This window comes from Bradyrhizobium jicamae (assembly GCF_018130695.1).
Classification (GTDB): Bacteria; Pseudomonadota; Alphaproteobacteria; order Rhizobiales; family Xanthobacteraceae; genus Bradyrhizobium; species Bradyrhizobium jicamae_B.
In genome coordinates this window covers 57,672-115,080 of record NZ_JAFCJX010000025.1, presented here as the reverse complement: position 1 = coordinate 115,080, position 57,409 = coordinate 57,672, and the positions used below count along the sequence as shown (strand labels likewise).

The 57,409-nt window shown below is 64.9% G+C and carries 48 protein-coding genes and 1 pseudogene (2 of these 49 only partly in view); 34 read left to right on the top strand and 15 right to left on the bottom strand.

Translation table 11 applies throughout. The annotated features are described in order from the left end of the window. Together JQ604_RS30640 and JQ604_RS30635 are read left to right on the top strand one after the other, a co-directional pair. On the top strand, positions 1-403 hold the 3' portion of the coding sequence (locus JQ604_RS30640) for a DUF1178 family protein (RefSeq protein ID WP_212364424.1). Its footprint begins 83 nt before the window's first position; the window shows 403 of its 486 coding nt (coding positions 84-486); the start codon falls outside the window, past its left edge; the stop codon is at positions 401-403. Beyond that, positions 400-828, top strand: a complete 429-nt coding sequence (locus tag JQ604_RS30635) for an EamA family transporter (RefSeq protein WP_212364423.1) — start codon at positions 400-402, stop codon at positions 826-828. Before JQ604_RS30640 ends, JQ604_RS30635 begins: the two co-directional genes overlap by 4 nt. Positions 829-886: 58 nt before the next feature. On the opposite strand, the gene JQ604_RS30630 is transcribed toward JQ604_RS30635, so the two are convergent. Beyond that, the gene (locus JQ604_RS30630; protein ID WP_212364422.1) at positions 887-1,789 is read right to left on the bottom strand and encodes an EamA family transporter; all 903 of its coding nucleotides are present in this window, start codon (positions 1,787-1,789) and stop codon (positions 887-889) included. A gap of 255 nt (positions 1,790-2,044) precedes the next feature. On the opposite strand from JQ604_RS30630, the gene JQ604_RS30625 reads away from it, so the two are divergent. After that, positions 2,045-2,266: a hypothetical protein gene (locus JQ604_RS30625; protein ID WP_212364421.1), complete on the top strand. Its 222-nt coding sequence runs from the start codon at positions 2,045-2,047 to the stop codon at positions 2,264-2,266. A 58-nt stretch (positions 2,267-2,324) separates the two neighbouring features. Here the strand turns inward: JQ604_RS30625 and JQ604_RS30620 are convergent, their stop codons facing one another. Continuing rightward, positions 2,325-3,206, bottom strand: coding sequence for an NAD(P)-dependent oxidoreductase (locus JQ604_RS30620; RefSeq protein WP_212364420.1), 882 nt, complete (start codon positions 3,204-3,206; stop codon positions 2,325-2,327). Positions 3,207-3,272: 66 nt separating this feature from the next. Then, complete coding sequence (locus JQ604_RS30615; protein ID WP_212364419.1) at positions 3,273-4,079, bottom strand: N-acyl homoserine lactonase family protein; 807 nt, start codon at positions 4,077-4,079, stop codon at positions 3,273-3,275. 311 nt (positions 4,080-4,390) lie between these two features. Here JQ604_RS30615 and JQ604_RS30610 point away from each other — a divergent pair, with 311 nt between their 5' ends. The 5 genes from JQ604_RS30610 to JQ604_RS30590 all read left to right on the top strand — a co-directional run bounded on the left by JQ604_RS30610 (position 4,391) and on the right by JQ604_RS30590 (position 11,630). Next, complete coding sequence (locus tag JQ604_RS30610) at positions 4,391-5,959, top strand: caspase family protein (RefSeq protein WP_212364418.1); 1,569 nt, start codon at positions 4,391-4,393, stop codon at positions 5,957-5,959. Positions 5,960-6,185: 226 nt separating this feature from the next. Continuing rightward, the gene (locus tag JQ604_RS30605; RefSeq protein ID WP_249158910.1) at positions 6,186-6,794 is read left to right on the top strand and encodes an OmpA family protein; all 609 of its coding nucleotides are present in this window, start codon (positions 6,186-6,188) and stop codon (positions 6,792-6,794) included. 249 nt (positions 6,795-7,043) lie between these two features. Then, a complete protein-coding gene (locus JQ604_RS30600; RefSeq protein WP_212364416.1) occupies positions 7,044-7,979 on the top strand; it encodes an efflux RND transporter periplasmic adaptor subunit in 936 nt (311 codons plus the stop codon). Next, a complete protein-coding gene (locus tag JQ604_RS30595; protein ID WP_212364415.1) occupies positions 7,979-11,131 on the top strand; it encodes an efflux RND transporter permease subunit in 3,153 nt (1,050 codons plus the stop codon). Before JQ604_RS30600 ends, JQ604_RS30595 begins: the two co-directional genes overlap by 1 nt. Before the next feature lie 91 nt (positions 11,132-11,222). Next, the gene (locus JQ604_RS30590; protein ID WP_212364414.1) at positions 11,223-11,630 is read left to right on the top strand and encodes a nuclear transport factor 2 family protein; all 408 of its coding nucleotides are present in this window, start codon (positions 11,223-11,225) and stop codon (positions 11,628-11,630) included. Between the two features lie 236 nt (positions 11,631-11,866). Here JQ604_RS30590 and JQ604_RS30585 read toward each other — a convergent pair whose 3' ends face one another. Continuing rightward, on the bottom strand, positions 11,867-12,541 hold the full coding sequence (locus JQ604_RS30585; protein ID WP_212364413.1) for a Crp/Fnr family transcriptional regulator: 675 nt from the start codon (positions 12,539-12,541) through the stop codon (positions 11,867-11,869). 211 nt (positions 12,542-12,752) lie between these two features. Here JQ604_RS30585 and JQ604_RS30580 point away from each other — a divergent pair, with 211 nt between their 5' ends. From JQ604_RS30580 to JQ604_RS30565, 4 genes are all read left to right on the top strand, one after another. Further along, positions 12,753-14,840 (top strand): AsmA family protein, encoded by a 2,088-nt coding sequence (locus JQ604_RS30580; protein ID WP_212364412.1) that lies wholly within the window; start codon positions 12,753-12,755, stop codon positions 14,838-14,840. 158 nt (positions 14,841-14,998) lie between these two features. Further along, positions 14,999-17,428, top strand: coding sequence for an adenylate/guanylate cyclase domain-containing protein (locus JQ604_RS30575; protein ID WP_212364411.1), 2,430 nt, complete (start codon positions 14,999-15,001; stop codon positions 17,426-17,428). Positions 17,429-17,811: 383 nt separating this feature from the next. Then, complete coding sequence (locus JQ604_RS30570; protein WP_212364410.1) at positions 17,812-18,021, top strand: cold-shock protein; 210 nt, start codon at positions 17,812-17,814, stop codon at positions 18,019-18,021. A 187-nt stretch (positions 18,022-18,208) separates the two neighbouring features. Continuing rightward, a complete protein-coding gene (locus tag JQ604_RS30565) occupies positions 18,209-18,457 on the top strand; it encodes a hypothetical protein (protein WP_212364409.1) in 249 nt (82 codons plus the stop codon). Positions 18,458-18,699: 242 nt separating this feature from the next. On the opposite strand, the gene darG is transcribed toward JQ604_RS30565, so the two are convergent. Both darG and darT read right to left on the bottom strand, forming a co-directional pair. Next, positions 18,700-19,737: a type II toxin-antitoxin system antitoxin DNA ADP-ribosyl glycohydrolase DarG gene (gene darG, locus JQ604_RS30560; RefSeq protein ID WP_212364408.1), complete on the bottom strand. Its 1,038-nt coding sequence runs from the start codon at positions 19,735-19,737 to the stop codon at positions 18,700-18,702. A gap of 11 nt (positions 19,738-19,748) precedes the next feature. Next, the gene (gene darT, locus JQ604_RS30555; protein WP_212364407.1) at positions 19,749-20,417 is read right to left on the bottom strand and encodes a type II toxin-antitoxin system toxin DNA ADP-ribosyl transferase DarT; all 669 of its coding nucleotides are present in this window, start codon (positions 20,415-20,417) and stop codon (positions 19,749-19,751) included. Positions 20,418-20,697: 280 nt separating this feature from the next. Here darT and JQ604_RS30550 point away from each other — a divergent pair, with 280 nt between their 5' ends. Further along, on the top strand, positions 20,698-21,183 hold the full coding sequence (locus JQ604_RS30550) for an excalibur calcium-binding domain-containing protein (RefSeq protein ID WP_349631158.1): 486 nt from the start codon (positions 20,698-20,700) through the stop codon (positions 21,181-21,183). On the opposite strand, the gene JQ604_RS30545 is transcribed toward JQ604_RS30550, so the two are convergent. Then, the gene (locus JQ604_RS30545; protein ID WP_212364406.1) at positions 21,147-22,703 is read right to left on the bottom strand and encodes a winged helix-turn-helix domain-containing tetratricopeptide repeat protein; all 1,557 of its coding nucleotides are present in this window, start codon (positions 22,701-22,703) and stop codon (positions 21,147-21,149) included. The genes JQ604_RS30550 and JQ604_RS30545 overlap by 37 nt on opposite strands. A 386-nt stretch (positions 22,704-23,089) precedes the next feature. On the opposite strand from JQ604_RS30545, the gene JQ604_RS30540 reads away from it, so the two are divergent. The 3 genes and pseudogenes from JQ604_RS30540 to JQ604_RS30530 all read left to right on the top strand — a co-directional run. Then, positions 23,090-23,932: a class I SAM-dependent methyltransferase gene (locus JQ604_RS30540; RefSeq protein ID WP_212364405.1), complete on the top strand. Its 843-nt coding sequence runs from the start codon at positions 23,090-23,092 to the stop codon at positions 23,930-23,932. A 255-nt stretch (positions 23,933-24,187) separates the two neighbouring features. Next, on the top strand, positions 24,188-25,063 hold the full coding sequence (locus JQ604_RS30535) for an efflux RND transporter periplasmic adaptor subunit (protein ID WP_212364404.1): 876 nt from the start codon (positions 24,188-24,190) through the stop codon (positions 25,061-25,063). A gap of 336 nt (positions 25,064-25,399) precedes the next feature. Further along, positions 25,400-26,515 (top strand): annotated as a pseudogene (locus tag JQ604_RS30530) (integrase core domain-containing protein); the annotation flags it as partial. Between the two features lie 206 nt (positions 26,516-26,721). On the opposite strand, the gene JQ604_RS30525 reads toward JQ604_RS30530, so the two are convergent. Beyond that, positions 26,722-27,573 carry a caspase family protein gene (locus JQ604_RS30525; RefSeq protein WP_212364403.1) on the bottom strand — a complete coding sequence of 284 codons (852 nt, stop codon included), beginning with the start codon at positions 27,571-27,573 and terminating at the stop codon, positions 26,722-26,724. A 345-nt stretch (positions 27,574-27,918) separates the two neighbouring features. On the opposite strand from JQ604_RS30525, the gene JQ604_RS30520 reads away from it, so the two are divergent. The 8 genes from JQ604_RS30520 to JQ604_RS30485 all read left to right on the top strand — a co-directional run bounded on the left by JQ604_RS30520 (position 27,919) and on the right by JQ604_RS30485 (position 39,786). Next, the gene (locus JQ604_RS30520) at positions 27,919-29,646 is read left to right on the top strand and encodes a hypothetical protein (RefSeq protein WP_212364402.1); all 1,728 of its coding nucleotides are present in this window, start codon (positions 27,919-27,921) and stop codon (positions 29,644-29,646) included. Between the two features lie 260 nt (positions 29,647-29,906). Next, positions 29,907-30,632, top strand: coding sequence for a thermonuclease family protein (locus JQ604_RS30515; RefSeq protein ID WP_212364439.1), 726 nt, complete (start codon positions 29,907-29,909; stop codon positions 30,630-30,632). 307 nt (positions 30,633-30,939) lie between these two features. Next, a complete protein-coding gene (locus tag JQ604_RS30510; protein ID WP_212364438.1) occupies positions 30,940-31,689 on the top strand; it encodes an LssY C-terminal domain-containing protein in 750 nt (249 codons plus the stop codon). A gap of 200 nt (positions 31,690-31,889) precedes the next feature. Then, complete coding sequence (locus JQ604_RS30505) at positions 31,890-33,074, top strand: pyridoxal-phosphate-dependent aminotransferase family protein (protein ID WP_212364401.1); 1,185 nt, start codon at positions 31,890-31,892, stop codon at positions 33,072-33,074. A gap of 239 nt (positions 33,075-33,313) precedes the next feature. After that, positions 33,314-34,366: an ABC transporter ATP-binding protein gene (locus JQ604_RS30500; RefSeq protein ID WP_349631159.1), complete on the top strand. Its 1,053-nt coding sequence runs from the start codon at positions 33,314-33,316 to the stop codon at positions 34,364-34,366. Positions 34,367-34,388: 22 nt separating this feature from the next. After that, complete coding sequence (locus JQ604_RS30495) at positions 34,389-35,453, top strand: ABC transporter substrate-binding protein (RefSeq protein WP_212364399.1); 1,065 nt, start codon at positions 34,389-34,391, stop codon at positions 35,451-35,453. 313 nt (positions 35,454-35,766) lie between these two features. After that, positions 35,767-37,494, top strand: coding sequence for an ABC transporter permease (locus tag JQ604_RS30490; RefSeq protein ID WP_212364398.1), 1,728 nt, complete (start codon positions 35,767-35,769; stop codon positions 37,492-37,494). 186 nt (positions 37,495-37,680) lie between these two features. Beyond that, positions 37,681-39,786 (top strand): S9 family peptidase, encoded by a 2,106-nt coding sequence (locus JQ604_RS30485; protein ID WP_212364397.1) that lies wholly within the window; start codon positions 37,681-37,683, stop codon positions 39,784-39,786. A 157-nt stretch (positions 39,787-39,943) separates the two neighbouring features. On the opposite strand, the gene JQ604_RS30480 is transcribed toward JQ604_RS30485, so the two are convergent. Continuing rightward, positions 39,944-41,872, bottom strand: coding sequence for a caspase family protein (locus tag JQ604_RS30480; RefSeq protein ID WP_212364396.1), 1,929 nt, complete (start codon positions 41,870-41,872; stop codon positions 39,944-39,946). A 193-nt stretch (positions 41,873-42,065) separates the two neighbouring features. Between JQ604_RS30480 and JQ604_RS30475 the strand changes: the two genes are divergently transcribed. Further along, complete coding sequence (locus tag JQ604_RS30475) at positions 42,066-42,476, top strand: hypothetical protein (RefSeq protein ID WP_249158899.1); 411 nt, start codon at positions 42,066-42,068, stop codon at positions 42,474-42,476. A gap of 34 nt (positions 42,477-42,510) precedes the next feature. Here the strand turns inward: JQ604_RS30475 and JQ604_RS30470 are convergent, their stop codons facing one another. Then, positions 42,511-42,939, bottom strand: a complete 429-nt coding sequence (locus JQ604_RS30470) for a GFA family protein (RefSeq protein ID WP_212364395.1) — start codon at positions 42,937-42,939, stop codon at positions 42,511-42,513. A 98-nt stretch (positions 42,940-43,037) separates the two neighbouring features. Here JQ604_RS30470 and JQ604_RS30465 point away from each other — a divergent pair, with 98 nt between their 5' ends. The 3 genes from JQ604_RS30465 to JQ604_RS30455 are packed head-to-tail and all read left to right on the top strand — an operon-like array spanning position 43,038 to position 45,985. Further along, on the top strand, positions 43,038-43,412 hold the full coding sequence (locus tag JQ604_RS30465) for a nuclear transport factor 2 family protein (protein WP_212364394.1): 375 nt from the start codon (positions 43,038-43,040) through the stop codon (positions 43,410-43,412). Positions 43,413-43,460: 48 nt separating this feature from the next. After that, on the top strand, positions 43,461-44,318 hold the full coding sequence (bla, locus tag JQ604_RS30460; RefSeq protein ID WP_212364393.1) for a class A beta-lactamase: 858 nt from the start codon (positions 43,461-43,463) through the stop codon (positions 44,316-44,318). Between the two features lie 59 nt (positions 44,319-44,377). Continuing rightward, positions 44,378-45,985 carry a Na+/H+ antiporter gene (locus JQ604_RS30455; RefSeq protein ID WP_212364392.1) on the top strand — a complete coding sequence of 536 codons (1,608 nt, stop codon included), beginning with the start codon at positions 44,378-44,380 and terminating at the stop codon, positions 45,983-45,985. A gap of 152 nt (positions 45,986-46,137) precedes the next feature. On the opposite strand, the gene JQ604_RS30450 is transcribed toward JQ604_RS30455, so the two are convergent. Beyond that, positions 46,138-47,478: a Rieske 2Fe-2S domain-containing protein gene (locus tag JQ604_RS30450; protein ID WP_212364391.1), complete on the bottom strand. Its 1,341-nt coding sequence runs from the start codon at positions 47,476-47,478 to the stop codon at positions 46,138-46,140. 278 nt (positions 47,479-47,756) lie between these two features. Between JQ604_RS30450 and JQ604_RS30445 the strand changes: the two genes are divergently transcribed. Together JQ604_RS30445 and JQ604_RS30440 are read left to right on the top strand one after the other, a co-directional pair. After that, complete coding sequence (locus tag JQ604_RS30445; protein WP_212364390.1) at positions 47,757-48,497, top strand: outer membrane protein; 741 nt, start codon at positions 47,757-47,759, stop codon at positions 48,495-48,497. Positions 48,498-48,773: 276 nt separating this feature from the next. Then, positions 48,774-48,947: a hypothetical protein gene (locus JQ604_RS30440; RefSeq protein ID WP_212364389.1), complete on the top strand. Its 174-nt coding sequence runs from the start codon at positions 48,774-48,776 to the stop codon at positions 48,945-48,947. 65 nt (positions 48,948-49,012) lie between these two features. Here JQ604_RS30440 and JQ604_RS30435 read toward each other — a convergent pair whose 3' ends face one another. Then, on the bottom strand, positions 49,013-49,906 hold the full coding sequence (locus JQ604_RS30435) for a TauD/TfdA dioxygenase family protein (RefSeq protein WP_212364388.1): 894 nt from the start codon (positions 49,904-49,906) through the stop codon (positions 49,013-49,015). Positions 49,907-50,081: 175 nt separating this feature from the next. Further along, complete coding sequence (gene ispG, locus JQ604_RS30430) at positions 50,082-51,368, bottom strand: flavodoxin-dependent (E)-4-hydroxy-3-methylbut-2-enyl-diphosphate synthase (RefSeq protein WP_212364387.1); 1,287 nt, start codon at positions 51,366-51,368, stop codon at positions 50,082-50,084. Between the two features lie 258 nt (positions 51,369-51,626). Here ispG and JQ604_RS30425 point away from each other — a divergent pair, with 258 nt between their 5' ends. Beyond that, entirely contained in the window at positions 51,627-52,502 is an 876-nt protein-coding gene (locus JQ604_RS30425; protein ID WP_212364386.1) for a sulfurtransferase, read from the top strand. 92 nt (positions 52,503-52,594) lie between these two features. Here the strand turns inward: JQ604_RS30425 and JQ604_RS30420 are convergent, their stop codons facing one another. Both JQ604_RS30420 and JQ604_RS30415 read right to left on the bottom strand, forming a co-directional pair. Further along, on the bottom strand, positions 52,595-53,551 hold the full coding sequence (locus JQ604_RS30420) for a DMT family transporter (RefSeq protein ID WP_212364385.1): 957 nt from the start codon (positions 53,549-53,551) through the stop codon (positions 52,595-52,597). A 34-nt stretch (positions 53,552-53,585) separates the two neighbouring features. Next, positions 53,586-54,071: a Fur family transcriptional regulator gene (locus tag JQ604_RS30415; protein WP_212364436.1), complete on the bottom strand. Its 486-nt coding sequence runs from the start codon at positions 54,069-54,071 to the stop codon at positions 53,586-53,588. Between the two features lie 153 nt (positions 54,072-54,224). Between JQ604_RS30415 and JQ604_RS30410 the strand changes: the two genes are divergently transcribed. The 3 genes in view from JQ604_RS30410 to JQ604_RS30400 are tightly spaced (at most 4 nt apart) and all read left to right on the top strand, a layout consistent with a single transcriptional unit that may run on beyond the window. Continuing rightward, a complete protein-coding gene (locus JQ604_RS30410) occupies positions 54,225-54,704 on the top strand; it encodes a MarR family winged helix-turn-helix transcriptional regulator (RefSeq protein WP_249158895.1) in 480 nt (159 codons plus the stop codon). Next, complete coding sequence (locus JQ604_RS30405) at positions 54,697-55,860, top strand: HlyD family secretion protein (RefSeq protein ID WP_212364383.1); 1,164 nt, start codon at positions 54,697-54,699, stop codon at positions 55,858-55,860. Before JQ604_RS30410 ends, JQ604_RS30405 begins: the two co-directional genes overlap by 8 nt. Positions 55,861-55,864: 4 nt before the next feature. Further along, on the top strand, positions 55,865-57,409 hold the 5' portion of the coding sequence (locus tag JQ604_RS30400) for an MDR family MFS transporter (protein WP_212364382.1). The gene runs 15 nt beyond the window's last position; only the first 1,545 of its 1,560 coding nucleotides appear in the window; the start codon lies at positions 55,865-55,867; its stop codon lies beyond the right edge, outside the window.

Below are 57,409 nucleotides of genomic sequence, written 5' to 3'. Positions count from 1 at the left end.
GCGCCGTCACCTGATCAATTGCCCGTCCTGCGGCTCGGCCAAGGTCGAGCGCGCGATCATGGCGCCACGGATCATCGGCAAGAAGGGCCGCGGCCGCGCGCCAGAGCCGCCGGCAGCGGCGGCGGCGACGCCCGCGCCTACTGAGGTTGCCAACGAATCGACCGCGCTGATGATGGCGCCGGAGCGCGAGCTGCGCGCCAAGCTGAAAGAGCTGCGCGACCACATCGTCAAGACCGCCGACAATGTCGGCGACCGCTTCCCCAACGAAGCCCGCAAGATGCATTACGGCGACATCGAGCATCGCCCGATCTACGGCGAGGCCTCGCCGGAAGAGGCCCGCGCGCTGATCGAGGAAGGCGTCGAGGTCTCACCGCTGCCGACGCTGCCGGAAGACAGGAATTGACCGCGTCCTGGCAGCTCTGGGCGTTCTTTTCCGCCGTCTTCGCTGCTCTCACCGCGATCTTCGCCAAGGTCGGCGTCGAGGGCCTCAACTCCGATCTCGCAACCCTGATCCGCACTGTGATCGTTCTGGTCACGCTGTCGGCGATCCTGTTCGCGACCGGACAAATCACGCAGGCAGGACCGATCTCGGGCAAGAGCTGGCTGTTCCTGCTGCTGTCCGGGCTCGGCACCGGCGCATCCTGGATCTGTTATTTCCGCGCGCTCAAGCTCGGGCCGGCGACGCTGGTCGCGCCGATCGACAAGCTGAGCGTCGTGCTGGTGGCGCTGTTCGGCGTCGTCTTCCTCGGCGAGCGGCCCTCGCTCTATGGCTGGATCGGGATCGCGCTGATCTCGGCCGGCGCCGTGCTCATTGCCGCGAAGGGGTAGCGTTTTCAGGCGAAGTGGGAACCGGTTCGCGTCAAGAAAACGCGTCAAACAAAAGAGATCAGGCGGCGACGAGCAGCGCGACACCGATCACGATCAGGATGATGCCGGTGAGCTCGCGGCTCGAGAACGGCTGCTTGAGCGAGAAATAGGCCACGCCCTGCGCGAACAGCACCTCGACCAGGGCCAGCGTGCGCACATTGGCGGCGGCCGTCAGCGCAAACGCCAGGAACCAGAACTGCGACGAGAACGCGCCCATGAAGCCGGCGAACATCGAGGGCCGCCACAGCTTGAGGATTTTCCAGAGCACCTCGGGCGCGCGCAGCAGCAGATAAACCGACAGGATCAGCGTCTGCACGAACAGGCCGAACACCAGCGTGTAGGAGGCCGCCGTCACGAACGACACGCCCGGCACCGTGATGATGGCGCCGCGGAATCCGATCGCAGAGAGCGCGAACACCGCGGCGGCGCCGAGGCCGAGCACGGTCGGCCGCAGGTCGGCATAGCCCTTGGTGCTGCCGCCGGGCCTGAGCGCGGTGATGACAACGCCAACAGTCGCGATCAGGATCGCGACCACTTTCATCGTGGTCAGATGATCGCCGAGGAAAATAAAGCCGAAGATCGCGGTCTGGATCGCCTCGGTCTTCATGTAGGCCGTGGTCACCACGAAGGAGTGGTCGTTCATCGCCAGCAGCATCAGCCCGGTGCCGACGATCTGGCTGAGCGCGCCGAGGATCAGCCAGGGCCAGAACGACGCCGTCGGCCACGGCACGTGATCGCCGGTCGCGATCACGGCGACGGCAAAGAACACCACCGAGAACGGCAGGCCGAACAGGAAGCGGATATTGGTCGCGCCCCAGGTCCCGAGCGGGCCGGTCAAATGCCGCTGCATCGCATTGCGCGCGACCTGGCCGGACGCGGCAATGATGGTGAAGGGAATCCAGAGCGAGGCGATCGTAAACATGTGGAATAAGGAATAGGTGCGGGCGGGACTGCGCCCGCACCGTGCCGGTAACATCAGGTGCGGTCAACTGACGCAGCGCATGACTGCCCTGCGAACAGACCGAAGCACATCACGTCATCGCGGCTCGTCGACACGCCCGCATAGCGCGCGGCTATCGCGACGACAGCCAAACGATATTTCAGTCCGCATGCCGGCGCGCGCATGGTTGTACCACCGGCGCCATTGGTCGCGCCATGCAACAGACGGAGAACCCACATGCCCGCACTCAAGTCGCTTATCGCAATCGCTGCGATCGCATCCGTTGCCACAGCGTCGGTCGCTCAGGCCGGCAGCAGATCGAGCCGCAAGGCGGTCAAGCCGGCGCCGATCGTCCTGAACGAAAACGTCCTCAACAGCAACGCTGCCTATGTGCCGAAGACCCCCGCCTGGTCCTATCAGGGGACGCGTGGCCTGTCGTCACCGGCCGGACGATCCTGAGCCACGACTCTCTGGCGGCGGATGGTACGTGTCGGCCCATCCGCCCCACGCGGCGGCATCATGCCTTGTCGATATGCTTCGCGATCACCGGGAAATAATTGTCCTTCGAGCCCGCATCGATCGCCTCCTGCAGGATGGTGCCGACCAGCTCGGCGCCGCGGATTTTGATGCCGGCGTCAGCGGCGAGCTCCAGCGCGTAGGACAGATCCTTCAGCGCATAGTCGGTCGAGAACGCCCGCTCCGGAAACACGCCCGGCACGATCGCCTTCAGGCCGTGATTGCGCAGCGCAAAGCTGTCGGCGGAGCCTTTCGACAGGGTTTCCAGCAGCAGCTTTGGATCGACGCCGTTACGCTTCGCCACCGCGACCGCCTCGGCCAGCGCGTTGACGGTCTCGAACAGCACCATGTTGTTCAGGATTTTCGTCACCTGCCCCGCGCCGACATCACCGCAATGGGTGACATCTGACGCAAAGCAGCGGATCAGCGGCTCGATTGTGGCATAGAGCGCAGCCGTCGTGCCAACCATGACGCTGAGCGTACCGTCCTGCGCCGCCTGCCGCGTGCGCGCGATCGGCGCGTCGATCCATGAAGCGCCCTTGGTCCGCAGTTGTTTTGCGAAGTCGCGCGTCTGACTGACGGAGGAGGTGCCGAGATCGATCACGATCTGGCCGCTTCTGATGTTGCGCAGGATACCGTCGCCCTCGAACACCGCGCGCACGTGCTTTGCGCTGGGCAGGCAGAGGAACACGACATCGCATACCCTGATGAGGGTCGCAACCGAGCCTGCAACATACGCTCCTTCTTCGTGCAGCCGCTGCAACGGCTCGGCGGCGAGATCGAAGGCCAGCACGCGCTTGCCGCTCTTCTTGACGAGGTTGCGGCAGATCGGCTCGCCCATCACGCCGAGGCCGATGAAGCCGAGAGCTTTGGTGTCGGACATGGAGATTCTTCTTTTGACGCGTTTTCTTCACGCGAACCGGAGGCCACTTCGCTCGAAAACGCTATGCTACTTCGCAAACGACCGCGACGGCGCCAGATGCAGCGCGAACGCATCGACCTTGTCGCTGGCGCGCGGATAGATCTCGCTCACGATCGGATCATGGCCGGGGATGAAGCGGTCGGGATGGCCGGCGAGACGCTCGACGGTCTCCCAGCCGCTCGCCATGTCGCCGACATTGTAGACGATCGGGAACGGGCTGCGCTTCTGCAGGTTCGCGTAGTAATGCGCAGCGTCGGAGGCGAGCACCACGGGACCGCGCGCAGTCTCGACCCGCACCACCTGCAGGCCATCGGAATGGCCGCCGACGCGATGCACGGTGATGCCAGGCGCGACCTCGCCGTCGCCGGAATAGAACGTGACCCGCTCGCCATAGACATGGCGCACCATCGTCGTGACGTGCTCGACCGAGAACGGATGGCGCAGCATGCCGTTGCACATACAGCGGCCGGTCGCGTAGCTCATCTCGCGTTCCTGCAGATGAAAGCGCGCGTTCGGAAAACGATCGAGATTACCGGCGTGGTCGTAATGCAGATGAGTGACGATGACGTCCTTGATCGACGCCGCGCCGACGCCGAACTTCTCCAGCGCGTCGACCGGATTGAGCGTCAGCTTGCGGGCGCGCAGCTTCGCTTCCTCGGCGTTGAAGCCGGTGTCGACCAGGATATCGCGTCCCTGGCCACGAACCAGCCAGACGAAATAGTCGAGATCCTGCGCGGTCGAATCATGCGGATCGGGGACGAGGAAATTCATGTGGGGGGTGCGGGGCGACATCGTCGCGTAGCGCAGCGCGTAGATCTCGTAGGCGTTTCCCATCGGTATCGCTCTTGTTGCTGTTGGACCGGTGCCCGCACTCTATGTGAGAGCAGTCACATTACAAGCCCGCGGGAACCTGCAACCATCAGCTGCACGTCCTTGACCGCGAGCCTCACCATCCCATCGGTTATTCCGCAGCGGCGAAACCATTCGTCGCGCTCAATTGTCGCAATTAATGACGACATCGCAAGCGGTTGACGGGGTCTGACGGCGGTTTGATAATGGGTTTTCCGTAGAGTAAGGTCGCCGCGGCGCAAGCTCGAGATCGGCGCCATTTCAGCTGGAATGTTGCGATCTGGATTGCTGCGATCATGAAAATCCGCCTTGCCCTGCTTGCCTCGTTGATTTTTGCGATCGTCTCGAACGCTCCAGCCCATGCCGCCGGCGAGCGCTTTGCGCTGGTGATCGGCAATGCCAAATATCCCGATGCCGACGCGCCGCTGAAGGAGCCGATCAACGACGCCCGCCAGGTCGCCGACGAGCTGAAGCGCGACGGCTTCAATGTCGAGGTCGGCGAGAACCTGACCGGCGACGGCATGCGCCGCGCCTTCGAGAAGCTCTACGGCAAGATCAAGCAGGGCTCGGTCGCGCTGATCTTCTTCTCCGGCTACGGCATCCAGTCCAACCGTCAGAGCTACATGATCCCGGTCGACGCCCAGATCTGGGCCGAGCCCGACGTCCGCCGCGACGGGATCAGCCTCGAGACCGTGCTGGGCGAGATCAACAGCCGCGGCGCCGGCGTGAAGATCGCCTTGATCGACGCCTCCAGGCGCAATCCGTTCGAACGCCGCTTCCGCAGCTTCTCGGCGGGGCTCGCGCCGGTCATCGCCCCGAACGGCACGCTGGTGATGTATTCCGCCGCGCTGTCCTCGGTCATTTCAGACAATGGCAGCGACCGCAGCCTGTTCGTGCAGGAACTGCTCAAGGAAATCCGCACTCCCGACCTGATGGCTGAGGAGACGCTGAACCGCACCCGCGTCGGCGTCACCCGCGCCTCGCGCCAGGAGCAGGTGCCGTGGATCTCGTCCTCGCTGGCCGAGGATTTCTCCTTCATCCCGGGCGGCGCGGCGCGGCCGTCGGGCGCAACCCCGCCAGGACCGTCACAGACCCAGGCGAACCTCGCCCCAACTCCTGCGCCCCCTGCCCCGCCGGCACCGCCAGCCCCACCGCCGGTGCAGTCCACGGCGCCGACGCCCACACCGACGCCAACCGCGGCGCCGACGCCGGCCAAGACCACCGCTGCGCCTCCGGCACCGCCGCCCGCGCCCCCGACGCCGCAGCCCTCCTCCAAGCCCGCCGATATCGCACTGCCGCCGCCCCCGCCGCCGGTTCCGCCCGTGCTGCAGCCCTCCCCGGCGCCGACCAAGGAAGCACTGGCGCTGGCCGACGATCCGACCATCAAGGGCCTGACGGGCAAGCTGGAGTTGAACCCCGACGATGCGGCAGCGCTGTACCGCCGCGGCCAGGTCTACGCCAGCAAGGGCGCCTATGACCTCGCGATCAAGGATTTCTCCAATTCGCTGAGGCTGAACCCGAAGGACGTCGAGGCCTACAACAATCGCTGCTGGGCCCGCACCGTGATCGGCGACCTGCAGGCGGCGTTGAAGGATTGCAACGAGGCGCTGCGGCTGCGCCCGAATTTCGTCGATGCTCTCGACAGCCGCGGCCTGATGAACCTGAAGAGCGGCCAGAACAAAAATGCCATCGCCGATTTCGATGCGGCGCTGAAGATCAACCCGCGATTGACCTCCTCGCTCTACGGACGCGGCCTCGCCAAGAAGCGCAACGGCTCGACTGCCGAGGGCGACCTCGACATCGCCAACGCCAAGGCGATGGATCCGAACATCGTCAAGGAATTTGCCGAATACGGCGTGCAGTGATTTTTTGCTGACCGTGCGGGGGTTCCTCGAACCGGCCGCGGGATTGCGAGACTAATCAGAGGGTACAAGCCGGCGGGCGCCGGCAATTGATTTCAGCAGTGATTTGGAACCCGCGCCGAGCGCGCGGCAGGAGGGACGGAAAATGTTCAAGCCCAATTGCCTCAAGTCCAATGGCTTCAAGTCCAATGGCTTCAAGTCCAACAAATTCACCGTCATCGTTTCGATCATGACCGTGGGCGCCGCGCTGTCGCTCGGCACAATCGCTGCCCGTGCCGGCGACGCGACCGAAGACCAGATTCTGAAAGCGCTGACGCCGGAGAAGAAGCCGCTGACCCGCGGCCTTTCGGTCGGTCCGCAGACCTCGCCCGGCCTCAACGCCGACCAGGCCAAGTTCGTCCAGAGCGTCCGCGGCCGCGCCACCCGCTCGCTGTCGACGGCCGAGCGCGAGGAGATCGCGACCATCGTCCAGGACAAGCCGAAGATCGATCTCGAGATCAACTTCGACTACAACTCCGCCGACATCAGCGCCAAGTCGATCCCCTCGGTGCAGGCGCTCGGCCGCGTGCTGGTCAATCCGGAGCTCAAGGGCTCGACCTTCGTGGTCGCCGGCCACACCGACGCTGCCGGCGGCGAGGAGTACAATCAGGGCCTCTCCGAGCGCCGCGCCGACGCGATCAAGCGCTATCTGGTCGACAAATATGGCATCAACGGCTCCGATCTCGTCACCGTCGGCTATGGCAAGAGCAAGCTGAAGGACCCGAGCCAGCCGATGTCGGAAGCCAACCGCCGCGTGCAGGTGGTCAATATGGAGAACAAGACCACTGCGTCGAAGTAATGCGCCTCGAAGTAAGTAATCCGGCGTGGCGTGGCGGAATTATTTGAGGTTAAAATGCGTCTCGCACCCCAGCGGGACGCATTTGTTTTGGGCTCCACGGCAAGTGACCTGCTTCACAGGACATCCGGGCATGATCCGAAACAACATGACCTCGCCTTCGCAGCGATGATGCTCGTCACCGGGCGCCCTGTTTCGACACGCCGCCGTCATGCGCCAAGTTAATACGTGGAAAGTCTGGATCGACCGGCGATGAACCTGTCCCAATATCTCAAGCCTGCGCTCGGCACCGTGTTCTTTGTCGCGCTCGGCGTCGCCTATTACTGGTTCGAGCACCGCTCGCATCCGGAGCCGAAGGAGACGCCCGGCCAGGCGCTGGTGATCGTCACCAAATCGACCAATGCCTGCTTCTCCGACATGGTCCGCGTCACCGGCTTCATCGTGCCGCGCCGCGAGGCGCAGGTCGGCGTCGACCAGGAGGGCTCCAGGGTCACCGAGGTGCTGGTGCGCGAGGGCGACACGGTGAAGGAGGACCAGGAGCTCGCGCGCATCACCCCGCCGCCGCAGATGCAGCAGCAGGCGGCGCAGGGCAACACGCGCCCGCCGGCCTTCGTGGCGCTGAAGGCGCCGGCCGCCGGTCTCGTCACCGAGGTCCGCACCGTCGCCGGCGCGCCGGCCTCGCCGCAGGGCGGCCCGATGTTCCGCATCGCCATCAACAACGATATCGAGCTCGAGGCCGAAGTGCCGAGCTTCCAGCTGTTGAAGCTCAATCCCGGCGCCACCGTGCGCATCAGCCGCGACGATGCGCCCGACATGGTCGGCAAGGTGCGCCAGATCTCGCCGCAGATCGACCGCACCACCCAGCTCGGCCGCGTGCGGATCTCGCTCAACAACAATCCGTCTCTGAAGGTCGGCATGTTCGCGCGCGCCAATATCGACGCCAAGCGCAGCTGCGGCGTCGCGGTGCCGCGCACCGCGATCGACCGACTCACGCTGCAGGTGGTGAAGGGCAACACGATCGAGACGCGCAGGGTGCGCGTCGGCCTGACCTCCGACACCTCGACCGAAATCCTTGAAGGCCTCGACGTCGGCGAAATCGTCGTGGCCGACGCTGGCACCTCGCTGCATGACGGCGACCAGATCAAGACCATGTTCGCCGACGAACTCGATCGCACGCGGACACGCTAATGGCTTTGAATATCTCGGCATGGTCGATCCGGAACCCGCTTCCCTCGATCGTCTTCTCGATCATCCTGCTCGTGCTGGGCTGGGTCTCCTTCGGCAAGCTCGCGATCACGCGGCTGCCGAGCGCCGACATTCCGGTGATCTCGGTCGCGGTCTCGCAATTCGGCGCCGCGCCGTCGGAGCTTGAATCGCAGGTCACCAAAACGATCGAAGACGGCGTCTCCGGCGTCGAGGGCGTGCGGCACATCTCCTCTTCGATCACCGACGGCCTGTCGGTGACCACGATCCAGTTCGCGCTGGAGACCAACACCGACCGCGCGCTGAACGACGTCAAGGACGCGGTCACCCGGGTCCGCGCCAACCTGCCGCAGAACGTCACCGAGCCCCTGATCCAGCGCGTCGACGTGATCGGCCTGCCGATCGTGACCTATGCGGCGATCTCGCCCGGCAAGACGCCGGAACAGCTCTCCTACTTCGTCGACGACGTGGTCAAGCGCGCGCTGCAGGGCGTGCGCGGCGTCGCCCAAGTCGAGCGTATCGGCGGTGTCGAGCGCGAAATCCTGGTCTCGCTCGATCCCGACAAGCTGCAGGCCGCGGGACTGACGGCCGTCAATGTCAGCCAGATCCTGCGCGGCACCAATGTCGACCTCGCCGGCGGCCGCGCCGAGATCGGCAAGAACGACCAGACGATCCGTACGCTGGCCGGCGCCAAGACCTTGAACGAGCTCGCCGGCACCATGATCCCGCTGTTCGGCGGCGGCGAGGTCCGGCTCGACGATCTCGGCACCGTCACCGACACCATCGCCGACCGCCGCACCTTCGCCCGCTTCAACGGCGAGCCGGTGGTGGCGCTCGGCATCAAGCGCTCCAAGGGCGCCAGCGATGTGAAGGTGGCCGAGGCCGTGGAGAAGCGCATCGAGGCGCTGAAAGCCGCCTATCCCGATGTCGACCTCAAGCTGATCGATACCTCCGTCGAATTCACCAAGGGCAATTATCTGGCGGCGATCTCGACCCTGTTCGAGGGCGCGATCCTCGCCGTCATCATCGTGCTGCTGTTCCTGCGCGATCTCAGGGCCACCATCATCGCCGCCGTCTCGCTGCCGCTGTCGATCTTCCCGGCGTTCTGGGCGATGGACCTCCTGGGCTTCTCGCTCAACCTGGTCTCCTTCCTCGCCATCACGCTGTCGACCGGCATTCTCGTCGACGACGCCATCGTCGAGATCGAGAACATCGTGCGCCATATGCGGATGGGCAAAACGCCTTATCGTGCGGCGCTCGAAGCCGCCGACGAGATCGGCCTCGCCGTGATCGCGATCTCGCTGACCATCATCGCGATCTTCGCGCCGGCGAGCTTCATGTCCGGCATCGCCGGGCAGTTCTTCAAGCAGTTCGGCATCACCGTCTCGGTGCAGGTGTTCTTCTCGCTGCTCGCCGCGCGCTTCGTCACGCCGGTGCTCGCGGCCTATTTCCTCAAGGATCATCCGCATGACGATCCGCCGCCCGGCCGGATCCTGCGCGGCTATCACAGCCTGGTGGCCTGGTCGGTGAAGCATTACTTCATCACCGTGCTGATCGGCTTTGCGGTGTTCGCCGCCTCGATCTGGAGCATCACGCTGCTGCCGCAGGGCTTCCTGCCCGCGCAGGACACCGCCCGCTCGCTGCTCGCGATGGAGCTGCCGCCGGGCTCGCAGCTCGCCTATACGGAGAAGGTGACGGAGGAGATCGTCGCCCGCCTGCGCAAGCGGCCGGAGGTCCGAAGCGTATTCGTCGACGGCGGCCGCGTGCCGCCGGGCACGCAGGAGGTGCGCCGCGCCGCGCTGATCATCAACTACACGCCGAAGAAGGAGCGCGACAGCGCGCATACCCAGCGCCTGCTCGAGCTCGATATCGGGCGCGAGCTGGAGAACGTCCCCGACATCCGCTTCTGGTTCCTGGACGAGAACGGCCTGCGTGCGATCTCGCTGGTCGTGACCGGGACCGACAGCAACATCGTCAACAATGTCGCCAGCGAGCTCGCGACCCAGATGAAGCGGATTCCGATCGTCGCCAATGTGATCTCGGAGACCTCGCTTGATCGACCCGAGCTGCGCATCCGTCCCCGCGCGGAACTCGCGGCGCGGCTCGGCGTCTCCACCGAGAGCCTGTCGCAGACCATCCGCGTCGCCACCATCGGCGATGTCGGCCCGGCGCTGGCCAAGTTCGATGCCGGCGACCGCCAGGTGCCGATCCGCGTCCAGCTCGAGGACAATGCGCGCAGCGATCTGCAGATGCTGCAGCAATTGCGCGTACCGCTCGGTCAGCGCGGCGAGCGCGGCGGCGTGCCGCTGTCTGTGGTCGCCGACATCCAGCTCGACCAGGGCCCGACCAGCATCAACCGCTACGACCGCGAGCGGCAGGCCACCGTCGCCGCCGACCTCGTCGGCAACGCCGCGCTCGGTGACGCCACCAAGCTGATCTACGACCTGCCGGTCATGAAGAGCCTGCCGAAGGGCGTGAAGGTCAGCCCGTCCGGCGACGCTGAAAGCCTCAACGAATTGTCGGAAGGCTTTGCCACCGCGATCACCGCGGGCCTGATGATGGTCTATGCGGTGCTGGTGCTGCTGTTCGGCACCTTCCTGCAGCCGATCACCATCCTGTTCTCGCTGCCGCTCTCGATCGGCGGCGCGATCGCCGCGCTGCTGCTCACCGGCAAGCAGCTCACCACGCCGGTGTGGATCGGCATCCTGATGCTGATGGGCATCGTGACCAAGAACGCCATCATGCTGGTGGAGTTCGCGGTGGAGGCGATCCGCGAGGGCAAGGCGCGAGAGGAGGCGATGATCGACGCCGGCATGAAGCGCGCCCGCCCGATCGTGATGACCACGATCGCGATGGCCGCCGGCATGATGCCGTCGGCGCTGGCCTTCGGCGCCGGCGGCGAATTCCGCTCGCCGATGGCGCTCGCGGTGATCGGCGGCCTGATCTTCTCCACCATCCTGTCGCTGGTGTTCGTGCCGGCGATGTTCATGGTGATGGACGATATCGGCGCTCTGATCTGGCGCTTTGGCAAGCGGCTGGTGGTGTCGCACGCGGACCATGAGCTCGAGCCGAAGGACGATCACGCGGCGGGCCCGCCCGCAGTCCCCCCTGGCAGGGTGTCGCCGGCGGCGGAGTGATCTGCGACGTTACACCGCCGAAAGTTGCTTGTATTAAGTTCTTCTCCAAGTGGTAGCATCCCTCGCTGGGGACTCTGAGGGGAGGGTTATCATGGCCGACAAGGAAGCAGTGCGTCGATTGATCGAGCTGGCCTATGCCGCGCGAGCCGCCGGCAATGTCGATGGCATCATGGACGCATTTCATAGCGAGGCGAAGTTCGAGCTGACCGGCGACGCCAAGCTCGTCGAGGTCGCGGGCGCGTGTTGCGGTCACACAGACATCAGGAAGACGATAACTGATCTGTGCGGAGCGTTCGATTTCCTCAACCGCGAATATATCAGCTTCCTGGTGGACGGTGATCGCGCGGCCGTGCATTCGCGCGTCACGATGCGCTTCGTTCCCAAGAACCTCACCTTCACCACCGAGCTGGTCGATCTGTTCAAGGTTCAGGATGGGAAGGTCGTCGAACTTGTGGAATTTGTCGATACGGCGCTGATCAAGCACCTGACGTCCGCGTAGGCCTGGAATCAAAACCCCTGCAGCACCGGGAGGGGCAGCAGGGGTTTGCGGGTGGATGGCGTGAGGCCAGCAAGGCTGGGTGTCACCCCAAGGACCCGCACGCGCGATCAAAGCGATGCGGTGCGGTTCCGGCAAGCAAGTCTTTTGAGCAAAATGTATATGAATGTATACGAATGTATACGCGGGCGATCGCGCGAGAATTTTCTTCTTCTCGCGCGAGCTTTCGCGACGCAGTCTTAATCGTTGCGCGCGACCGCGGTCAGCTTGTTCATGTTCTGCAGCAGGATGCGGCCACGCTGCAGATCGAGGATGCCGTCCTTGCGCCAGGCCTGCAGCTGGCGGTTGACGCTCTCGCGCGCGGCGCCGACGAAGACGCCGAGCTGCTCCTGCGAGATGTGCACCTCGGACCCGAAATCCTCGGCGAGGGCACACAACCGCCGCGCCAGCCGAACGGGCAACGGCTGCAGCACCGATTCCTCCATCCGCTCGCTCTGCCAGCGGATGCGCTGGCACAGCAATTCGATCAGCTTGACCGCGACCTTGGGCTCGCGTTCGAGGAAGCCGAGGAAATCCTCGCGGCGGAGCACGAACAATTCGCTGGTCTCGCCCGCGGTCGCATCCGCGGTGCGCTCCTGGCCGTCGAGCACTGCGACCTCGCCGAACAGATCGCCGGCGCCCATGAAATTGAGCGTCAGCCGGCTGCCGTCGGAGGCCCCGGTCTCGATCCGGACCTGGCCGCGGCGGACCCCGAACAGGGCATTGCCGGGATCGCCCTTCTGGAACAGAACCTCACCGGAGGCGAGTTGCTGGGTGTGGCAGAGGCCCGCCAGGCGTTGCAACTCGTCCGCGCCGAGATCCGCGAACATCGGGTTCATCTTCAAAATGACCGCAAATTCGGCCTGTTTGCTCATTGTATTCGCCTTCCAAATTCATCCGAACGTGTCCCGCACCGCCGGTTAGCAAAAATCACCCCCAATGAAGTGTGTCATAAGTCACATAAAATTCCCACCGCCGCGGTTTATTTTTAGCCTCCATTGGAGCGAAGTCCGGTTTGCGGGATAATCTCGCAAAGGCGGCGATGCGCGCTTGCGGCATGGCTGCTGACCGGTCCGGAAAGTCGACATGAGAGCCCTGAAATTCCTCGGCGCCGCGCTGGCTGCCGTGATCGTCATCATCGCGCTGATCGCGGTGGTCGGCATTCCCTCGAGCTTCCTGACGTCCACCATCAAGGAGCGGGTCGAGCGCGAGACCGGCTATCGGCTGGCGATCAATGGCGGCGCCAAGGTGTCGCTGTGGCCGTCGGTCAATGTGACGCTGACCGACATCGCGCTCGGGGATCCGCGGGAACGCGAGATCAACAACCGCCTCACTGCGAGCAGCGTTGAGGCCGACATGACCTTGGCGAGCCTGTGGTCGGGCAAGCCCGAGATCAGCGAGCTCGTGATCGTGCGGCCGGTGCTGAACGTGCCGCTGCAGCGCGAGCGGACGCGCGACAATAATCCGCCGGCCAAGGCCAACGCTGGCGGCAGCGATACGATCAGGATCGAGCATATCAGCGTCACCGGCGGCACCATCGTGTTCGCCAATCTGCGCGACCGCATCGAGAGCCGGATCGAGACGCTGAACGCCGACGCGACGATCGGTGACGACCGCAAGATCGTGATCACGGGCAATGCGCGGGCCGGCGACAGGCCGCTGAAATTCGACATCAAGGCGACCGCGCCGCAGCCACCGCTGGAGCGGCAGAACATCCCGGCCGAATTCAACATCGATGCGCCTGGCCTGCTGCCGGCCGTGCTGACCGCGAAGGCCGAGGTGCGGCTGAACGGGACGGTGGCGATGTTCAACAACGTCTCCGGCACGCTCGGCGACGGCGGCTTCAACGGCTGGGCCTCGGTCGATTTCGCCAGCAATAAGCCGCTGGTGAAGCTCGACCTCGATTTCCAGCGGCTGTCGTTTGCGACGCCCGGGCAGTCCAACGTTTCGGCACAAGGCTGGAGCAACGCCACGATCGATCTCACCGGGCTGAACTATGTCGACACGCAGGCCCGCATCTCGGCTGCCGAGCTCGTGATCGGCGACGGCCGCTTCGCGCCGGCTGCGATCGATGCCTCCGTCAACAGCGGTGTGCTGAAGGCGAAGCTCGGTGATCTCGGCGCGTATGGCGGCACCGCCAACGGCGATCTCACCGTCGATGCCTCCACGGCCAATCCGACCTATGCGCTGCGGCTCGACATGGCCGGTGTTCGCGCGCTGCCGGTGCTGAAGTCGCTGGCCGAGTTCGACAAGCTCGACGGCAAGATGCAGGCGAAGATCAACGTGCGCTCGCAAGGGACGAGCGAGCGGGCGATCGTCGCGGGTCTCAACGGCACCGCATTCGTGGTGCTGCAGGATGGCGCGATCCGCGGGCTCAATGTCGCGCAGATGATCCGCAACCTCACCGCCAGCACGCTCAATGGCTGGCAGGAGGGCGAGGCGCTGGCGACCGACCTCTCGCAGCTGTCGGCGTCGTTCAAGCTCGACAAGGGCCAGGCCGTCACCACCGATCTCAATCTGATTGGGCCGCTGGTGAAGATGACCGGTGTCGGCACCGTCGACATCAACACGCGGCAGATCGGTTTTCGCGTCGAGCCGCAGCTCGTGATGACCACCGAGGGCCAGGGCCGCGCCGGCAACCCTGTCGGCTTCGGCATCCCCGTGATGATCGAGGGTCCCTGGGTGGGGCCGCGGATCTATCCGGACATGCAGGGCATGCTGGATAATCCGGAGGCTGGCTATGCCAGGCTGAAGCAGATGGGCCAGGGGCTGTTCGGGCCGAATGGTGCCGGCCTGAGCGGGCTTGGCAATCTCATCAATGGGCTGCAGGGCGGTGCGGCGGCGCCGCAGGCGGGGGCCAATCCGCAAGGGGGCCCGCAGGGCAATGACCCGAATAATCCGCTTGGCGGCGAGCTTGGCGCGACCATCGGGAACCTGATCCAGCAAGGGTTGAGCACGCTCAACCAGCCGCAGGGCCAACCCCAAGGACAGCCGCAGCAGGGACAGCGTCCGAACGTCGCACCGCGGGCGGGGCAGCGGAGCCTCGTGCCGGCGGCGCCATCCGCCGAGCCGCCCGCGGCGGAGGCGGCGCCAGAGCCCCCGCCGGCCCAGTCGGCCGAGCAGGCCGACAATCCCGCGATGAACGAGGTGCTGCGGCAGCTGTTCAATCGCTGAGAATCCCGGCTCTCGCCGATATTCCCGCCCAAGCCCGCGAAATCATGGGCTAACCATGCGGCGGCCGGGACCGCTTCGAACCGCCGATCCGTGCTAGAACACCCACATCCAGATACTGCGGCGCACCCGGAGATCGACGACGGGCGGACGAGGGCCTGATGGACGCGGTCAAGGCGAGAGGTTGGTTCATGCGCGGCGGCCTGTTCGCCAAATATGTGCTGGCGCTGGTCGGCCTCGTCGTGTTCGTGCTGGCGGTGAACGGCGCGATCGAGACCTGGATCAGCTATCGCGGCATCAAGTCCACGCTCAACGACGCGATGGGCGAGCGCGCCGATGCCACCGCCACCCGCATCGAACAGTCGGTCGCCGATCTCGAGCGGCAGATCTCCTGGGTGACGCGGGCCTCCTCCAACACGCTGGACTGGCGCCGCAACGACTACACCCAGCTGCTCGGCCAGGTGCATGCGGTGAGCCAGCTCACCTTCATTGACGGTGCGGGCCGCGAGCAGCTCCGGCTGTCGCGCCAGACCATGACCACCAACTCCAACGCCGACCTGTCGCGCGACCTGCGCTTCACCGAGACGGTGGCGCGCGGCACCGCCTATGGCCAGGCGTTCTTCCGCGACGACCAGCCCTTCATGTCGATCGGCGAGCAGCATTCCGGCAATGTCGGCGTCACCATCGCCGAGGTCGACCTGCGCTTCCTCGAAGATTTTCTGGGCGATTCCCAGGTCGGCCGCCTCGCCTCCGCTTACGTGGTCGACCCCAGAGGCCGCGTGCTCGCGACGTCGTCGAAGGGCCCCGACATCGGCAAGGACGTTTCCAAGCTGCCGCAGGTCGCGAGCCTGCTCGCCGCCAACAGCACAGCCCTTCCCTCCGGCAAGGACAGCGACGGCAACGACGTGATCACGACGTCGAGCCCGCTGCCGAAGCTCGGCTGGTTCGTGATCTTCGAGCAGCCGACGGCGCAGGCGCTGTCGCCGATCCGCGACCAGCTGGTGCGCATTGCGCTCTTGATCGCGCTCGGCCTCGTGGTCGCGATCATCGCCGGCACCGTGCTCGCGCGCCGCATGCTGGTGCCGATCACCGCGCTCTCCTCCGGCGCCCGCCGGCTCGGCGGCGGCGATTTCTCCCATCGCATCGAGGTGAAGACCGCGGACGAGCTGGAGGAGCTCGCCAGTCAGTTCAACTCGATGGCCGGCCAGCTCGCCGAGACTTACTCCGGCCTCGAGGCCAAGGTGAAGGAGCGGACGCGGGACCTGGCGCAATCGATCAACGAGCTGAAGGTGCTGGAGGAGGTCGGCCGCGCGGTCGCCTCCTCGCTCGATCTCAACGCGGTGCTGCCGACGGTGGCCGCCCGCGCGCTCGAGATCACCCATGCCGATGCGGTGCTGATCTATGGCTATGACGCGGCGTACCGCACCTTCACGCTGCAGGAATCGATCGGCATCGACAAGGAGGCCGAAGGCCATCACCGCGCGATCGGCGAGGACGGCAGCCCGTTGGGTGCGGCCGCCGCGCAGGGCGAGCCGCTGGCGTTTCCCGATCTCGCTGATAGCGCCGATCATCCCTTGCGCGATGTCGCCGTCGGCGCCGGCTTCCATTCGGTGCTGGTGGTACCGCTGGTCGATCAGCAGGGCGTGCTCGGCGCGCTGGTGGTGCTGCGCAAGGTGGCCGGCGATTTCCCGCAAAGCCTGATCGGCCTGATGAAGACCTTCGCCCACCAGGCGGTGCTGGCGATGCGCAATGCGCGGCTGTTCAGCGAGGTCGATCACAAGAGCCACGCGCTGGAGCAGGCCAACGACACCGTGCGCGCTCAGGCCGACAAGCTGCGCGAGCAGACCGAGGAGCTCAAGGACTGGAACAAGTCGCTGGAGGAGCGCGTCGAAACGCAACTGGGCGAGATCGAGCGCATCCGAAGGTTGGAGCGTTTCCTGGCGCCGCAGGTGGCGCAGCTGATCGCGGCAAGCGACAATCCGGAGGGCTTGCTGACCAGCCATCGCCGCGAGGTGACTGTCGTGTTCTGCGACCTGCGCGGCTTCACCGCGTTCACCGAAGCGACCGAGCCGGAAGAGGCGATGAACGTGCTGCGCGAATATCACGCAGCCCTCGGCAAGCTGATCTTCAAATATGAGGGCACGCTCGACAAATATGCCGGCGACGGCGTGATGATCCTGTTCAACGCGCCGATCCAGCTCGAGGACCACGTGCTGCGCGCGGTGAAGATGGCGATCGAGATGCGCGACACGGTCGGCCCCCTGACCGAGAAGTGGCGCAACCGCGGGCACAGCCTGGGCTTCGGCATCGGCATCGCGCTCGGCTATGCGACGCTCGGCCAGGTCGGCTTCGAGCAGCGGCTGGAATACGCCGCGATCGGCAGCGTCACCAACCTCGCCTCCCGCCTCTGCGGCGAAGCCAAACCCAACCAGATCGTGGTGAGCCGCCGCGTGTTCGGCGAGGTCGAAGCCTGCGTCGAGGGACGCGCGATCGACGATCTCGTGGTGAAGGGCTTCAATCACCCGATATTGGCGGCGGAGATTTTGCGCCTCAAGACCGAGCCGAATGCTGCGGCGACGGCGGCGGAGTAGCAACCGCGAAGCGCCTCAAAAGTCACCTCGCCCCGCCTGCGGGGAGAGGTCGGATCGCATCGTGAGATGCGATCCGGGTGAGGGGATTCTCCGCACACTCACATTCATCGCATTCGCGGATGCAGCCCCTCACCCCAACCCTCTCCCCGCAAGAGCGGGGCGAGGGGGAGCAGTTCCGCCGCGGCACGATCTCATTCCGCCTATCGGAACCCACCCCGTCCATCACCTTGAATTCCCGCGAAAAGTGTGTATATTCCTCCCATTCGATTAGCCGTTGCGCCTTGTTGAATGGTCCACGCGGCCCTTTTCCAAAGAACATCGTCAGTTGAATTTTGACGCGGATCCCAGCGCGAATTGACGCGCGTCCGCCTTGGAGAAGAGAAATGCCGACAGGTACTGTGAAGTGGTTCAACGGCCAGAAGGGCTTTGGTTTCATTCAGCCGGACGATGGCAGCAAGGATGTGTTCGTGCACATCAGCGCTGTCGAGCGCGCCGGTCTGGGCGGCCTCAACGAAGGCCAGAAGCTCTCGTTCGAGCTGAAGACCGACAAGATGCGTGGCAAGACGAGCGCGGAAAACCTCCAGCTCGGTTGAGCTAGCTCGCGACAAACGCTTTGCGTTTGCGCGGGGAATGACGACGCAGGCCCGCTCGATCGATGGATTGGGCGGGCTTTTGGCGTTCTTGCAGGCTTGCGTGATACAGGCCTGAGGTTCTGCAAACTTCGGCTTTTGCAGGCCCGGATTATCCGCTGACGAAAATTTTCACCGACAGGGATTTGCAATGGCCAGGAAATTTCCCGAACTGACGCCCGAGCGCCTCGCCAGGACCGACCGCCAACGCCTCGCGGCGGAAGAAGGCGCGCGCGCCATGGCCGATGTCGAGCGCGACGCGGTCGCCGTTCGCAAGAACATGGAACGGCTGCGGAGCTTGCGCGAAGCGCGTGATGCCGACGCCGCAGCCGAGGCCGCCGCGAACCCACCGCCGGCAAAGCCCGCGCCGAAGAAGCGCGTCAAGCGCATCGTGCGCTGACGTTAGGCGCTCCCCTCGTCGTCCTGGCCTTGTGCGCAATTGCGCACAGGAGCCAGGACCCATTACCACCGAACTGAGTTGCTGAGAGAAAGCCGCCTCCGCGCGTGCCCCTTCCGCGGGCCGCGGCGTATGGGTCCTGACTTTCGTCAGGACGACACCGAATGCGTGTCACCGAGTCAACGGAAATTCGCCAAAGGCGAATTATTCCATACTCTGTCAAACCGGAAGGAAATCGGACGGAGTTACAACCACTTCTCGGCCACGAGCCGATCGTGGGCTGCCTTGATATGTGACGGAGGCATGATCTGCTTCTTTCGCGCATTCCAGCTGTGAACACCTGCGACGACATCCTCGAACGTTGCCTTGGGTTCCTTGGCGGCAACCCAATGGACCGTAGCGAGCAACTCCATGCCGTAGGGAGTTTCGAACCCTTCGATCAGCCGGCCAATTCGTTGCACGCGTTCGCCGGTTTCCTTATCCGCACTGGCGTCGAGGAGGGCATTGGCCTCATCGAGCGCGGATGCCACTACGACGATCTCAGATGGCTTGCTGCCATCGCCGACGCCGGTGATGAATGCACCGTCCATTTTAACCAGGATATGTCGAAGCGCCGGCGCGTAAGGTCCGAACTTGTGTTGCTGGAACCTGAGCGAACCAAGATTCTGCCCGGCAGTCGCCAGGAAGTAAGCGAGCTTTTGAACCTCGATCTGAGTCAGCGGATACATCAGCTCGCGATAGATCGACAGCAATTTCACGACGGCTGCTCGTCCAGGCGTCATTCTTGGCTTTTCAGCCTCAGCGGCCAGCTCGCGAATGCCTTCGTCCATTGCTGGAGCAAACAATTTCACCGTGACATCGGGCAGCTCTTCGAAGGCAGCCACGATCTTGGGCCTAACTTCGGACCAGCTCAGCCCACCGTTTCCACAACCAAGCGGAGGGATCGCGATCGAACTGATTTTGAGCGCCTTCACTTGAGCGACCAGATCAACCAGACCACACTCGATGTCAGACATGCGCGACGGCTGGCGCCAATGTCGCTTCGTGGGAAAATTGATGATGTACTTCGGTTCGATGAGTCCGCCGTTGTCGAATACGAACATCTTGCAAGGCACGACCTCCTTGCGTTTGCAGGCAGCCTCGTAGGCTTCGTAGTTTGCCGGCCATTTGCGACGAAACTGAAGGGCGATGCCCTTACCCATGACGCCAACCGTATTCACGGTATTGACGATCGCGTCGACGCGCTGCTCCAGCAGGTCGCCCCTGGCGATCTCGATGGCCATGTTTGCTCCGCTCAGTAGTACCAGCCGGGAACGATCCTAATATCGGGGGTCCAGCCCGTATTTGCCAGGGCCCGCCGTACGCGCTCCGCCATCTGTTCCGTTCGTACAGCGATTTGGCCAAGGACAGCAAGCGGCACCGAGTTATGCACCAGAAATTCAGCCTGACGCGTTTCCATCCGGAGGGCGTATCGAGCTTTGGAATGCACACTGTTCCAGTACTTGCAGTACCCTCCCAGCCGAGGGGCCTCGAAGAACAGCTCCCAGTCGATCCGGTCTAGGTCCGCCGGGATGCTAAAGAATTCTGCGAATGCCTTGACCGCGTGGTAATTGGTAAACACGGATGCGAGGCCGGCGGCGCTTATCGCCTCCACCGTTGTGGTGAGATGAACGATGTCGTCCTGCCGATAGGTGCAGCCGTCGACGTTTCCAGCATCGATGGTCCTCAGCATCGGCGACCTCGGCCCAAAGTAGAAGGGCACGTAGTCATGCAGATTGCCGCCGGGCGCAATCGGGACTGCCTTTACGGAGCGGTACCCCTGGACGGTCTGGAACGCAATATTCGCGAAACCGACGCCCCGAGTGGCAACCTCTCTCTTCGACAGCAAACCGACCTTCGAAATCGAAACGAGATTGTCGATAGCCGTGATGTGGAAAATCTGTGTCGGCGTCGGACGCGGCATGTGAGGGGCTCGGCAAGATAACTCTTATACGGAATGCCGCTCTTTGGTTGCAATCCGAGAGTGCGACCGCTGTCCCCCTACCCCAGCCCCGCCCGCCGAAACGCCTCCACATAATGCTCCCTTTCCGCTTCCAGCCGGAACGGCATGTCGCTCGCCAGCCAAGTCAGCGAGAATGTTCGGCTGGGCCATCCAGAGAGCGGCAATCCGCGTTAGGACCAATTCGTGGTACAAGGTTTGATGTTGTTCTAGGCCGTTCACCGGGACCGAGCCAAGCCAGCCTATGCCGAACCTTTCGAACCCCAATCCCGTTCGTCCCGGTGCTGAACAGCGACTGCGCAACTTGCAGCATCGTTTTCGTGCAGCATCGGCGCGCCGTGATCGTACTCCTACGCTGCGGTGGGCTATGATGGCATTGATCGCAATCGTTGCCATTTTGGTTGCCTATCCGGCTATTTGGCTCCTTGTTTCGAGTTCTTGGCCGATCGCGACAACGCTCAGACATATTGCGTCCGCCCCCAACTGTGAATTTGCCCGCTTGGTCGGCCTGGCACCCGCGAGACGGGGGGAGCCCGGCTATTGGAAACACCACGACCGTGATGGGGATGGCGTTGCATGCGAACCATGGCCGCCATGGCGGGGAAGTGCTTCGCCGCCAACAATAGCGGTGGCCACTCGGATTGATGGGGAGATCACCACCCGCGCCGCATCTAGCAGTGCGACCGCAGCCCCCTACCCCAACCCCGCCCGCCGAAACGCCTCCACATAATGCGCCCGCTCCGCCTCCAGCCGGAACGGCATGTCGGTCGCGAGCCAGGCGAGCGAGATGTTCGGCTGGGCCATGCGCAGCGCCTCCAGCGCTGACGTGGCGAGCGCGGTGTCGCCGGCCATCGCGGCGGATGCGGTCAGCACGCGGTGGGCGCCGACGAAATCGGGGCGCAGGCGCAGGCTTTCGCGGGCGAGGCGGATGGCCTCCGCGTAGTTGCGGCCGATGAACTGGCAGTAGGCGGCGACGCCGTTGTAGATCGCGGCGAAGGGATCGCGCGGGGAGAGGCGCAGCGCCTCGCGCGCGGCGGCGTCGCCGTCCTCCCAGCGGCCGCAATAGGACAGCGCCACGCCATAGACGCCGCGCGCCGGCGAGAAGCTCGGGTTCAGCCGCAGCGCCAGCTCGAACTCCGCCAATGAGTCGTCGAAGCGGCGCTCGAACAGATAGACGCTGCCGAGCGCGTAATGCGCCCAGGGGTCCTCGCTGTCGGCATGGATCGCCGACAGCGCGGCGCGCTCGGCGATCGGCAGCACGGTCGCCATGTCGGCCCAGCCCATATGGGCGGAGAACATGTGGGTGGCCGCCAGCAGGCCGTGCGCTAGGCCATATTGCGGATCGAACTCGATCGCCTTCTCCAGCAGCGCCTCCGCCACCAGGTGATCCTGCCGCGTCACCCGCCAGTAATGCGACAGCGCGCGCATCACGAGCTCCCAGGCGTCCATGTTGTCGGGCGCCTTGCGCGACGCGCGCAAATTCTCCGCGGCATAGAGCTGCGGCGCGACGGCGGCGACCACGGCGCGGGTGATCTCGTCCTGCACGGCGAAGACGTCGGCGAGATCGCGGTCGTAGCGCTCGGCCCAGAGATGACTGCCGGTGGCGACATCGTTGAGCTGCGCGGTGATGCGGACATGCCCGGCATCGCGGCGCACGCTGCCCTCGACGACATAGGCGACGCCGAGCTCGGCGCCGATCTCCTTCAGATGCACGGCGCGGTTCTTGTAGACGAACGCGGAGTTGCGCGCGATCACGTCGAACCAGCGCAGCTTCGACAGCGCCAGGATGATGTCCTCGGTGATGCCATCGGAGAAATACTCCTGCTCGCGGTCGCCGCTCCTGTTGGTGAAGGGCAGCACGGCGAGCGCGATGCGGTCGAGCGGCGGATGCCAGTTCGGGTCGATTTGTGCTTGCGGCTGTGGCGCTGATGGCGCGGGGCTGTCCGCTTCGAGCTCGCCGACAAATCGAAAGCCCTTGCGGGCGATGGTGCGGATCACGGCCTGCCTGTCGCCGGTGTCGCCGACCGCCTTGCGCGCGGCGTTGATGCGGCTGGTCAGCGTCGACTCCGAGACGATGCGGCCGCCCCAGACGGCGTCGATCAGGTCGTCCTTGCTGACGACGCGGTCGCGGTGGGTGAGGAGATGCACCAGCACGTCGAACACCTGCGGCTCGGTCGCGACCGGCTCTCCGCCGCGGCGGAGCTCGCGCAGGTCGGTGTCGAGGACGTGGTTGGAGAAGGTGAATCTCACGGGGTCACTGATACTCCATTTCACGATCGGCTGGCGCCGCAGGCTCGCTTCGCCTCTCCCGCTTGCGGGGGAGGTCGACGCGCGCAACGCGCGCGGCGGGTGGGGGCTTTCTCCACATAATGAGTGTCGCAAGCGGTGACACCCCCACCCCAACCCTCCCCCGCATCCGCCTTCGCCCGAAGGCGGGCTTCGGCGGACAAGAGCGGGAGAGGGGGCGCAGTTTCTGCGCGGCGGTATCCAAACCTTATCCTACGGAACCGTCTCAGCCAAAAATCAGGCCGGCCTCAAGACAAAATCGCTCTCCCCTCCAAGTCTTTGGCTCGGCCTGGCGCCATAGGTTCAGCGTGGCGGACATCGTGTCGCGCCCGAATTCCAGGAGAAGACATATGGCCAGCACAGCGACCGCACTCGAGACCACCACCCAGGCACCGGCGCCCGATCTCGCCGCGCTGAAGGCAAAGCAGCAGGCGGCGTGGTCGTCGGGCAATTATGCCATCGTCGGCGCCACCTTGCAGATCGTCGGCGAACAGCTCTGCGAGAGCCTGGATGTGCGGGCCGGCTCGCGTGTGCTCGACGTCGCCGCCGGCAACGGCATGGCCTCGCTCGCCGCCGCGCGGCGCTGGTGCGAGGTGACCTCGACCGACTATGTGCCCGCGCTCTTGGAGCGCGGCCGCGCGCGGGCCGAGGCCGAGGGCTGGACTATGAATTTCAAGGAAGCCGATGCGGAGAACCTGCCATTCCCTGACAATTCCTTCGACGTGGTGCTGTCGACCTTCGGCGTGATGTTCACGCCGAACCAGGAGCGCGCGGCGAGCGAGTTGCTGCGCGTGTGCAAGCCGAAAGGAAAAATCGGTCTCGCGAACTGGACGCCCGACGGCTACATCGGGCAGGTCTTCAAGACCCTCGGCAAATATCTGCCGCCGCCGGCGGGCGCGAAATCGCCGGCGATGTGGGGTACGCGGACGCGGCTCGGCGACTTGTTTGCCGGCGCCGACATCAAGACGGAGCCGAAGCATTTCCATTTCCGCTACCGCTCGATCGAACATTCGCTGGAGATCTTCAAGACCTATTACGGCCCGATGCTGAAGGCGTTCGCCGCGCTGGAGCCGGCGAAGCAGACCGAGCTGCACAACGACCTCTACGCGCTCGCGGTGCGGATGAATCGCGCCGAGGATGGCACGATGGTGGTGCCATCAGAATATCTCGAGGTGGTGATTACAAAGCGGTGATGCGGGCACACTGTTGATTTCCCCTCTCCCCGTTCTTCACGGGGAGAGGGTCAGGGTGAGGGGCTTCTCTCCGCGTACACGATGAAAGTTGGACTCGCGGAGACTCCCCCTCACCCGCCGCGCAAGAGCGCGTCGACCTCTCCCCGCAAGCGGGGCGAGGTGACTTTTGAGGCCTTCGGGCGCTCGCGGCCACACTGGCTCCGGTTGGCTGCATCTGCTAATCAATGCCGATATTATTTTGGGAATGCACCGCCGATGATTTTGCGTCTCGCCGCATCCGCACTGCTGGCCTCAGCGCTCGTTCTCGCGATTCAGCCTGCCCACGCCGCAGGCGAGGCGGACGCGCCGCCGAAGGGCGCGGCGGTCACCGTGCTGAAGGCGTCGAAATTCTGCTTCCCCAACAATGTCGAGGTCTCCGGCATCGTGCTGCCGCGCGAGGAGCAGTCGGTGCGGCCGGAGCGGTTCGGGCTGAAGGTCGCCGAGGTGATGGTCGATGCCGGCGACACCGTGACCGCGGGCCAGCAGCTGGCGCGGCTGACCGACGGCGCCAATTCGATCAATGTCACGGCGCCCGTCGCCGGCGTGATCTCGGCGGCGAACGCCACCGTCGGCGCGCTGGCCTCGGGCAAGGGCGAGGCGCTGTTCTCGATCATCGCCAAGAGCGAATACGATCTGGTCGGCATGGTGCCGACGCGGGATCTGGCCAAGCTGCAGGCCAACCAGACCGCACGGATCAAGATCTCCGGCGCCGGCGAGGTCGACGGCCGCGTGCGCCGGATCGCGCCGACGGTCGAGCCGAACAGCCAGCTCGGCCAGGTGTTTCTGGGCCTCGCGGTGAACCGGCGGCTGCTGGTGAATTCCAGCGGCCGGGCCGTGATCAAGACCGGGCAGAGCTGCGGCGTCGCGGTGCCGCTGACCGCGATCCTCTACTCCACCGCCGGCACCGTCGTGCAGGTGGTCCGCCGCGACCGCGTCGAGACGCGGCGCGTGGAAACCGGGCTGATGTCGGCGGGGCAGGTCGAGATCCGCGACGGCATCCAGGAAGGCGACATCGTGGTCGCGCGCGCCGGTGCCCTGCTGCGCGAAGGCGATCCGGTGCGGCCGGTGACGGCTGACGCGGGCGGGAAGTAACAATTGATTGGCGGCAACGGTGGTGCACCTCTCCCATGCACAAGTCGGGCTTGCCCGATTTGTGCAGATTCATGATGCGCAACCGGGGTAGACCCCGGTTGCGTGGGAGAGGTCGGATTTTGCGCGTCAGCGGAAAATCCGGGTGAGGGGTATCTCTCCACACGGCTAGATCTCGCAAGCGGAGACATACCCCTCACCCGGATTGCATCTGACGATGCAATCCGGCCTCTCCCACAAGGGGAGAGGCGATGCGGGGTCCTAACCGGCTACATAGGTAACAGAATAGACCGGCGACATAGGTAACAGGTCAACTGATCGGCAGGGAGGAGCTTGCCGATGGGGTGGATGGAGACCTGTGCTGTGGATGAGCGGATGCGGTTTGTGGTTGCGGCGCAAAAGCACGAGGAGTCGTTTGCGGCAGTGTGCCGGCGGTTCGGAGTGAGCCGTCGGGTGGGCTACAAATGGCTTGCACGGTTCGAGGAAGAAGGCGCAGCCGGGCTGTTCGATCGTCTGCGAGCCCCGTTGCATCATCCGCAAAGCATTTCCGAGAAGATCGCTGAGCGCTGCCTTGAGGTTCGTCGGGCGCATCCGACCTGGGGACCGATCAAGGTCCTTGCCTATCTCGAACGGAAGTCACCTCGGACGGCGTGGCCCGCGGCAAGCACGATCGGCGAGCTGTTCGATCGTGAGGGGCTGACGGTGAAGCGCAAGCTGCGCCGGCGCAGCCCGCCCTCGAGCGCGCCCTTTGCCAGCTGCGAGGCGCCCAACGACACCTGGTGCATCGACTTCAAGGGCTGGTTCCTGACCGGAGACGGTGAGCGCTGCGAGCCGCTGACGATCACCGATGCCTACATTCGCTATCTGCTGCGCTGCCAGGCTCTGGCGCGCACCGACACGGATCATGTCTGGCCGGTGCTGGACGCGGCGTTCCGCGAGTTTGGGCTGCCGCGCTCCATGCGCTCGGACAACGGCTCGCCGTTTGCCTCGCGCGGCGCCGGAGGATTGTCGCGGCTGTCGGTCAAGCTGATCAAGGCCGGCGTGACACCGGAGCGCATCGCACCAGGCAAACCCCAGCAGAACGGCCGCCATTAGCGCATGCACCTGACTCTGCTACAAGACGTTGCCGATCCGCCGGCTCCCACCATGCGCGAGCAGCTCAAGCGCCTGCGCAGCTTCCAGCGCCTCTACAACGAGGAGCGTCCGCATCAATCGCTCGACAACGCCACGCCAGCCGACTGTTACCAGGCCTCCTCGCGCCGCTTCGATGGCGTCTTGCGCAAGCCGGAATACGCCGATGACCGGGACGTTCGCTCGGTCCGGCAAAACGGAGAGATCAAGTGGCTGGGCAACACGATCTACATCAGCGAAGCGCTGATCGGTGAGCCCGTCGGCTTGGCCGAGGATCAGGACGGCTGGACCGTCAGCTATGGCCCGATCGTGCTCGGCACAATTGCTCAGCGCGACGACCAGCTCCGTAGACCGAAACGAAAAGCAAAAGGCTGTGGACTTGAGGACAACGCTGCGCGTTGCCCTCAGGGTCCACAGCCTCAACAACAACAGACCTGAACGAAACGAGAATTGTGTTACCTATGTCGTCGGTCTGAACTGTTACCCATGTCGCCGGTTGCTCAGCGGAGCAAGCGGTTAAACGAGAGAAATTACCCGCCGACCTTGATGTCTTCGAGCAGGGACGACGACACCGCCGGCACCTGGTCGCCTTCGGACGCGCGCGAGATGGCGACACGGGTCTTGTTGAAGGCGCTTTCGATGCCGGCCTGGGCGGTCAGATTGTTGAGCAGCTCGGAGACCAGCACGCTGTTGTTGCCCTTGGAATCGTCAGCGACCTTGCCCGGCGTGGCCGAGGTCAGCACCAGGGTGTTTTCCGGCGGGCTGATCGGGGCGAGGCCGTGGGAGAACGAGCGGAAACGGCGCTCATAGGGATTGCGGCGCGAGGCATCGAGCACGACCAGCTTGGCCTTGGCGCCCTGCTCCTTCATCGTGTCGAGCACGGACTCGACGCTGATGCCGAAACGCTTGACGTCAGCTTCCTTCCAGATCGCGGCGTCGACCGGGATCATGTAGCTCTCGCGGCCGACCTGCACGCCATAGCCGCCGAAGAACAGCATCACGACGCTGTCGGGCTTGATCCTCGCCTTCAGCCGCTCGACGGCGCGGGCCATGTCGTCGCGGGTGGCGTCCTCGACGACGTCGACGTCAAAGCCGTTGCGGCGCAGCGTGGCGGAGAGATTGCGGGCATCGTTGATCGGTTGGGCCAGCGGCGCGGCAGCGTCCGGATAATGGCCATTGCCGATGATCAGGGCCAGGCGCGAGGAGGCGCGCGCGATCGCGCCGGTCTGCTCGGAGGTGGTCGGCTCGGACAGGGCCCGGGCGGCATCGAGCGAGCGCTTGTTGAGTGCGGCATGGGCGCCGATCACCAGCGACACCGTGCCGATCAGGGCCACGGCGACGCCGATCGTGCGGCGGGACACGCGAAGCTTGGTAAAATCCATAGCGTTTCAATTCCCAATCGTTGACCAGGCCGCGCCTGTTAGTCGCGGTAATGCCGTTCAGGTTTTATGGGGTTGCGCAGTCTGTGCCGCCCGATTGCGCGCAATTTGCGGCACTGCAACAAACAAACCCTTAACCCGGCGGGCCCCCCGGGGCAACCCGGGAGGGCGCATAGCTCTGGCCATCGCCTACCCTTGACAGGTTTGGCGATCTGTTATGTGACCTCAATCACATTTGTATTTCCTGTGGATTTATGTAGCTTTCCAAGGGCTTGCAGGTTGGGGGCAAGGACCCGAGCAACCCGACGGCGACGTTCGGCGTTAACCGGTTCCTTGGGAAAGAGTTTCATGGGTTTTCACGAGATGGCCGGGGCGGTGTGCCGGGCGCTGACGGTCAAGAAGGACGGCCCGTCGCTCTATGACGTCTGCGATCCCCTGCTGCTGACATATGCCGGCGGCGATCCGCATCTCGGGCAATTCTATCGCACCGCGCTCGGCAATCCGGCGCTGCGTCCCCTGCTCCGCCGCACCGGGCTACCCGCGCTGAAGGACGAAGCCAGGCTCGCGCGCTTGCGCGAGGCCCTGACCCGGGCGCGCGACGAGGAGACGCCGGACTGGGCCGCGGTCGGCGCCCCCATCGCCGAGCTGATGGCCGACATCAACGTCCGTCACCCCGCGCCGCCGCCGGCCGCAGTGCCCGCCCGTCCGCCGGCGATGGCGGAGATCGACCGGGTGATCCGCCGCTGCGGCGCGCATCTGATCGGCTCATTCGGCAAGAACGGCTTCATCCCGACCTATGCCGCCTTCAACCTGCTCGGCGACGCCGACATGGGCGGGCGCGAGATGCTGATGGCGCTGACGGGCCTCAACTCGCGCGGCTACAAGAACTCGACCTTGCTGTTCAGCCTCGCCCGCATCTTCATCGCCCATTCGCCGGCGCGCGCGCTGATCAACCCGCCCTGGACGGGGATCGCCGAGCCCATGTGGGAGCCGATGCAGATCCGCCACCGCTCGGCCTATTACGACGCCTTCTTCACCGAGGCATTGCTGAGCTACGTCGAGACCGGGCTCGCCTCGGCCGACGAGGCCGGCGCCGCGCGCGGCGCGATCTCTGACATGGTCGACTTCTGCCTGAAGACCAGCGCGGAAGACGTGCCCTCGCATGACGGCAGCAATGTCAGGGTCATCACGGCGCTGGCGCCCGGCAAGCATCCGCGCTTCTCGCGGTTCTTTGCCCAGATCAAGCAGGACCTCGGCTTCGGCATCTATGTGCCGGATTGCGACACCACGGCGTGCTCGTTCTCGGCCGCAACACAGGCCGGCTCCAACGATCCGATCCTCGATCAGCCGCTGCTCGATTTCTATCGCGGCTACCAGGTGCGCGCGGGCGCCAACGAGCCGCGCGTCACCGTGCCGCTGAACGACAACATCGATTACGAGGGCGGCGTCGTCACCTGGATCGACAATCTCAACGGCGATCGGCCCTATGGCAACGACCTCGATCCGACCTTGAACCTCGACATCCTCGAGGTCTCGTTCCGCAATTTGTCGCGCTGGAAGATCATCGAGACGCCGCAGCGGCTGGAGACGGTGCATCGGATCATCGGCTTCCAGAAGAATCTGGTCGAGAGCGGCGCGTTCAGGAATCCGCGCTCGCACATCTATTATCTGCCGGAGCTCTACTCGGCCTATTTCGGCCGCTGCTACGCCGCCTTCATCGCGCTGCCGCTCGCGGCCCAGCGCATCATCGATCCAGAAAATGTCTTCGCGCTGATCCGCGCCCGCGTGCTCGGCTATGTCGAGGGCGAGCTGATCGCCCATGAGATGAACCCGTTCGATGCCGCGCTGGCGCTGATGGCGCTGGCTCACCTCGGCGCCGAGACCGCGACGTTTACGCCGGCGCTGCACTGCATCGTGCAAGGCCTCGGCGAAGGCGGACGGCACGGGCCGTACAAGGCCTATGAATGGAACAAGATGAAGACCCCGACGCGGATCCTGGTCGGCGGACCGGAAGTGACGTCGGCGTTCGTGCTGATGGGCCTGGCGCTGGCGAAGCGGAGGATGGCGACCTTGTAGGATGGGTGGAGCGAAGAGACTGGGCATGCCCAGTCTCGAAGCGATACCCATCACCTTCGTGCCATGTGGCGCGATGATGGGTATCGCGCCCGCCGGCGCTCTGCGAGCTCCGGCGGGCGCTCCACCCATCCTACAGCAACAAACCGGGGGATGACGCGAAGTTGAAACCCGCCGCGACGCCACGCCACTGGCACCGCGGCCGAATTGCCCGCAAAATCCGCAGGGATTGACGCTTGAACGCTCACTGGCCGGGACCGCCGATGCTGAAAACGCTGTTCGCCGCTGCCCTCCTCGTCTCGCTGCCGACGCTGGCGCATGCGGCCGATATATCAGGCGTGCCGCGCATCCGCGACGGCGACCAGATCCAGATCGGCAGCACGCGCATCCGCCTCGGCGGCATCGATGCGCCCTCGACCGACCAGCTCTGCCTCAACACCAAGGGCGAGCGCTGGACCTGCGGCGTCGCCGCGCGCGACGAGCTGATCAAGCATGTCGGCAGCAAAAGCTGGACCTGCCACACCCGCTCGGTCGACCGCCGCGGCCGCACCATCGCGCGCTGCGAGGTCGACGGCGAGGACATCCAGAAATGGCTGGTCACCAACGGCTGGGCGCTGGCCTTCACCCGCATCTCGCATGATTACGAGGCGGACGAGAAGGTCGCGCGCGAGGCCAAGGCGGGGATGTGGCAGGGCGCCTTCATCGCGCCATGGGATTGGCGCGTGCGCAACAAGAAGACCGCCGTGCTCGGCGCCACCAAGCCGCCGGAGAACGCCAAGGCAATCCTGCTGGCGTCGGCATCTGGCGCGGTTGCCCCCTCGCCCGACTGCACCATCAAGGGCAACGTCAATAGCTCCGGCGAGTGCATCTTTCACCAGCCGACCAGCCGCTGGTATGCGAAGATCGAGATGAAGATCAGCAAAGGCACGCGCTGGTTCTGCTCGGTAGAAGAAGCCGAAGCCGCCGGCTGCCGCGAGACGCGGCGCTGATTGCTTTCGCTGCGGAGGGACCTGATCCCCACCCGGTTTGCGCTTGCCGCGCAAACCGACCTCCCCTTTTCAAGGGGAGGTGCAGCAACGTGAGTCTGGCACCGGCCGAGGGCTCCCTCACCCTGAAAGGGGGAGGGTGGGGTGGGGGTCAAGCCGCTTGCGACACTCTTTTTGTGAGAAGAACAGCCTCACCCGCAAGCGGGAGAGGTGAAGAGCTACGGCAGTGACCGACCTTCCATCCAACCCGCCCACCCCGCGCCGGCGCGACCGCATCCGGCGCATCGAGCTGTCGCTGGCGCTCATCCTGATGATCTATCTGCTCGCGGCGTATCTGGCGCTGCCGGCGTTCTGGAAGCATTACGAGCACCAGAAGGGGCTTGCCGATCTGCCGATGGTGACGCGCACCGCGCAGGGCATTCCGGGCGATCCCATGAATGTCGGCCTGATCGGCGACAAGAAGGATTTGGTCTGCGCGATGCACGAGGCCGGCTGGTATCCGGCCGATCCAATCACGCTGAAATCGTCGATCGAGATCGTGGGCAGCGTGCTGCTCGATCGTCCCTACAAGGACGCGCCGGTCAGCAATCTCTTCTATCTCGACCGCCGCGAGGATCTCGCCTTCGAGAAGCCGGTCGGCTCCAGTGCCGATCGCCGCAACCATGTGCGGTTCTGGAAGGTGCTCGAGCAAGGCGAGGAGAAGCGCCCGGTGTGGCTCGGCGCGGCGACGCTCGATCGCGGCGTCGGCGTCAGTCACTACACCGGCGCGGTGACGCATCACATCAGCGCCGATCTCGATGCCGAGCGCGCAACGCTCGCCGGCGATCTCGAGGCGGCCAGGATGGTGACCGCAAAATATCAGGTGGCCGGGATCGGGCCGACCTTCACGGGACGCAATGGCGGCGGCGATCTCTATTACACCGACGGCGAAATCTGGGTGCTGCGTCTGGTCGAAGCCTGCAAGAAGAACGATGCGCCGGTCGAGGCGATCCCGAGCCCGGCCATGACGGAGTTCAAGGATCAGGTCTGGCGTTCGGTGGTCGAGGCGATCGGAAAGTGAGACCTTGTCTTGACGCGTCTTCTTAACGCGAACCGGAACCCACTTCGCTCGAAAACGCTCTGATCGATCAACCCCATGGCATGGGCGCTCCCAGCTTTTTGAGACCCTGAATTGCTTTGCTGCGCTCGCAATGACGGCGCCGATGCCCTATTGTGACACCACCCCTCGATTTGTGGATTCACCGACAAGGACTGACGACAATGACCGTTCGCGCGGGCCGGGAATTTCTGGCCATCCCGGGACCCACCACGATGCCCGATTCTGTGCTGCAGGCCATGCACCGTCCGGCGATCGACATCTACTCCGCCGAGATGGCTGGGTTGACCGAGAGCCTGATCAGAGACCTCTCGAAATTGTTCGCGACCAAGGGCAAGTCCTACATCTACATCGCCAACGGCCACGGCGCCTGGGAAGCCGTGCTGAGCAACGTGCTGTCGCGCGGCGACAAGCTGCTGGTGCTCGAAAGCGGCCGCTTCGCGATCGGCTGGGGCCATGCGGCATCCCTGATGGGCGCCGAGGTCGAGGTGCTCAGGGGCGACTGGCGCCGCGCGGTGCGGCCGCACGAGGTCGAAGAGCGCCTGCGCCGTGACAAGGAGCACAAGATCAAGGCTGTCATCGTCGCGCAGATCGACACCGCCTCGGGCGTGCAGAACGACATCGAGGCGATCGGCAAGGCGATCAGGGCGAGCGGCCATCCGGCGCTGTACATGGTCGACACCGTGGCATCGCTCGGCTGCGTGCCGTTCGAGATGGACAAATGGGGCATCGACGTCGCGATGTCCGGCTCGCAGAAGGGCCTGATGACACCACCCGGCCTCGGTTTCGTCGCAGCGAACGATCGCGCGCAGGAAGCGCACAAGAAGGCGAACATGGCGACGCCCTATTGGAGCTGGAGCGAGCGCGAAGGCACCGAGAATTATCGCAAATACGCCGGCACCGCGCCGGTGCATCTGCTGTTCGCGCTGCGCGAGGCGATCAACCTGATCCATGCCGAGGGCCTGGAGAATGCGTTCGAGCGGCATCGCCTGCTTGGCGAAGCCGTGCGCCGCGCGGTCGCGGTATGGGGCGAAGGCCAGGTGCTCGGTTTCAACATCGACGAGCCGTCGGAACGCTCCAACACCGTGACCACGGTGACGGTGAAGGGCGCCGATCCCGCCGCGATCCGGCGCTACGCCAAGGACAAATGCGGCGTCGTGCTCGGCACCGGCATCGGCGATCTGGAGGGCCAGGCGTTTCGCATTGCGCATATGGGCCACGTCAACGCGCCGATGGTGCTCGGCACGCTCGGCGTCGTCGAGGTCGCACTCAACGCGCTGAAGATTCCGCACGGCAAGGGCGGGACCGACGCCGCGGTGCAGTGGCTCGGCGAGAGTGTGAGCGCGTAAGCAATAAGTCGTAGGGCGGATTAGCGCAGCGTAATCCGCCATCGCGCCGCGGATAGGGAAGCGGCGGGTTACGCTTCGCTAACCCGCCCTACAAATTCGCAATGACGAATGCGCATTGGTGTTCGCCATTATGAGGACAGCGCGCACACTTTCCGTTCCCATCGTTTTCAGCTTTACTGCCCGCGAAGCCGGGCGGAGATCCCTGCGACAATGTGAGATGGAGGGGTCGCTTGGCGTCGGTGGAGTTGCGCGGACTGATCAAGCGATTTGGCTCGTTTGTTGCGGTCGATGATGTCTCGCTCACGATCGATCATGGACAATTGGTCTGCCTGCTCGGCCCGTCCGGCTGCGGCAAGACCACGACCTTGCGGCTGATCGCGGGCTTCCTCGAACCATCTGATGGCGAGATCCGCGTCGGCGAGCGCATCGTCTCGTCGAAAGCGAAGACGCTGCCGCCCGAGCAGCGCAACATGTCGATGATCTTCCAGAGCTACGCGCTGTGGCCGCACATGACGGTGGCCGAGAACATCGTCTACGGCCTGCGCTTGCGCAAGCTGGACCGCGACACCATTGCGAAGAAGCTCGCGGCGATCCTGGCGACCACGAAACTCGAGGCGCTGGCGCAGCGCTATCCCGGCGAACTCTCCGGCGGCCAGCAGCAGCGCGTGGCACTGGCGCGCGCGCTGATCGTTGGCCCCGAGACGCTGCTGCTGGACGAGCCCCTGTCCAATCTCGACGCCAATTTGCGCGAGGAGATGCGGTTCGAGATCCGCCGTTTGCACGACGAATATCGCTACACCACGGTCTACGTCACCCATGATCAGGCCGAGGCGATGACGACAGCCGACCTGATCGCCGTGATGAACGCCGGCAAGATCGATCAGCTCGGCTCGCCCGAAGACATTTACGCGCGGCCGGAGTCCGAGTTCGTCGCGCGCTTCATCGGCGCCGCCAATGTCATCAAGGGCACAGCGCGCGACGAGAACCACGTCTCATTCGCCGGCGCGACGTTGCAGGTGGTCGGCGCGAAGCTCGTAGCCGGCGCCACCGCGCCGGTCGCGATCCGCCAGCATGAGATTCATCTCACGACGCAGGCGCCGGCCAATCCGCAGAACGCGATCAGAGCGACGGTGACGCGCCAGGTCTATCTCGGCATCGGCCGCGACTACATGGTGGAGACGGCTGACGGCACCTCGCTGCGCGTGACCACCCCGACAGAGACGGCGGTCGACAAGGGCAGCGAGGTTTGGCTGACCCTACCGCCCGAGCGCTGCCGCGCGCTCAGCCGATAACACCAAGAAAAGCGAAGACGTGATGCGGCGAAGACTTTCCAGACGCAGTGTCCTGACAGGCTCGGCCGCGCTGGCTGCGTCGACCGTATTCGCCTCGCCGATCCGCGCCGCAGCGCCCGAGCCGGTCGCGATCACGCCTGCGCTGATCGATGCCGCGAAGAAGGAAGGCAAGCTCGTCTTCTATTCGTCGATGGATCTCCCGGTCGGCGAAAAGCTCGGCAAGGCGTTCGAGGCGGCCTATCCCGGCATCACCATCCAGATCGAGCGCTCCGGCTCGGAGCGGCTGTTCCAGCGCGTCGCGCAGGAGTTCGACTCGAAAATCTACGCCGCCGACGTCGTCAACAGCGCCGACGCCTCGCACTTCATCCCCTGGAAGACAAACGGCTGGATGATGCCGTTCGTGCCGGAGGATGTCGCGAAGCATTTTCCGGAAAGCTATCGCGATCCCGACGGCATGTCCGCGACATCTCGTCTGTGGCTGTCGTCGATCGCCTACAACACCAATCTGGTGAAGCCGGAGGATGCGCCGAAGAGCTTTGCCGACCTGCTTGATCCCAAATGGGCGGGCAAGATGGTGAAGGGCCATCCGGCCTATAGCGGCACCATCATGACCACCACGTTCCAGCTCGTGCGCGAGCTCGGCTGGCCGTATCTGGAAAAGCTGGCGAAGCAGCGCGTGATGCAGGTGCAGTCCTCGACCGATCCGCCGAAGAAGCTGTCGCTCGGCGAGCGCGCGGTGATGGCCGATGGCAATGAGTATGGCATCGTGCTGCTGAAGGAAGCCGGACAGCCGGTCGAGCCGGTGTACCCTGCCGAGGGCACGCCGTCGATCTCGGGTCCAACAGGCATCTTCGCCAGCGCGCCGCATCCGAACGCAGCCAAGCTGTTCCAGGCCTGGTTCCACACCCGCGAGACCCAGCAGTTCTTCGTCGACTTCACCGCGCAATATTCCGTGCATGCGCAGGTGCAGTCGAAGCCGGGGCGGCACAAGCTCGGCGACATCAAGCTGATGAAGGAGGATCCGGCCGGCGTGGAAGCGATGACGGAAGACATCAAGACGCGCTATGCGCGGTTGTTCAAAGTCTAAAACCCTCATGGTGAGGAGCCGCGCAGCGGCGTCTCGAACCATGCGGCCCGACTGTGGCCTCGTCCTTCGAGACGCGCGTTCCGCGCTCCTCAGGATGAGGGGATAGAATGGATTCGTGCATGAGCGCAAAACGTCGACACGACCTCCCTTCGCCTCTCCCCGCCTGCGGGGAGAGGCCGGAACGCATCGCCAGATGCGTTCCGGGTGAGGGGGACTCTCCGCGCACCGTGCTCGTTGAAGCAGCCCCTCACCCTAACCCTCTCCCCGTGAAGAACGGGGAGAGGGGAAAGATAGAGCAGCGCTCCGGGTCAACATGACAGCAGTCACCACAACCACCACCACCTCCGCCCCGAAATCCCGCATCGACTGGACACGCCCTGTGCTGTGGCTGTTCGCCGCCGTCCTGATCCTGCTCATCCTGCTGCCGCTCTCCTGGCTCGCGGTGTTCGCCTTCACCGACAAAGCGCGGCATCCGACGCTGCAGAATTTCGTCACGCTGTTCACCAACCCCGATTTCCTCGACCCGCTGGGGACGACCGCGATCATCGCGACCACATCCGCGCTGATCTGCTGCATCGTCGCCGCGCCCATCAGCTGGCTGGTGTCGCGCACCGACATGCCCGGCCGGCACATCATCCGCGCGCTGGTGACGGCATCGTTCGTGACGCCGCCGTTCCTCGGCGCGGTCGCGTGGGAGCTGCTGGCGGCGCCGAATTCGGGATTGCTCAACCAGCTCTATCGCGTGTTCGCCGGCAGCGATGCCGATGCGCTGTTCGACATCTATTCGATGACCGGGATCATCTTCGTGATCTCCTGCTACACGTTTCCGTTCGTGTTCGTGCTGGTGGCGAATGCGCTCGACACCATGCCGGGTGAGCTGGAGGATGCCTCCGCAATCCTCGGCGCCAAGGCGTGGACCACCGCGCGGCGCGTGACGATTCCCTTAGCGCTGCCGGCGCTGGTGGCGGGCGCATTGATCGCCTTCCTGCAGGCGATGACGCTGTTCGGCTCGCCGGCGATCCTGGCGCTGCCGGCCGGCTTCCATACCATGACGACCAAGATCTGGAGCCTGTTCCAGTATCCGCCGAAGCTCGAGCAGGCCGCGGCCGCCGCGGTGCCGCTGCTGCTATTGACCATCCTGCTGCTGCAGGGCCAGAAGTTCCTGCTCGGGCGGCGCGGCTATTCGGTGATCGGCGGCAAATATGGCGCGCCGCGCCGGGTCGAATTGAAGGGATGGCGCTGGGCCGCACTCGGCTTCTGCCTGCTGGTGCTGCTCAACCCGGTGTTCTTGCCCTATTCGGCGCTGCTCAACGCCGCGTTCTCGCCGAATGCGACGACGCTGGTGACGCCGTCGACCTTCACCTTGCACAACATCGTCTTCGTGTTCACCGAGCTGTCATCGACGCAGCTGGCGCTGAAGAACACGGTGATCCTGGGCGCATCGACCGCGACGATCGGCACGATCCTCGCACTCGTCATCGCCTATGTGACGACGCGGCGCGTCATCGCGGGCCACCGCGTGCTGGGCTTCCTCGCCACCGCGCCAGTCGCCGTCCCCGGCATCGTGCTCGGCGTCGGCCTGTTCCTGAGTTACACGCGCCCTCCGTTTGTGCTGTACGGCACGCTATGGATTCTGCTGATCGCGTTCCTCACCATCAACCTGCCGTCGGCCTATCAGCAATTGCAGGCGGCGTTCGCGACCGTTCATCCGGAGTTGGAAGAAGCGAGCCGCATCCTCGGCGCGAGTCGGCTGCAGGCGCTGTGGCAGATCACGGCGCCGCTGCTGCGCACCGGTGTGATCGCGACCTGGTGCTTCATCTTCATCGGCGTGATGCGCGAATTGTCGGCGGCGATCGTTTTGTTTACGTCGCAGACCAAGGTGCTGTCGGTGCTGATCTACGACCTCAACGAAAGCGGCGACCTCGCCGCGATCGCCGTGCTCGGCATTGCGATGCTGGTGATCACCTTCGGCGTGGTGCTGGCGGTGAACCAGATTCCGATGTTCGGCGGCAGCGGGGCCACGAAGGTGCGGAACGGGTAGACACTCGTGCCCCGGACGCACTGCAGCGCGCAGCGGTGCAGTGCTGAGCCGGGGCCCATGGCAGCTGGGTCCCGGCTCTGCGCAGCAGCGTTACACGCTGCAGCGCGTCCGGGACACGAGAGTCTCGCATCTGGCAATCACCCCATTGATCCCGATATAAGGCGATACCCTGCCTATGAGGATCGTGTGACCAAATCCAGCAAAACCATCGCCCCGACCGCGCCGCGCCGGCCGCATTCCTTCACCACGCATGGCATCACGGTGACCGACGACTATGCCTGGATCAAGGATCCGCGCTGGCAGGAGGTGCTGAAGGACCCGTCGATCCTCGATCCCGATATCCGCACGTACCTTGAAGCGGAGAACGACTACACCGAGAGCCTGCTCGGCCACACCGGCAGCTTGCAGAAGCAGCTCGTCAAGGAGATGCGCGGGCGGATCAAGGAAGATGATTCCAGCGTGCCGTCGCCGGATGGCCCGTTCGCCTATTTCCGCAAATTCCGCGAAGGCGGGCAGCATGAGATGTTCGGCCGCACGCCGCGCGACGGCGGCGAGGCGCATGTCGTGCTCGACGGTGACGCGCTGGCCAAGGACCACACATATTTCAAGTTCGGCGGCAGCCGGCATTCGCCCGATCACAGCCTGCAGGCCTGGACCGCCGACACCAAGGGCTCGGAATATTTTTCGATCCGCGTGCGCCGCTGGGCCGATGGCGCCGACCTCGACGATCTCGTCGAGGAGACCGATGGCGGCGTGGTCTGGGCTGCGGACTCCCAAAGCTTCTTCTACGTCAAGCTCGACGACAATCATCGGCCGATGCAAGTGTGGCGGCACAAGCTCGGCACAAAGCAGGACGACGACATCCTGATCTATGAGGAACCGGACTCCGGCTGGTTCACCCATCTGCATGAGAGCGCGAGCGGCCGCTTCTGCGTCATCGCGGGCGGCGATCACGAAACCTCGGAGCAGCGGCTGATCGATCTCGCGCAACCGGACACGCCGCCGCGCATGGTCGCGGCGCGCGAGGACGGCGTGCAGTACTCGATCGCCGATCGCGGCGAAGAGCTCTTCATCCTGACCAATGCCGACGATGCCATCGACTTCAAGGTGGTGAAGGCGCCACTGGCCGCGCCCGAGCGCGCCAACTGGCGCGACCTGATCCCGTATCGTGCGGGCATCTATGTGCTCGATGTCGAGCTGTTCGCCGGCCACATGGTGCGGCTGGAGCGCGCCAATGCACTGCCGGCGATCATCATCCGCGATCTCGCCTCGGGCGAGGAGCATGCGATCGCCTTCGACGAGGCCGCCTATTCGCTGGATACGATGGGCTCCTACGAATTCGAGACCACCAACCTGCGCTTCTCCTATTCGTCGATGACGACGCCGTCGGAAGTCTATGACTACGACATGGCGAAGCGGACGCGCCTGTTGCGCAAGCGGCAGGAGATTCCGTCCGGCCACGATCCGGCCGACTACGTCACGACGCGCATCATGGCCAGATCGCATGACGGCGCCGAGGTGCCGGTGTCGATCCTGCATCGCAAGGATCTCGTCCGCGACGGCAAGGCACCGTTGCTGCTCTATGGCTACGGCTCCTACGGCATGGCGATGCCGGCCTCGTTCGCGGCCAACCGCCTGTCGCTGGTCGACCGCGGCTTCGTCTATGCGATCGCGCATATCCGCGGCGGCGCCGACAAGGGCTGGGGCTGGTATCTCGACGGCAAGCGCGAGAAGAAGACCAACTCGTTCGATGATTTTGCCACAGCAGGCCGCGCGCTGTGTGAGGCGAAATACTCGCGTGCCAAGCGCATCGTCGGCCATGGCGGCTCGGCGGGCGGCATGCTGATGGGCGCGGTCGCCAACCGCGCCGGCGAGCTGTTCGCCGGCATCGTCGCCGAAGTGCCGTTCGTCGACGTGCTCAACACCATGCTCGACGACACCCTGCCGCTGACGCCGCCGGAATGGCCGGAATGGGGCAACCCGATCGAGAGCGCGGAGGATTTCCGCACCATCCTGTCCTACTCGCCCTACGACAATCTCGCGGCGAAGGATTATCCCGCGATCCTGGCGATGGGCGGGCTGACCGATCCGCGCGTCACCTATTGGGAGCCGGCGAAATGGATCGCACGGCTGCGCGCCACCATGACCGGCGGCGGGCCGGTGCTGCTCCGCACCAACATGGGCGCCGGCCACGGCGGCGCCTCGGGGCGATTCAACCGGCTGGACGAAGTCGCGATCGTCTATGCGTTCGCGCTGTGGGCGGTGGGGATGGCGGAGAAGGTGGAGGTCTAACGCCCCCTCGCCCCGCTCTTGCGGGGAGAGGGTTGGGGTGAGGGGCTGCATCCGCAAAAATTGTGAGAGGCGGAGTCGCGGAGGCTCCCCCTCACCCGGATCGCATCTACGATGCGATCCGGCCTCTCCCCGCAGGCGGGGAGAGGCGAAGAAGGACTTATCGGCACACCTCGACGTTGCCGTTGCCGAAGCTGTCGGCCGGGCCGCCGCCGCCTTTGTATTCGATGTGGCAACCGCGGGAGACGGCGCGGCAGCCGCGGCTGTCGCAGACCGTGCTACCTCCACCACCGCCGCCGCCTGCACCGGCGCTCAACTGCGACCGGGCGCGCTCACGTGCCCGCGGCGGCGCCGCCGACGGTGGCAGATCGGCTTCAATCTCGGCCGGACGGACGCGACGATCGCGGCGCGAGGCGCGATCATCACGGTCGTCGCGCTTGGCGACCGGCTTCTTCTCGCGGCGCTTCTCGCACTCATTGTCGTCGTTGAGGAACGAGCCCTCGGCGCAGGTGATCCGCGTGCAGCGATCGCCGTCGGCCTTGTAGCCGCGCTCGCAGACCAGCGGACACACCCGCGCCTGCTTCAGCTTGATGACATCGAGCGTGTCGACGCTTGCGATTTTGACGTCGAGCTTGGTGCCGGCATAGCGGTTGAACTGCGTCAGCGAGCGCTGCGCGGCCGCGTTCCAGTCGCCGTCGACATTGCCCGTGAAGCAGCCGACGCGGCGCAGCTCGGTCTGTACCGACTTCGTCACATCAGCCTGCGGCGAGCCGTCGGTCAGCGCGGCGAGATCAACCTTCTTGTCGGCGGGCGGCGGCGCGGCTGGCGGCGGCACGGCGGCTGCCTGGTTGGCGGCGGCCTTGTCGGCTGCAGCCTTGTCCGCGGCGGTGCGATCGGCCAGCGCCTTCTCGGCGACGACGCGCTTCTGCTCGGCGGCGGTGGCCTGCTCCTGCGCGGCCTGCTTGGCCTTTTCGGCCGCGATCCGGGCCTGCTCGGCGGCCTTGGCGTCAGCCTCGGCCTTGGCCTGCTGCGTCCTCTGCGCGCCTTCGGCGGCGAGCCGCACGCGCTCGCGCTCGGCGAGCTGCGCCTTTTCGGTGGCCGCGACGCGGGCATCCTCGGCGGCGAGCTTGTCGAGCTGCAGCTTGGCGAGGTTGGCGTAATAGCCGTCGGGGTATTGCGCGAGGAAGGCGTTCAGCGCGCTCTTGTTGCCGATCTGCAGCGCGAGCTCATAGTCGCGGCGCACCTCGGCCTGAGGATTGGGCACGGGGGCTGCGGGCGCCGCCGCCACCGGTGCGGCGGGCTTGGCGGGCGCCGGAACCAGCGGCACGTCCTCGCCGCCGAGCGAGCCGTAAACGAAAGGCTCCTGCCGGTTGTTGGTGGTCTTGAGCACGTCGTCGCGGACATAGCCGAAGGCGCGGCGCACATCGAGGCCGGGCGTCGTCAGATGCCGCGACAGCGCCATCGTGAACGGGCTGTTCTTGCCGTCGCCGTCGGCCGCGGTCGATCCGGCTTTCGCCGAATAGGCGATCAGCACGTTCGGGCTGGTCGGCTCGACCTTGGCAAGGCCCTGCCCGATCGCACGCGTCGCGACCGTGCGCTTCATGGTCTTCGCAAAGGGGTTGTCGCGGCAGGCGTCGAGGATGACGAGCCGCAGCTTCTTGGCGGGCTCGATCGCGACCAGCACGCGGTCGAGCGACAGCGCCTCGTCGAACACGTCGGTGTCGCGCTCCAGCCGCGCGTCGACCGGGATCAGATAGTTCGCGCCGTCGACCTCGATGCCATGGCCGGCGTAATAGACCACGGCGATGTCGGCATCGCGGGCGCGGTCGGCAAAATCGCGCAGCGCGCGGCGAGTCTCGGCGGCCGGCATGTCGCGGCGGAAGTCCACGATGTCGAAGCCGGCATTCTTCAGCGTCTGGGCGATGACGGAGCCGTCGTTCACGGGGTTCGTCAGCGGGGTGACGTTCTGGTAGGCGGCGTTGCTCAGCACCAGCGCCACGCGCTTCTCGGCGAAGGCAGGCCCGCAGGCAAGCAGCAGCAGGGCGGCTGCGGCCAGGACCAATCGGTTCAATGCAAAGGATGTCGTCATGGTCATGCTTCCGGAACTAAAGGACTTTTCTACCACACCGGACTGACTACCAGAAGCGAGCGCGCGGCTTTGTGAGGTGCCTCACGATCGGTCCACGGCCTTGAACCAGACCGCCCTCTCGTTAGTCCAAGGAGCAGGCCTTTGGTTCGCATCCTGCGGGCCGGAGGTGTCGTGATTTGGCGCGGAGGCGGCAATGCGGGAGTTCAAGGCGGCAGTTCCATCGGCCAGGGCAGCGGGATGGGGCCGCATCACGCGCCGGATCGCGGCCGTGGCCCTGCTCGCCACGACCTTAGCCGGCTGCGAGATGGTCGAGGTCATGATCGACGGCTTCAAGCACTGCAAGGCGGTGGCCAACGAGCTTGCCGGCACGGTCGGTGTGAAGCCCGACGTCGGCTTCAACTGGACCAATGGCCGGCTCAAGAACGTCAGCGTCACTTTCCCAAAGATGGTCGGGGACAAGCCGCTGCGCGAGGTGGCCGAACTGACGCGGGCGGCGGTCGCCCGGGAATTCAAGGAGCGCGCGGACAATATCGAGCTGGCCTTCTCGCTCGGACCGAACGAGGCCACCCCGACGCGGACGGTCTCGTCTGCCATCACGAACTAGCCGGGCCGCCGTCTATTCCTCAAGTCTTGGTCATTCAAGTCTTGGTCACGTGGCCCTGATATTGCGGCAGGCCGTCGGTGATCTCATGCCACGGCGCCTTGGAGCCGGCGAAGATGTGCGCGGTCGGGCGGATCGTGGGCGCATCGACCAGCGTGCCCATCGTGACATGGACGAAAACACCGTCGCGCACCAGTGAATAGAGCAGCGAGCCGCAGTGCCGGCAATGCGCGTTGTGATTGGTCTCGCCGCCGTAGATCAGGAGATCGTCGGCGCCGGCGACAACGCGAAGCTTTTCCCGCTCGATGCCGGCGAACGGCTTGAACGCCGAGCCCGTGGTGCGGCGGCAATCCGGGCAGTGGCAGTTCAGCGCGTAGCGGAACGCGTCCGCCACCTCATAGCGCACGGCGCGGCAGTAGCATTCTCCAACCAGGATGCGAGCATTCGCTTCCGTTGATCCGGTCACGGCCAATCCCTCACGCAGATGTCAAGATAACCCATAGCGCAATCGCGCGCGTCATGGCTAAACTCGGTCAGATCAATTTCGCCTGCCGGGAGGAATTCATGAGTGCGAGCCGATCCAGCGTCGAAGCCGTGGTGCAGACCTATTTCGACGCCCTCTATGAGGGTAATGCCGACAAGCTCGCCGAGGCGTTCCATCCCTCCGCCGATTTGCGCTGGGTGGAAAAAGGCGAGCTGAAGATCCTGACCGTGCCGGACTGGCTCGCCTGGGTGCGCAAGCGGCCGTCGGCGAAAGCCGAAGGCAAGCCGCGCGAGGATTTCATCGTCACCATCGACCGCTCCGATGAGAAAACCGCCTTCATCAAGGTGCGTTGCCAGCTGCCGCCGCGCTACTTCACCGACTATCTGGTGGCGATGAAGCTCGCCGATGGCTGGCAGATCGTGTCGAAATCCTATCGCTACGATCTGCGCGACTGACGCGCGCGCCGCCTCAATTCCATCGCAACGCGTTGCTCTAACGCGCCCATGATGATGGATCGACGCACCCTGCTGGCCGGCCTCGGCTGGCTCACCGCGGGGCCGGTGCTCGCGCAAGGCGCACCGCCGCCGCTCGCGACTTACGAAAGCAAGACCGGCGGCAAGATCGGCGTTTACGCCGAGAATATTGCGACCGGCAGCAAGCTCGGCTGGCGCGCCGACGAGCGCTTCGTGATGTGCAGTACCTTCAAGGCCTCGCTCGCGGCCTGCGTGCTGTCGCGAGTCGATCGCGGGCAGGACCGGCTCGACGAGAGGATCTCCTACACCAAGGCCGACCTGCTCGACTACGCGCCGGTGGCGAAGGAGAACCTGTCGTCCGGCGCGATGTCGATCTCAGACCTCTGCAAGGGCGCGGTCGAGCTCAGCGACAACACCTGCGCCAATCTGCTGCTGGCGCGGATCGGCGGGCCGGAAGCGCTGACCGCATTCTGGCGCGCGCTCGGCGACACCACCTCGAGGCTCGATCACAACGAGCCCGAGCTCAACCGCTCGCCGCCGGGCGATCCCCATGACACGACCACACCATCGGCGATGGCCGGCAATCTGCGCCGCCTGATCGTCGGTGAAGCGCTCTCGGCGGACTCGCGCGCGCGGCTCACCGACTGGATGGTGAATTGCAAGACCGGCGCCAATCGCCTGCGCGGCGGCCTGCCGAAGGACTGGACGATCGGCGACAAGACCGGCAACAACGGCAAGGACGCCTCCGGCGACATCGCCGTGGTCTGGCCGAAGCCGGACCAGGCCGTGCTGATCGCGGCCTATACGCAAGGCGGCAATCCGACGTCAGCCGATCTGCAGACGGTGTTCGCGGCGATCGGCGAAATGGTGGCGCAAAAGTTGGGCTGATCAGCGTACGCGCTGGCCCTGTTGACCTGCGCCGGCTTCCGGGCGAAGTGAACCGCACCATGGAAGCCAAATTTCAGATCTTTCTCTTCCTGCTCGGGGTGCTGGCGGGCGCCGCCCTGCTGGCCCGGCGCATCAATGTCGCACCGGCGATCCTGCTGCTGCTGGTCGGCGTCGTGCTGGCCTTCGTGCCGGGCATGCCGGCGCTGGAATTGCCGCCGGAGCTGGTGCTGCTGGTGGTGCTGCCGCCGCTGATCTATTCGGCGAGCGTCGCGATGAGCTGGCGCGAGTTCAAAGCCAATTTGCGGCCGATCATCCTGCTCTCGGTCGGCTGCGTGATCTTCACCGCCGCGATGGTCGCGGCCGCGACGCATTACCTGATCGGCCTGCCCTGGAGCATCGGCTTCCTGCTCGGCGCCATCGTCGCTCCCCCCGACGTGGTGGCGCCGCTTGCGATCGCGCGCAAGCTCGGCATGCCCCGCCGCATCCTCGTCGTGCTCGAGGGCGAAGGGCTCGCCAATGACGCCACCGCGCTGATCCTCTACCGCTTCGCGCTGGCCGCGATCACGACCGGGCTGTTCTCGCTGCCGAAGGCGACCGGCACCTTCCTCGTCATCGTCGCCGGCGAACTGGCGTTCGGCACGGCGATCGGCTGGCTCAGCCTGCGCGCCCGCCGCCGCGCCCGCGACCCGCAGGTCGAGATCACGCTGTCGCTGATCACGCCCTATCTCGCCTACTGGATTCCCGAGCATTTCGGCGGCAGCGGCGTGATCGCGACCGTCGCCTGCGGGCTCTACATGAGCTGGAACGGCCCGCTGCTGATCTCGGCGGCGACGCGCCTGCAGGGCATCTTCTTCTGGGACCTCGTGATCTTCCTGATCGAAGGCCTGCTGTTCCTGCTGACCGGCTTCCAGATGCGCCTGCTGTTCGAGAAATCGAAGGCGTTTTTTCTGTATGACATCCTGACCGTGACAGCGCTGGTCGCCGTGATGGTCATTGTTGCGCGCTTCCTCTGGGTGTTCGCGGGCACCTATCTTCCGCGTGCGATCAACAAACAACTGCGCGAACGCGATCCGCTGCCGTCATGGCGCGCGGTGTTCGTGGTCGCCTTCACCGGCGTGCGCGGCGCCGTCTCGCTCGCGGCTGCGCTGGCGTTGCCGCTGACGCTGCCGAGCGGCGATCCCTTTCCCTATCGCGACCTGATCCTGTTCGTCGCCTTCGGCGTCATCCTGGTGACGCTGGTCGGGCTCGGCCTCACCCTGCCGCCGGTGGTGCGCTGGCTCGGCATCGCCAAAGACGGCCGCAGCGAGCACATCGCGGAACATGAATCGGAGATCGCGGCGCGGCGCGAGGCACTGGCGGCGGCGCTGCGATCGCTCGATGCCATCACCGACGATCGCGAGCTATCGGATGAGGTGGTGAAGCTGTTGCGCTCGCGACACGAAATCCGCATCAACCAGCTGCCCGACTCGCTCGACCCCGACAAGCACGACGCCTCCGCCGCCGGCACTGCGCTGACGCGCGAGCTGATCACCGCGGAGCGGCAGTTCATCCACGCCCTGCTGCGCGACGGCAAGATCACCGACGAGACGCGGCGACGGATCGAGCGCGACCTGGATCTGGAGGAGGCGAGCCTGGCAAATCGCGAGTATCGGAAGATGCCGCTGTGATTCCGTCGTCCTGGCGAAAGCCAGGGACCCATTACCCCCAAATGTGCGTTTGGCGAAGGCTGGGGCGACAGCGCGCTCCAATAATTTGCAATGGTGGTAATGGGTCCTGGCTTTCGCCAGGACGACGGTTGTTATGCGGCTACTGCTCGTTCTTACTCCGCCGCAGCATTCTGCCCGGGACCACCGACAAATCCCGCGGGATCGCCGAAGCGCTCGATCATCACTGCGGTCAGATCCTTCGTTTTGCTGGTCACGCAAGCCCCCGAGCGCACCGTGTACCGATCCTGCCGCTTCACATGCGGCGGGGCCTCGCCCTGCTGCAGGGCGCGTGCGGCTTCCAGCATCAGCTTGCGGAAATGCATGATGCCGAGATCGGTCGGGCCGAGATGCTCGCGGGTGCGGTCGGCGATCGGGCCCTGGCTGTCCTGCACGGCGGCGTCCTGCTCGGAGACGCCCTTGATGCCGGTGTAGCTCTTGGTCTTCTGCAGCTGGCGATCGATCAGATAGTCGTTGCCCTTGTTGCGCAGCGGCACATAGTTCTCGTCGACCACGGCCATCACGCCGTTGCCATTGTCGTAGCCGATGCGCTCGGCCTCGGTCAGCGGGCGATGCGGATTCCAGGCGTAGGTGTAGATCCAGCAATTGGTGTCTGACACGGGCACGAAGGTCTGGCCGAACATGTTCTCGCCGGGCATCGAGCTCGGCGCATAGGCATGGAACGGCATCAGGAACTGGGCGATGCGCCAATAGATGTTGTCGCTGCCGGTGAGCCGGCCGCCCGCGACCGTTAGCCCCGCGTCATGCGGATTGATCTTGATCACCGGCCGCGGGTCTTCCGCGATCCAGCGCATGTGCTCGGTCGCAACCCGCGACAGCGGATTCACGAAATGCTTCTTGATGTCGAGTATCTCGTTCTCCTCCTTTTCGAAGGAGAGATGCGCGAAGGTGAAATGCGCGGTGTCGATCGAGCCTTCGACCGCCTGCACCCAGTTGCAGTCCTGCCATTTCTTGGTGACGTAGCGATGCGAGGCCGGCAGCAGCGCCATCTCCAGCGCGGGCAATTCCGGCATCGCTTCGGCCGGGCCCATATAGGCCCAGATCATCTCGCCCCATTCGCGGACCGGATAGGACTTGATGCGGATCTTGTCCTTGGCGTTGAGGTCCGGATAGGAGGTCGGCATGTCGACGCAGGCGCCTGACGTGTCGAACTTCCAGCCGTGATAGACGCAGCGGATGCCGCATTCCTCGTTGCGGCCGAGCCAGAGATTGGCGCCGCGATGCGGGCAATACTGATCGATGACGCCGACCACGCCGCGCGTATCGCGGAAGGCCAATAGCTCCTCGCCGAGCACGACGATCTTTTTCGGGGTGCCGTCCGGCTCGGGCAGTTCCCTGGAGAGCAGCACCGGAATCCAGAACCGGCGCAGCAGTTCGCCCATTCCCGTCCCCGCCCCCGATTCGGTGAGGAACTTGTTGTCTTCGGCGCGGAGCATGGGCGTACCTCCGGATTGATTATTGATTTTGCAGGAGCTTGTCGTAGGCCCTCCAGGGCGTCAACGCGCCCCGTCCAGGAACTCCGCAATTCACGTCCTTTACCGTATCTGCACCTAAGCGTGCATATATAAGGACGATTTTACCTTTAAAAACAAAGAGATACGGCTGCTGAATGTTGCCGGCTGTGACCCGTCAGACACAGAGTTTTTGGGCGGCTGATGCTACGTATTTAAGGGCACAAAAAATTTCGATTTGCGAACTGCACTTGGAGGGACACATGAAGAAGCTTCTACTCACAGTGGCTGCGGCCTTTCTGACCTTCTCGGGCTCGGCTTCGGCGGCCGACCTTGCGGCCCGCCCCTACACCAAGGCTCCGCCTCCGATGGTCGCCGCGATCTACGACTGGAGCGGGTTCTATATCGGCGTGAACGGCGGTTGGGGTTCGAGCCACAACAGCTGGGATTCGGTCGCGCCGTTCCTGGTTGGTCCGGAAGGCAGCCATGACGCGACCGGCGGCACCGTCGGTGGTCAGATCGGCTATCGCTGGCAGGCCGGCACCTGGGTGTTCGGTCTCGAAGCGCAGGGCAACTGGGCTGACTTCAACGGCAGCAACACCAGCCTGCTGTTCCCGGGCTTCGTCAACACTTCGAAGATCGATGCGTTCGGTCTCTTCACCGGCCAGATCGGTTACGCCGCCAACAACGTTCTGTTCTACGTCAAGGGCGGTGCGGCTGTGACCTCGAACCAGAACTACATCAACTCCCTGGCCGGTGTGCGCTTCGCCACCGCGGGCGATGACACCCTCTGGGGCGGCACCATCGGCGCCGGTCTCGAATACGCCTTCGCTCCGAACTGGTCGGCCGGGATCGAGTACAATCACCTGTTCATGCAGGATCGCACCGTCAACTTCACCACGGCCGGCGTGATTCTTGCCACGGACCGCATTGGCCAGGACGTCGATCTCGTCACCGTCCGCCTGAACTACAAGTTCGGCGGCCCGGTCGTCGCGCGCTACTGATCGTTGCCTCCCAAAGGCGACTTCAAAGCCCCGGGCCTCTGCCCGGGGCTTTTCATTTGCCCGAACATGCAAAAGAGACCCCTGAATTCAGAGAGATAAGCCCCCCTCTCCTCGGCGATACGGCGCTGAATGTTGTCGACTGTGACTGCGCAAGCACAGAGTTTTCTACCTTTGGATGGGACGTGATCGCGAACACAGAACCAAATGCCATCCAGCGCTCTACTGACGCTCCGGACGACGCCAATCGACACGTCGCCGCAAACAGGAGCAGTTGGAATGGAAATGGATATGAAGATGGATGAGCTGAACATGAAGCCGCATGAGCTGTCGCTCGACGAGCTCGACAATACCTCGGGCGGCTTCATCTGGATCGCGGCCGTCGTGGGTGGCTTCGCCGCCGGCACCGCCCTCCGCATGGGCTTCGACTGGGCGGTCAAGAAGCTCTTCTGATTGCGACGAGCGCCTTGCGGAAGACCGGAAGGCGCTCTTTTTTTCTCAGCCTGCGCGAGGCAGCTTCACACCGGCCGCTCACCCTTCACCGTCACCCGCGTGCCGGAGCGGGTGTGCGGCCAGTAATCCCACATCGCGCGATGCTGGGCGCAGCGGTTGTCCCAGAACGCGATCGCGTTCTCGGTCCAGCGGAAGCGGCACTGGAACAGCGGGTTTTCGGCATGCTGGTAGAGATAGGCCAGCATGGCATCGCTCTCGTCGCGGGGGATGCCGACGATGAAGCGCGTAAAGCCGCGGTTGACATAGAGCGCCTTCTTGCCCGTCACCGGATGGGTGCGGATGATCGGGTGCTCGGCGCGCGGATAGGTCTGCCTGTCGGCGACGCCGTAATTGGCGTAGAGCCCGCGATAGGTCTGCTCGCCGTCATGCAGCGCAGTCAGCCCGTCGAGATAGGACTTCATCCGGTCGGACAGCGCCTCATAGGCCGCGTACATGTTGGCGAACAGCGTGTCGCCGCCGCGCGGCGGGCACTGCTTGATGTAAAGAATCGAGCCCATCGGCGGCTCCTGATCGCAGGACACGTCGGTGTGCCAGCCCTCGCCATTGGCGCGCGGCGAATCCTTGTCGGCATGGATTTTCATCAGCGCCGGATCACCCTCGTTGGGCGCGGCCGGATGCACATGCAGCTCGCCGAACTTGCGCCCGAAGGCGAGGTGTTGCTGCGGGGAGATGTGCTGGTCGCGGAAGAAGATGACGAGGTTTTCGGCGAGCGCGCGATGGATCTCGTCCATCTGCCGGTTGGAGCGCGCGTCACCATCGACGAGCTTCGCGATGTCGACGCCGGAGATTTCCGCCCCGATGATCGGGGTCAGCTTCTCGACGGCGATGGTTTCGTAGGGTTCGGATTCATCGGCGACGTGGCGATAGCGCGGGCCCTGCTTGCCGGACAGTGAGCTCATGAGGCATCTCCCGATCGTTCTTGGTTGGGAGACATCGTAGCAATGGTGGGCGCGTTAGCCAACGGATCGCGCGTCCGTTGATAAACTCCGCGCAACCCGCCGCTTCGCACCCAAAAAATAAGGCGGATTACGCTTGCGCTAATCCGCCCTACGATTCCTGCAATGCAGACGCGATTTACTCCGCGCCGGCCGTCTCCGGCAGCTTGGCGCCGTTGCCGTAGCGCTGGTCGATGTAGTCGATCACGAGCGCCTTGAAGTCGGCGGCGATACCGGGGCCGCGCAGGGTGCGGAACTTCTTGCCGTCGACGAAGACGGGCGCGGCCGGTGCTTCGCCGGTGCCCGGCAAGGAGATGCCGATATTGGCGTGCTTGGATTCGCCGGGGCCGTTGACGATGCAGCCCATCACGGCGACGTTGAGCTGCTCGACGCCCGGATACCTGGTCTTCCAGGCCGGCATCTCGTCGCGGATGAAATCCTGGATCGAGCGCGCCAGCTCCTGGAACGTGGTCGAGGTGGTGCGGCCGCAGCCCGGGCAGGCCGCAACCAGCGGCACGAAGGTGCGGAAACCCATGGTCTGCAGCAGTTCCTGCGCGACCTGCACTTCCAGCGTCCGATCGCCGCCGGGCTCCGGCGTCAGCGAGATGCGGATGGTGTCGCCGATGCCCTGCTGCAGGAGGATGCCGAGCGCGGCCGACGAGGCGACGATGCCCTTCGAGCCCATGCCGGCTTCCGTCAAGCCGAGATGGATCGCGTAATCCGAGCGGCGCGCCAGTTCCTGATAGACCGCAATCAGATCCTGCACGGCGGAGACCTTCGCCGACAGGATCATCTTGTTCTTGGGCATGCCGAGCTCTTCGGCGCGGGCGGCCGAGAGCAGCGCCGACTGCACCATGGCTTCACGCGTCACGGCGCGGGCATCGCGCGGATTCGGCGAGGCCGTGTTCTCGTCCATCAGCTTGGTGAGCAGCTCCTGGTCGAGCGAGCCCCAGTTGGCGCCGATGCGGACGGCCTTGTTGTTCTTGTTGGCGATCTCGATGATGTCGGCGAACTGGGTGTCGCGCTTGTTCTTGAAGCCGACATTGCCAGGATTGATGCGGTACTTGTCGAGCGCTTCCGCACAGGCCGGGTACTCGGCGAGCAGCTTGTGGCCGATATAGTGGAAGTCCCCGATCAGAGGCGTCGTGATGCCGCGCTTGCGCAGGCCGTCACGGATGTGAGGCACGGCGGCCGCGGCCTCCTCGCGATCGACAGTGATGCGGACCATCTCGGAGCCGGCGCGGCTGAGCGCTGCGACCTGGGCGATGGTGCCGTCGACATCGGCGGTGTCGGTGTTGGTCATCGACTGCACGACGATCGGCGCGCCGCCGCCGACGGCGACGTTGCCGACCATGACCTGCGTGGTGTGGTGCCGGGCTGACGGGCCGGCGACGTCGTCTTGCGGCAAAATCTCGGGCTTGTTCATGGCGTCTCGAATATCAGGTTTTGGTGACATTCACCAAGGGGGTGAGGACGGGCGCGGCCGCGCCCGGGAATTGTCTGCTTTTCGTTGCGAATTCAACAGCTTATGACGCCGATTGGGGCCGAAAGCAAGCCATGCAGCGGCGTTCTGCATGGCGGGTATATTGGACTGAATCCGGGTGATTCAAAGGGCAAAGTCGCGTCTTTTCATGTGATCCGGGGCACCTTAGCATCCTGTTAAAATAGTGTCGGGAGGTGATCCATGGCTGGCCATAACGAGCTCATCACCACGGCGGAACTCGCCGATATCCTCAACCAGGCCGACCTCCGCCTGTTCGACTGCACGACCTATCTGGAGCCGGCCCCCGAGGGCAGCAGTGTCCCCTATATTGTCGTTTCCGGACGTCAGACGTTCGAAGCCGGGCACATTCCCGGCGCGAATTTCATGGATCTGCAGGGCGAGTTCTCGGATGCCCGCACCGAGTTGCGCTTCATGATGCCACAGGTGGCGCAGCTCGAGGCCGCCTTCGGCCGCCACGGCATCTCGGCGAACAGCCGCATCGTGCTCTATTCGATCGGCACCGCGATGTGGGCGACCCGGTTCTGGTGGATGCTGCGCTCGCTCGGCGCGACGAATGTTGCCGTGCTCGACGGCGGCATCGACAAATGGACCGCCGAGGGTCGCGACATCGAAACGGGTCTCGCCGGCGGCTACCCGCACGCAACCTTCCACGCACGACCGAGGGAAGGCCTGTTCGTCGGCAAGCACGACGTGCTGGCGGCAACGGCCGAGCGCGACACCGTCATCGTCAACGCGCTCGGCCCGCAATTCTACAAGGGCCTGGAGCCGAGCCGCTACGGCCGGCCCGGCCGCATCCCCGGCAGCGTCAACGTGCCGGCGGCAACGCTGATCGATCCGAAGAGCAAGACCTTCGTCTCGCTCGCTGACGCCGAAGCGAAATTCGCGGCGCAAGGCATCGACCGGAGCAAGCGCGTGATCGCCTATTGCGGCGGCGGCATCTCGGCGACGATCGACCTGTTCCAGCTGCACCGGCTCGGCTTCGACAACCTCACGCTCTATGATGCGTCGATGGGCGAATGGGCGAAGGATGAAAAGCTGCCGATCGAGGTTGGGTAGGGTGGATTAGCCGCAGGCGTAATCCACCGGCCGGTCTCGCGGCACAGGATGGCGGATTACGCTTCGCTAATCCGCCCTACGCATCCCGTCCTTCACGCCGGCACATTCGGATCCGGCGTGACCTTCGGATCCGGCTTGTTGACCAGATACAGCCCCACGATCACCAGCAGCGCGGCGACGCCGAACACCGGCGTCAGCGTGTCGTGCATGATGAAATACGCCGCGACCACGCCGAACAGCGGGGTGATGAAGGTGAAGGCGGAGAGCCTGCTCGCCGAATATCGCTTCACCATCGCAAACCAGATCACGAAGGTGCAGCCGACCACCCAGACCGCCTGATAGGCGAGCAGCGAGATCGACAGCGCGCTCGGCATATGCGTGATGGTCTCGCCGAACAGCCATGACGCTGCCCCGAGGATCGGGATCGAGATCGCGACCTGGTAGCCGAGCGCTTTCTCCGGCGCGGCGTTGCGCAGTTTGGTGCCCTTGGCGACCAGCGTGGTCGCGGCCCACAGCGCGCCGCCGCCGACCACCATGAGATCGCCGAGCAGCACTTTCGCGTCGACATTGGGCTGCGGCACGCCGATCGCGAGCGCCACGCCGGCAAAGCTCAGCGCAAGCCCGCCCCATTGCACCGAACTCAGGCGCTCACCGAGGAACTGGTGCGAACCGAGCGCGACGAAGAACGGCGCGGTGTAGAGGAACACCGCCGCGCGCGAGGCCGAGGTGAAGACGAGGCCGGAGAAGATCAGCACGAACTCGACGCCGAACATCAGGCCGGCGATGATGCCGGGACCGAGCGATCCGTCGCGCGCAAGAAACTTCACGCCGCGCATCCAGCCGACGATCAGCATCACCGGCAGCGCGCCGGCGGAGCGGATCAGCGCCTGCAGCATCGGCGGCACGTCGGGCAGCGCGAGCTTCACTGCGATCTGGTTGAAACCCCAGCTCAGGCACAGCATCAGCATCAGCGCGATGGCGCCCGGCGGCAGCCCATGCCCCGCGGTGACGGGTCGGGCAGCGTTGGCGGTGATCGTTTGCGTGGTCATCGATCCTCGTGGCCGGCTTGGCGCCGTGTTGTTGTTATTTCTGACAATGGGCGCAGGTGCCGGCGATCTCGACGACGGAGAGCTTTGGCGCAAAGCCGGTGGCGCGCGCGGCGGCCTTCAGGCTCTGCGCCACGGGAGCTGCCGGAATTTCGCCGACCGCGCCGCAGCGGTCGCAGATCAGGAACGCGACCATCGAGGTCTCGTCATGATCATGTGCGCAGGCGAGAAACGCGTTGCGGCTCTCGATGCGATGCACGAGGCCGTTCTCCATCAGGAAATCCAGCGCGCGATACACCGTGATCGGCGCCGGCCGCGGCATCGCTTTCGCGAGCTCGTCGATTACCTCATAGGCGCCGAGCGGCCGGTGGCTCGACAGCAACGCCTGCAGCACGTGGCGCCGGATCGGCGTGAACTTCTGCGCGCGCCGGCTACAGACCTGCTCGGCATGCGACATCGCCTCCGCGGTGCAGCGACCGTGGTCATGATCGGGGGCCGGGAATGTCGGCTTGGCGAGGCTCATCGGGGCGGTTTGTAGCATTTTGGCGCCCATTCCCAAAGCCCGCGCGCCAGCGGCGCCCAGCCATGCCCCGAGCGCGGGGCTGGCTCCCGTTAACCCCGCATGCAGAAATCATGAGCAAGCTTATTATATTGGGAGCTTATGGAGGCAGGCGGCATGCGGGGTTCCGTGGAAACCAATTTCCTGTTCACGCTCGGCGAGGTGTTCCGGCTGATCCGGGTCTACGCCGACAAGGAGGCCGCGCGTTACGGCATTACCCGCGCGCAATGGGCGGTGCTGGCCAAGGTGGAACGCGAGGAAGGCCTGAAGCAGACGGAACTCGCCGAGCAGATGGAGATGCAGCCGATCACGCTGACGCGGCTGATCGACAAGCTGTGCGATGCCGGCCTGATCGAGCGCCGCGGCGACGAGAACGACCGCCGCGTCAACCGACTCTATCTGAAGAAGGCCGCGCGCCCGCTGCTCGGCAAGCTCGCAGGACTCCGCGCCGAACTCACCGCGACCGCGCTCGAGGGCATCAATCCCGCCGACGCGCATCGCCTGCTCGGCCAGCTCGAAGACATCAAGGAAAACGTTCGCAATGCCATCCAGTCCCCGGCCGGCGAAGCCTCCCGAAAGGAGCAGCGCTATGGCTGATCCCGTCCTCAAATTTCCGCCCGAGCAGAAAGACAAGGCTCCGTCTGCGCCGCCGCAGAAGCTCGCCGCCGAGCCGCGCCGCCGCCTGCTCGCGGGACTGCGCCGCTATCGCCGCTTCCTGCTGCTGGTCGTGCTGCCGTCGGTCGCAGCGGTCGCCGGCATCGTGTTCTATCTCAATGGCGGCCGCTACGTGACCACCGACGATGCCTATGTCGGCGCGCAGAAGGTGCTGATCACGCCCGACATCTCCGGCAAGATCACCAAGGTGGTGGTGAAGGAGGGACAGGCGGTCAAGGAAGGCGACGTGCTGTTCGAGATCGACCCCGAGCCGTTCCAGCTCGCGGTCGACCAGGCCCAGGCCAATCTCGCGCAGGCCAAGACGACCTATGACAACCTCGTCGCCAACATCAAGATCTACGGCCAGATGCTCGACCTCGCCCAGCAGGGCGTCGACCTGAAGCAGCGCGACGTCGAGCGCAAGACCGCGCTGGTCAACCAGAAAGTCGGCTCGCAGCTTGACCTCGATAATTCCGCGACCAGCCTCGTCACCGCCGGCGCGCAGGCGCAGTTCGTCAAGCAGCAACTCTCCAACGCCAAGGCGCAGCTGCTCGGCGATCCCAATCTGCCGCTGGAGAAGTTTCCGCCCTACGCCCAGGCCAAGGCCGCGCTCGGCATCGCCCAGCGCAATCTCGACCACACCGTGCTGCGCGCGCCGATGGCGGGCATCGCCACGCAAGTCGACCAGATTCAGCTCGGCCGCTTCGTCGCCGCCGGCACGCCGGTATTCTCGGTGATCGACATCGCCAATCCCTGGGTCGACGCCAACCCGAAGGAAAGCGACTTCACCTATGTCGCGGTCGGCCAGCCCGTTGATCTCGAGGTCGACGCGTTTCCGAACCATGTCTTCAAGGGCACGGTCGGCTCGCTGTCGCCCGGTACCGGCGCGCAGTTCGCGATCCTGCCGCCGCAGAATGCCACCGGCAATTTCGTCAAGATCGTGCAGCGCGTGCCGATCCGGATCTATTTCGACAAGAACGACAAATACGTTCAGAAGCTGAAGGCCGGCATGAGCGTCTACGTCACCGTCGACACCAACCATCGCCGCACGCTGGCCGGCCTGTTCGGGCTGGCGCCTGCGCCGGCGCACCAGGACTGACGCGATGAGCGCGCCGTCACCGTCAGCCGTTCCCGGCCTGCGCCGGAACATGGTGACGATCTGCGCCATGACGGCGACGATCATGCAGGCGCTCGACACCACGATCGCCAACGTCGCGCTGCCCTACATGCAGGGCACGCTGTCGGCCTCGCAGGACCAGATCAACTGGGTGCTGACCTCCTACATCGTCGCCGCCGCGATCATGACGGCGCCGGTCGGCTGGATCGCCAACCGCTACGGCCGCAAGCGCATCTTCATCATCTGCTCCGCCGGTTTCACCATGGCGTCCGTGATGTGCGGCCTTGCGCAGGACATCAGCCAGATGGTGCTGTTCCGCCTGCTGCAGGGCGTGTTCGGCGCGGCGCTGGTGCCGCTGTCGCAGGCGGTGATGCTCGACTCCTACGCGCTGCATGAGCGCGCCAAGGCAATGGCGATCTGGGGCATGGGCGTGATGATGGGCCCGATCATGGGGCCGTCGCTCGGTGCCTGGCTGACCGAGACCTATTCCTGGCACTGGGTGTTCTTCGTCAACCTGCCGTTCGGCGCCATCACCGTGCTCGGCCTGATCATCTTCATGGACGAGACCAAGAAGAACCTCGAACTGCGCTTCGACTGGTTCGGCTTCACGGCGCTGGCGGTTGCGATCGGCTCGCTACAGCTCGCGCTCGACCGCGGCGAGCAGCTCGGCTGGCTGGAATCCAACGAGATCATCGCCGAGTTCATCGTCTCCGCGGTCGGCTTCTATTATTTCTTCGCCCATTCGCTGACGACGTCGCGACCGTTCATCCAGTTCGCGCTGTTCAAGGATCGGAACTTCGTCGGCGGCATCGTCTTCATGACCGTGATGGGGCTGGTGCTGTTCTCGACCATGGCGTTGTCCTCGCCCTACCTGCAGAACGTGATCAACTATCCCATCATCACCGCCGGCCTGCTGCTGGCGAGCCGCGGCTGCGGCACCTTCGTCGCGATGATGCTGGTCGGCCGCATGATGCGCTATTTCGAGGCGCGCACGCTGATCATCGCCGGCCTCAGCTTGACCGCCGCCTCGCTGTTCCAGATGACTGGCTGGACCGACATGACCCAGGCGCCGGAGATCGTGACCGTCAGCATCATCCAGGGCTTTGGCTTCGGCCTCGTCTTCGTGCCGCTATCGACGGTCGCGTTCCTGACGCTGCCGAACCATCTGCGCACCGACGGCACCTCGATGCTGACCCTGGTCCGCAACGTCGCGAGCTCGGTCGGCATCTCCATCGTGATTGCACAGCTGACGGAAGGCTCGCGGCGGGTCTACGCCAAGCTGTCCGAGCACATCAACCCGTTCAATCACGCGCTGCAGATGCCTGACGTTGCGGCGATGATCAACCTCAACACCGACGCCGGCCGTGCCATGGCCGACCGGATGGTCGCCGCGCAATCGCAGATCATCGCCTTCTCGCACGACTACCAGCTGGTGATGCTGTTCGTGCTGGTCACCATCCCGCTCGCGATCATGATCGGCTCGACCAAGGCCACGCTGCGCGCGCAGTCCGCCACGCCGTCGGATCATGCC

Excerpts from the sequence above, each read along its gene's own strand:
- JQ604_RS30630 (WP_212364422.1), bottom strand. The coding sequence starts at position 1,789 with ATGTTTACGATCGCCTCGCTCTGGATTCCCTTCACCATCATTGCCGCG.
- JQ604_RS30625 (WP_212364421.1), top strand. The coding sequence starts at position 2,045 with ATGCCCGCACTCAAGTCGCTTATCGCAATCGCTGCGATCGCATCCGTT.
- JQ604_RS30620 (WP_212364420.1), bottom strand. The coding sequence starts at position 3,206 with ATGTCCGACACCAAAGCTCTCGGCTTCATCGGCCTCGGCGTGATGGGC.
- JQ604_RS30615 (WP_212364419.1), bottom strand. The coding sequence starts at position 4,079 with ATGGGAAACGCCTACGAGATCTACGCGCTGCGCTACGCGACGATGTCG.
- JQ604_RS30610 (WP_212364418.1), top strand. The coding sequence starts at position 4,391 with ATGAAAATCCGCCTTGCCCTGCTTGCCTCGTTGATTTTTGCGATCGTC.
- JQ604_RS30605 (WP_249158910.1), top strand. The coding sequence starts at position 6,186 with ATGACCGTGGGCGCCGCGCTGTCGCTCGGCACAATCGCTGCCCGTGCC.
- JQ604_RS30600 (WP_212364416.1), top strand. The coding sequence starts at position 7,044 with ATGAACCTGTCCCAATATCTCAAGCCTGCGCTCGGCACCGTGTTCTTT.
- JQ604_RS30595 (WP_212364415.1), top strand. The coding sequence starts at position 7,979 with ATGGCTTTGAATATCTCGGCATGGTCGATCCGGAACCCGCTTCCCTCG.
- JQ604_RS30590 (WP_212364414.1), top strand. The coding sequence starts at position 11,223 with ATGGCCGACAAGGAAGCAGTGCGTCGATTGATCGAGCTGGCCTATGCC.
- JQ604_RS30585 (WP_212364413.1), bottom strand. The coding sequence starts at position 12,541 with ATGAGCAAACAGGCCGAATTTGCGGTCATTTTGAAGATGAACCCGATG.
- JQ604_RS30580 (WP_212364412.1), top strand. The coding sequence starts at position 12,753 with ATGAGAGCCCTGAAATTCCTCGGCGCCGCGCTGGCTGCCGTGATCGTC.
- JQ604_RS30575 (WP_212364411.1), top strand. The coding sequence starts at position 14,999 with ATGGACGCGGTCAAGGCGAGAGGTTGGTTCATGCGCGGCGGCCTGTTC.
- JQ604_RS30570 (WP_212364410.1), top strand. The coding sequence starts at position 17,812 with ATGCCGACAGGTACTGTGAAGTGGTTCAACGGCCAGAAGGGCTTTGGT.
- JQ604_RS30565 (WP_212364409.1), top strand. The coding sequence starts at position 18,209 with ATGGCCAGGAAATTTCCCGAACTGACGCCCGAGCGCCTCGCCAGGACC.
- darG (WP_212364408.1), bottom strand. The coding sequence starts at position 19,737 with ATGGCCATCGAGATCGCCAGGGGCGACCTGCTGGAGCAGCGCGTCGAC.
- darT (WP_212364407.1), bottom strand. The coding sequence starts at position 20,417 with ATGCCGCGTCCGACGCCGACACAGATTTTCCACATCACGGCTATCGAC.
- JQ604_RS30550 (WP_349631158.1), top strand. The coding sequence starts at position 20,698 with ATGCCGAACCTTTCGAACCCCAATCCCGTTCGTCCCGGTGCTGAACAG.
- JQ604_RS30540 (WP_212364405.1), top strand. The coding sequence starts at position 23,090 with ATGGCCAGCACAGCGACCGCACTCGAGACCACCACCCAGGCACCGGCG.
- JQ604_RS30535 (WP_212364404.1), top strand. The coding sequence starts at position 24,188 with ATGATTTTGCGTCTCGCCGCATCCGCACTGCTGGCCTCAGCGCTCGTT.
- JQ604_RS30525 (WP_212364403.1), bottom strand. The coding sequence starts at position 27,573 with ATGGATTTTACCAAGCTTCGCGTGTCCCGCCGCACGATCGGCGTCGCC.
- JQ604_RS30520 (WP_212364402.1), top strand. The coding sequence starts at position 27,919 with ATGGGTTTTCACGAGATGGCCGGGGCGGTGTGCCGGGCGCTGACGGTC.
- JQ604_RS30515 (WP_212364439.1), top strand. The coding sequence starts at position 29,907 with ATGCTGAAAACGCTGTTCGCCGCTGCCCTCCTCGTCTCGCTGCCGACG.
- JQ604_RS30510 (WP_212364438.1), top strand. The coding sequence starts at position 30,940 with ATGATCTATCTGCTCGCGGCGTATCTGGCGCTGCCGGCGTTCTGGAAG.
- JQ604_RS30505 (WP_212364401.1), top strand. The coding sequence starts at position 31,890 with ATGACCGTTCGCGCGGGCCGGGAATTTCTGGCCATCCCGGGACCCACC.
- JQ604_RS30495 (WP_212364399.1), top strand. The coding sequence starts at position 34,389 with ATGCGGCGAAGACTTTCCAGACGCAGTGTCCTGACAGGCTCGGCCGCG.
- JQ604_RS30490 (WP_212364398.1), top strand. The coding sequence starts at position 35,767 with ATGACAGCAGTCACCACAACCACCACCACCTCCGCCCCGAAATCCCGC.
- JQ604_RS30480 (WP_212364396.1), bottom strand. The coding sequence starts at position 41,872 with ATGACGACATCCTTTGCATTGAACCGATTGGTCCTGGCCGCAGCCGCC.
- JQ604_RS30475 (WP_249158899.1), top strand. The coding sequence starts at position 42,066 with ATGCGGGAGTTCAAGGCGGCAGTTCCATCGGCCAGGGCAGCGGGATGG.
- JQ604_RS30465 (WP_212364394.1), top strand. The coding sequence starts at position 43,038 with ATGAGTGCGAGCCGATCCAGCGTCGAAGCCGTGGTGCAGACCTATTTC.
- bla (WP_212364393.1), top strand. The coding sequence starts at position 43,461 with ATGATGATGGATCGACGCACCCTGCTGGCCGGCCTCGGCTGGCTCACC.
- JQ604_RS30455 (WP_212364392.1), top strand. The coding sequence starts at position 44,378 with ATGGAAGCCAAATTTCAGATCTTTCTCTTCCTGCTCGGGGTGCTGGCG.
- JQ604_RS30450 (WP_212364391.1), bottom strand. The coding sequence starts at position 47,478 with ATGCTCCGCGCCGAAGACAACAAGTTCCTCACCGAATCGGGGGCGGGG.
- JQ604_RS30445 (WP_212364390.1), top strand. The coding sequence starts at position 47,757 with ATGAAGAAGCTTCTACTCACAGTGGCTGCGGCCTTTCTGACCTTCTCG.
- JQ604_RS30440 (WP_212364389.1), top strand. The coding sequence starts at position 48,774 with ATGGAAATGGATATGAAGATGGATGAGCTGAACATGAAGCCGCATGAG.
- JQ604_RS30435 (WP_212364388.1), bottom strand. The coding sequence starts at position 49,906 with ATGAGCTCACTGTCCGGCAAGCAGGGCCCGCGCTATCGCCACGTCGCC.
- ispG (WP_212364387.1), bottom strand. The coding sequence starts at position 51,368 with ATGAACAAGCCCGAGATTTTGCCGCAAGACGACGTCGCCGGCCCGTCA.
- JQ604_RS30425 (WP_212364386.1), top strand. The coding sequence starts at position 51,627 with ATGGCTGGCCATAACGAGCTCATCACCACGGCGGAACTCGCCGATATC.
- JQ604_RS30420 (WP_212364385.1), bottom strand. The coding sequence starts at position 53,551 with ATGACCACGCAAACGATCACCGCCAACGCTGCCCGACCCGTCACCGCG.
- JQ604_RS30415 (WP_212364436.1), bottom strand. The coding sequence starts at position 54,071 with ATGAGCCTCGCCAAGCCGACATTCCCGGCCCCCGATCATGACCACGGT.
- JQ604_RS30410 (WP_249158895.1), top strand. The coding sequence starts at position 54,225 with ATGCGGGGTTCCGTGGAAACCAATTTCCTGTTCACGCTCGGCGAGGTG.
- JQ604_RS30405 (WP_212364383.1), top strand. The coding sequence starts at position 54,697 with ATGGCTGATCCCGTCCTCAAATTTCCGCCCGAGCAGAAAGACAAGGCT.